Source organism: Dietzia papillomatosis NBRC 105045 (genome assembly GCF_001570845.1).
Lineage (GTDB): Bacteria > Actinomycetota > Actinomycetes > Mycobacteriales > Mycobacteriaceae > Dietzia > Dietzia cinnamea.
In genome coordinates this window covers 55,352-112,363 of record NZ_BCSL01000005.1, presented here as the reverse complement: position 1 = coordinate 112,363, position 57,012 = coordinate 55,352, and the positions used below count along the sequence as shown (strand labels likewise).

Here is a 57,012-nt window from a genome sequence, read left to right as displayed (position 1 = left end):
ACTCGGGCGTCGACGCGGTGATGGTCTCCAACCACGGCGGCCGCCAAGTCGACGGATCGATCGGCACCCTCGACGCCCTCGTCCGCATCCGCGAGGCCGTCGGACCCGAGCCGACCGTGCTGCTCGACTCCGGCATCCGCAACGGCACCGACGTCGTCAAGGCCATGGCCTGCGGGGCGAACGCGGTGACGATCGGGCGGCCCCACATCTACGGCCTGGCCATCGCGGGCGAACGGGGCGTCGGCGAGGTGCTCGACAACCTCCTCGCCGAGATCGACCTCACCCTCTCCCTGTGTGGCGCCAGCTCGTGGGACGAGGTCGACCGATCACTCCTGGCTTAACCCCGCTTCGGATCGATCAAATCGCACCGGTGGGATCGGCTTCGGGTCCGAGATTGCGCACAAGCCATCGCCCCTCGACTAGATTCATGAGGATCGGGAAGACGTGCCGAGGCGTGTTGGGCTCCCAGACGCCGTCCTCCAGCGTTGAGGTGTCATGGACATAGAGAACTTCCAAGTCGGGGCCGACCAACCGTGTTGACGCTCCAATTCCCCACGTCGCGGGAGGCGGAACGAGTTCTCGAAGAGAGCGCACGTGAACGCGTTCGAAGTGCACCCACAGGGGGTGTTCCGACGTCGCGTTGGATAGTGCTTCCGCGACAGCCTGTTCGTCGAAACCGTCGGCCTCGATGGAGCGCTGGTTGTCGCGAACCCACTGTTGAGTGAGTGCCAGCCTCAGGTCGGGATGCACATTCGGCCATACCGAACGGAGGTCACCATCTACACAAACCGGGCTCAGGAACGCCCACGCGGCTTCGACCAACTTGACGTGCCCGAGAAACCGCACCCGCTCCGCATGGTCCATTGTCCGTAGACGTTCGTAGGCTTCTCTCGCGTCAGGCGAGAGGGTCTTTAGTTGCTCGTCGTCCAACTCGACGAACTCGTGCGGCGCGAGGTCAGCGGCACCCATCGACTCCCCTGACGGTTCGTCCGGAGCGATGAGATGCCTCCGGACGGCGTCGACGAATCGTGGCACCTGCCGCTCGAGGGATACGAGGAGCTCTCCGACCGTGCGAGGAGGGTGCGCATTCCTCGTCACTACCACCTCCATGCACTCGAACACAATGCCGGTATGGAGATCGAGAAGGTCGCAGAGAAACTCGTCGGGGTGGATCGCTTCCACATCGAACTTCTCGAGCGCGCTTCTCGGGAAGTCCTTGAGGTTCGCCGTGACTATCAGGCCCGCTCCGGACCGAACGGCTGCCGCTAAGACGTGGCGATCCTTGGGATCGTTAACCATCGACGAAATCAGTTCGCGGTACCCGCTGGAAAACTCCTCGGCGAATGGGAATGCAGTTCGCATGCGCAGAACACGCCGCTTCGCCTGCTCTGGTGTCTTCCCAAACCTGGAGCCGGTGAGATTCCGCTCCACTTCCTCGAGCAGATCCGGAGTCCATACCGGAACGAAAAGTTCGGCATCCGCAAGCGTGAGCAAAAGGTTGTTGAGCGTCTGCGGCAGCATCACGCAGGCGTCGAGAACTACTCGGAATCCAACCATTTCCGACGCCGGTCAGCGGGTTCTGGTGAAGCCGTCTCCAGCCTCTTCCGGGTCTGGTTCTTCCTCGCGGGCCATCTCGCGGAGCACCCGGCCCCGACGTTCACGCTCACGCTCTTGAAACGCGAGCACATCCGCCAGCTTTACTCGCCGGTGCCGCCCCGGAGTCGTGTACGGAATTCTTCCCTGCTCCAATAATCTGACCAGTGTCGGTCTGGAGATTCCCAGGCGCTCAGCTGCTTCCTGAGTCGTCAGGGTTGTCCGCTGTGGCTCTACGGTCACGGCCTGCCCGTGAGCCAACGCCGTCACGGCATCGACGAGTACCGACCGCACACTTTCGGTGAGCCCGAACGTGCCATCCTCTGTCGATATTGACACCGCTCGCCCACCAGCCAATGCCTCTTGCAAGCCAAGAAGCGTCTCTTGCTCGTCAGCATCCGACGGAAGCACGGTGTGATTTTTCATGGCAGCCATAGACAAGGGTAAAACGAAAAATTCGAACACGCAATACGAAGGGCCCCTGCTTGGAAGGCAGGATACGAAGCTGTCCTCGATGTGTGTGCACCGGCTCGACCCCTGGCCCGACTCGACGGCGGCCGGTCAGCCCCGACACGACACGGCCCCCGATCTGCGACTGCCGACCGGGGGCCGTGGACTCGCGGGCGCTCGCCTCGCGTGCGCGGGCGTTAAATGATCGGGGCGCCTTCCCTCTTGGCCTCCGCGGCCTCCTTGACGAAGCCCCGCACGATCACCGCCAGGGTGCCCGCCACCAAGACAGGCCAGATGAGCACATAGATCGTCAGCAAGATCGGTGACATGAGTAGTCGTCCTCCTTCTCAGACGCGAACGAGGTCGTCGTCGTCGTTGTCGTCGTCATCGCGCCGGCGACGGTCCCTACCGGCGGTGACCACCTCGGACTCGTCACCGACGTCGGCGGTCTCCGCCGCGTCGGACTCCGCCTCGAGAATCTCTGCGACCTCCTCGGTGTCGTAATCGGCGGTGTCCCGCGCGATCGTGGCGAAGTCGAAATTCGTCGAGCTACGGAACGACATGCCAGCACACACCAGCGTGCTCACCGCGTACGCCACCAGCGAGGCGGTCAGCGTGTCGTAGTCACGCAGGAAGCCGAAGATGAACGGCGCACTGGCCAGCCCACCGACCGCGCCGACGATCAACGCCACCCGCAACCCGAGGAAGCCGAAGACCATCAGGCCCAGCACCACCGCCACGCCGACCACGGCCAGCGCCTCCGTCACGACAGGCAGCACGCCCGTGTCCGGGACGAGCCCGAAGCGCGTCGGCAGGAACGCCGCCAGCGCCACGATCACCGACACCGTGAACGCCGAGTTGGTGACCTTCTTCCAGTAGAAGCTCGCGATCACCGGGAAGACCAGCGCGCCCCACAGCGCACCCACGAACACCAGCAGGTCGAGGATGTTGAACCGCATGTTGGCGAAGAACAGAGCCGCGACCGTCGCCAGGATCATCGTCACCCGGCCGATCGTCAGCATCATCCGCGGATTGGGGATCTGGCCCCGACTGCGCATGCTCTGCCCGTACATATCCGTCATCGCGATCGAGGACATGGCCGCCAGATCCGAGTCCGCAGTCGACGACAGCGACCCGATGATCATGATGAAGAACACCGCGACCAGCACGCCCGGCAGGTACTCCGCCGCGACCTGCGGGAGCAGGTTGTTGGGATCGCCCTCCACCGGCTGGATGCCCGCGTAGAGCCCGAGCACACCGATCATGCCGATGCCGATGATCGTGGCGCCGTAGCCGACCGTCGCCGTGATGAACGTCGGCTTGATGAGGTCCTCCCGCACCGCGAACAGCCGCTGCGCGATGGTCTGGTTACCGATCGCGTACGCCAACACCGCCGCGATGTACGGCGCGCCCTGGTTGAGGAACGCCTCCGACGAGAAGAACGACTGCTGCTGCTGGGTGAGGTTCTGGGCGCCGGTCTCGAAGAGTTCAGTGCCGCCGAGGAAGAAGAACATGGCCGGCACGATGATGACCACCGCGCCGAGCATCGCCAGCACCTGCGCGAAGTCCGTGAGCACCGAGGCGCGGAAGCCCGACCACAGCGTGTACAGCAGCACGCCGGCGGCGATCACGATCACGCCCTGGATGAAGCTGAACGGGCTCAGCATGGAGATCAGTGCGCCACCAGCGATGAAGTTCGACGTCAACGAGATGACGGAACCGAGGATGTTGGATCCCGCCAGCATGAGCTGGGAGGACCGGCCGTGGCGAGCGAACATGACCTCCGCGAGCGTGTGAGCCTGCGGGGCGACCTTCCGGATCCGGCGGCCGAAGGGGTAGATGAACAGGATCATCAGGGCACCCCAGAGCCCGTAGTGGATCGGGCCCGACACGCCGTAGAGGTAGCCCGAGTTCACCGAGGCGTACATCGACGACGCCCAGATCCAGGTCGCGGTCATCGACGCCGCCGAGATCCCGAAGCCGATCTTGTGACCAGCAGTCATGTAGTTATCCGCGTTCTCGTCCTTGCGCGCGATCCGCATGGACATGACCATCGTCCCGCCGTAGAACAGCAGCAGAAGGAGAACGACAGCAGTAGCGCTCAGCGCAGTGTATTCCAGCAAATTTCTCTGCCCTTTCGCTCTTCACTTATCTGACCAACGTGTCGAGCATAGTGAAGTTGGGAGGAAACTGAGAATCTCCGGTTGTCGGAGCGTCCAACGAGCGGCCGGTTCGACCCACGAACCGGGCCGGATAATCGGCCCGCCGATGGAGGAAAAGACCAAACGAGTCGCAGTGCTCAGGTTGCGTTATGGATGACCATCCATCGAGCGCACAGCGCCACACTCTTGCACCAGCGCGCAAAAAACACCGCCGCCAGGCTGGGGGCATAGCGCACATGTGACCTGCGCCATCGAACAGCAGACCGCCCCGTCGGGCCGAGGCGAGCACGCACGGGGACGTTGGTATAAGGAAGCGGTTAGGCAGCGCCGCTGCGGCTCAGCGACTGGTCACACCTGCAGGGATCCTCAGACCCCGTCCAGGGGCGATGTGATCGGCTTCGACCACTCGGCGCACGCCGGTCGGGCAAGCGGCGCGCCAGGCGGGGGTCGGGAGAGCGGCGCGCCAGGCGGGGGTCGGGAGAGCGGCGAGCGGTGAGCGCGCGGGGCGTCGGCGGTCGGCGGTAGCGGCTGCGGCTGCGGCTGCGGCTGCGGCTGCGGAGGAGTGCCTCAGACGGGCCAGGCCGCGCGCCAGTCGGCGTCCGTGGCGTCGGCGACGGGTACCGGGAGCCGCGACTCGGCGACACGAACGGTGCCCGCGAAGCGACGGATCACCTGCCGGTACTCGACCTCCGCAGAGCCCGAGGCCCCGGCGGTGGAATCGATGTACACGACCGTCATCTCGGCGGGCACCAGATCGTCGGGGATGCCGGCGGAGCGGACGCGCGACAGCACCTTCTGCCCCAGCGCCAACGCCGGCATATCCCACGAGATGCCCTCGACCACGCCGCGGGGCGGACGGCCCACCCGTTCGGCGGCCTTGGCCTTCTGCCACAGCCGATCCTGCTCGTCCGCGTCCACGGCCGCTGCCGACGGGACGCGGGCGGCGTCGTTGTCGTCGTCGTCAAACCAGTACGGCGCGCGGCGGCGGAGCTTGTCCAGGAGCGCGCCCGCGACGTCCTGGATATCGAAGGGCGCGTCGCCGCGCTCAGCACCGATCGCGGCGTGGAACAGCACCTGGAGCAGCAGGTCACCGAGCTCGGAGACCAGTTCATCGCGGTCGTCGTCGGCCACCGCGTCGACCAGCTCCCACGACTCCTCGATCAGGTATGGCAGCAGCGAGGCGTGGGTCTGAGCGGACTCCCACCGGCCGTCGCGGCGGATGCGGGCCATCACCGCGACGGCCTCCGCCAGCCGGTCGCCGGAGGAGTCCGCGCAGCGGCCCGCTCCGTCGCCGACCGCCGTCGAGAAGACAGTCTCGCCCGCATCGGCCGAGTGGTCTCGTGCGGAACTGTCTTCTCGATGGGGACGGGGGGCGTCGGCGGCCGGACCGCGCGAGCTCATCGGGCCGGCGCGGTCTCGGGCTGGATCACCGGGTTCGAACCCTCCGGGTCTCCGGCCATCGCGGTGAGGAAATCGGCGGCGTACTGCAGCATCTCGTCGTCGCGCGCCTTCTCCCCGCCCGCACCCGCGCGGGCGCCGGCCGCCTTGGGCAGCGGCAGCAGCACGGTCTTCTGCGTGGCCCGGTACTGCGCGGCCGGGTACATGCGCTTGAGCCGCATCTGCTGCGAATCCAGCAGGTCGAGCGGGCCCACGCGCAGCCGCGAGCCGGCCAGGACGATCTCCCGCACCCGGTACTTCTGCGCGACGAGCCGCAGCCGCGCCACGGACACCACGCGGCGGGCCTCCACCGGCAGGGGCCCGTAGCGGTCGAGCAGTTCCTCCACGACGGCGTCGATGTCGCCGGGCTCGCGCGCCTGCGAGAGCTTGCGGTAGGCCTCGAGCCGCAGCCGGTCGCCGTCCACATAGTCGGGCGGGATGAACGCGTCGACGGGCAGCTCGATGCGGATCTCACCGAGCTCCTCCTGGGTCTCGACCTTCTCGCCGTCGGCGATCGCACGGTACGCCTCCACCGCCTCGCCGACCAGACGGATGTAGAGGTCGAAGCCCACGCCCGCGATGTGGCCGGACTGCTCGGCACCCAGGACGTTGCCGGCGCCGCGGAGCTCGAGGTCCTTCATGGCCACGGCCATGCCGGCGCCGAGGTCGTTGTTCTGAGCGATGGTCGCGAGCCGGTCGTACGCGGTCTCGGTGAGCGGCTTCTCCGGGTCGTAGAGGAAGTAGGCGTACCCGCGCTCGCGCGACCGGCCCACGCGGCCGCGCAGCTGGTGCATCTGCGACAGTCCCAGCTGGTCGGAGCGGTCCACGATGAGCGTGTTGGCGTTGGAGATGTCCAGGCCGGTCTCGACGATGGTCGTACACACCAGCACGTCGTACTCGCGGTTCCAGAACCCGCCCACGGTCTGTTCGAGCTGCTCCTCCCCCATCTGCCCGTGCGCCACCACCACGCGCGCCTCGGGCACGAGGTCCCGGATCCTCGCGGCGGTCGAGTCGATGGTCCGCACCCGGTTGTGGACGTAGAAGATCTGCCCCTCGCGCAGCAGCTCGCGCCGGATGGCGGCGGCGACGTGCTTGTCCGAGTACGCGCCCACGTACGTGAGCACGGGCAGCCGCTCCTCGGGCGGGGTGAGGATCTGGCTCATCTCGCGGATGCCCGCCAGCGACATCTCGAGCGTGCGCGGAATCGGCGTCGCGGACATGGTGAGCACGTCGACGTGGGTGCGCAGGGAGGTGATGTGCTCCTTGTGCTCCACGCCGAAACGCTGCTCCTCGTCCACGATCACCAGGCCGAGGTTCTTCCACCGCACGCCGGTCGCGAGCAGCCTGTGTGTACCGATCACCACGTCGACCGTCCCGTCGGCCAGGCCCTTGAGGACCTCCTTCGCCTCGGCGTCCGAGGTGAACCGGCTGAGCCCCTTGATGGTCACGGGGAACCCGGTCATGCGCTCGGTGAACGTCGCGAGGTGCTGCTGCGCGAGCAGCGTGGTGGGCACGAGCACGGCGACCTGCGTGCCGTCCTGGACGGCCTTGAACGCGGCGCGCACGGCGACCTCGGTCTTGCCGTAGCCCACGTCGCCCACCACGACGCGGTCCATGGGGGCGGACTTCTCCATGTCCCCCTTGACCTCCTCGATCGCGCTGAGCTGGTCGACGGTCTCGGTGAACGGGAACGCGTCCTCCATCTCCCGCTGCCAGGGCGTGTCCGGCCCGAAGGCGCGCCCCGGCGCGGACTGCCGCTTGGCGTAGAGCTGGACGAGCTCGGTGGCGATCTCGCGGACGGCCTTACGGGCCTTGCGTTTGGTGTTCTGCCAGTCGGCGCCGCCCATCTTGGACAGCGTCGGTGCCTCGCCGCCGACGTAGCGGCTGAGCTGGCCGAGCGACTCCATCGGCACGTACAGCCGGTCGCCGGCCGCGCCGCGCTTACCGGGCGCGTACTCGATCACCAGGTACTCGCGCCGCGACGAGCTGTCGCCGCCGCGCACCTGCCGCTCGACCATCTCCACGAACCGGCCGATGCCGTGCTGGTCGTGGACGACGAGGTCGCCGGCCTTGAGGGCGAGCGGGTCGACCTGGTTGCGGCGCTTGGAGTGGCGGGCCTTGGGGCGCGCCGTGGAACCGAGTCGGTTGCCGGTGAGGTCTGTTTCGGAGACGACGACGAGGTCGCCGGACGCCCCGTCGGCGCCGCCGGTGAGCGCGAACCCGGCGTGCAGGACCGCCTCGTAGACCGTCACGAACCCGTCGGCGGGCTCGGATCCCGCCTGCGCGGCGGTGGCGGGGACCTCGGCTTCGGACAGGCGGTCCAGGATGCGGGTGACGGTGCCGTGACCGGGGACCACCATCGCGGCCCGGCCGCCGGCGCCGACGAGCGCGCGCAGCCGCACGAACATGGCCTCCATCTCGGAGTCCTTGCCGCGCGGGGCGGGCGGGTCGCCGGACTCGACTGTCACCACGAGGCCGTCCTCGGGGTCGGTGAGGAATCCGGGCGGGACGAGCTGCCACCAGGCGCGGCCCGCCTCGGTGGCCTCCTCGCGCACGGAGGAGAAGGTACGGTAGCCCGAGCCGGACAGGTCGAGGGTCTCACTGTCGACGGGGGCGTCGCCGCCCATGGTCGCGGCGGTCCACGAGGCCTCGAGGAACTCACGGCCCGCCGAGGCGAGGTCGGCGGCGCGGCGGCGCACCTTGTCCGGGTCGCACACCACGACGCGGGTGTCGGCGGGCATGAGCATCGGCAGGGTGGCCATCTCACCCGGCACGAGCACGGAGGTCAGGGCCTCCATGCCGTCGCGCGGGATGCCCTCGGTCAGCGAGTCCAGCAGCTCGGCCAGCGTCGGGTTGGCGCGATGCTCGGCGGCCAGCTGACCGGCCCGGGTGCGGACGTCGTCGTCGAGCAGCAGCTCGCGGCACGGGTACAGCACGACCTGCTCGACCTCGCCGTCGGGCAGCGAACGCTGGTCGGCGACGGAGAACTCGCGGATCTCGGCGATCTCGTCGCCGTCGAACTCGATGCGCAGGGGGTGGTCGGCCGTGGTCGGGAAGACGTCCACGATGCCGCCGCGCACGGCGATGTCACCGCGGCGGGCGACCATGTCCTCGCGGGTGTAGGCGAACTCGGCCAGGTGGGCCATGAGGTCGGTCGGGTCGACCTCGGCGCCCCGGGTCAGGCGCACGGGCTCGCGGCGGGCGGCCGCCGGGGAGATGGGCTGCACCACCGATCGCGCCGCCGCGACGATGATCCTCGGCGCCCGTCCGGCCATCACAGCGGACAGCACCTCGAGGCGGCGACCGATCGTGTCGGCCGCCGGCGACAGACGCTCGTGCGGCAACGTCTCCCAGCTCGGGAACTGCGCCACCTCGCCGTCGTACATCCCCGACAGCTCGTCGACGAGCTCCTCACACTCGCGCTCGGTGGCGGTGACCACCAGCAGCGGCGCGCGCTCGGCCAGCGCGCCCACCAGGAACGGGCGCAGCGACTCCGGCGCGCGCACCACCGCGGTGTCGCGGTCCAGGCCCGCGCGCAGGTCGGCCAGCGCCGGGTTGGAGATGACCGCACCGGCCAGACCGGACAGCGCGGCGGTGGTGGGGCTGCTGACAGTGGTGGTCACGCGTGTGAGTCCTCCAGGTGGGGTGGGCGCGGCGGACGTGGCCGCACGGAAAGCACCAGTGTAATCGGCATCCGGCGCCGGAGCGCGGGGGCGACTCCACGGGCTGCGCGGAGCAGCCTCAGGACCCCCGTGGTGCCGCCACGGTGCCGCACCCGGTCGTGGCGCAGAGCCGCCTCAGTGCCACCCCCGGGTGGCGGCGTCGGTCGCAATGTTTCGTCGGCGACGGATGCGTTGTTCCAATCGCAACCACCCGGTAACAGACCGACACGCAACGGTAACGGTGCGGGCGTGTACTCGCTGCCATGTCACCGGAACCCCTCCGGTGGCCTCGTCCCCGAGGAGCCGACCATGCCCGAGTTCGACACCACCATCACCGAGAACATCGCCGCCTCCCTCAAGGAGATCCCGCACCCGTCGCTGCCCAAGGGCACCAACATCTACGGCGGCACCAAGATCTTCCCGGACTACAAGGCCGAGGAGGGGGAGTCTTACTTCACGCTCGTGCATGGCATCGCACACGAGTCCTCCGTCTCCTTCGTCGCCGTCCTCCAGGCCACCCGCGCGCTGCGCAAGGGATTCGAGTCGGCCATCTACTTCTACGGGCCCGGCGCGATCAACTGCCTGGCCACCCGCGGATTCCCGACCACCGGGGACTCCGGCTTCCCCGGCGAGCAGAACATCAACGAGTCCCTCGAGTCGTTCATCTCCGAGGGCGGGACGGTGTTCTGCTGCCGCTTCGGGCTCGGACTCCACGGCGGTCGCGAGGAGGACCTGATCGAGGGCGTGATTCCCGCGCACCCGCTCGACGTGCAGGACGCCCTGATCCACTACGCCCGTAAGGGCGCGATCATCAACTCCACCTACATGGTCTGACGTCATGACGACCATCGGCTCGGTCGCCGCCAACTTCGGCCGCGACCTGGAAGAGAACTACCGGACCATCGCCCACTACACAGGGATCGCCCGCGAGAGCGGCGTCGACTTCCTGGTCTTTCCCGAGGCAGCCATCGGGGGCTACCTCTCGAGCCTCGGCAACCACGGTGACACCGTCTCCACCGCCGGCTCGCTGCCCCCCGCCATCCGACTCGACGGCCCCGAGATCGCCCGCGTGCAGGAGATCATCGGAGACCTGGTGGTGGCCATCGGGTTCTGCGAACTCGACGACGACGGGGTGAGCCGCTACAACGCGGCCGCTGTCCTCGACGGAACCTGCGTCTACGGCACCTACCGCAAGGTGCACCAGCCCCTCGGGGAGAACATGTCCTACGCCTCCGGCGGCGACTACCGGGTGTTCGACACTCCGGTCGGGCGGGTGGGCCTGCAGATCTGTTACGACAAGGCGTTCCCCGAGGCCGCGCGCGTCATGGCACTGCAGGGCGCCGAGATCATCGCCTCCCTGTCCGCGTGGCCGGCGGCACGTACCGCGACCGCCGCCAACCTCCAGGAGGACCGCTGGACCTACCGGTTCAACCTCTTCGATTCCGCACGGGCGTTGGACAACCAGGTGTTCTGGGTGGCCTCCAACCAGGCGGGGACTTTCGGGTCCCTGCGGTATGTCGGCAACGCCAAGATCGTCGACCCCGGCGGGAACATCCTGGCCACCACCACCCTCGACGAGGGCCTGGCGGTCGCCGAGGTCGACGTGGCGGGGACCTTCGCGGCCATGCGCGCCGGGATGTTCCACCTGCGCGATCGGCGCCCCGACGTCTACGGGTCGCTGGTCGAGGTCAGCGACCCGGCCGAGGAGAGGACGCTCGCCAGTGCCTGAGATGAGCTTCGCCGTCCGGTGGCCCGACGGGACGGTCCGGGACTACTACTCCCCCAGTCTGGTGATCCACGATCACCTCACTGTCGGCGACCGCCTCAGCGTGGCCGAGTTCCGCCGCCGGGCCACCGACGGGCTCACCGAGGCGGGCGAGCGGGTCCGCGCGCGCTACGGCTTCCTGTGTAGCTCCGCTGCGGACACCGCCGCCCAGGTGGCCTCCGCGTCCCGGGCCCACCCCGGGGACGCCCTCGTCGAGGTCGTCTCCATGCACCCCCCGCTGCCTTCCGCGTCCCAGCCCCCCGCGCCGGACCTCCGATCCGTCGCCCCGGACCCCCAGGAGCACCCATGAACCCCACGCAGGTCTCCCCCGTCGCCCATGTCCCGGTGCTCGTCATCGGCGGCGGCCAGGCCGGACTGTCGGTGAGCCACCACCTCGGCACTGCGGGTGTCGACCACCTGGTGGTGGAGAAGCAGACCGCAGTCCACGCCTGGGCCGACACCCGGTGGGACTCGTTCACGCTCGTCACGCCCAACTGGCACTGCCGACTGCCGGGCTACCACTACGAGGGCCCCGATCCCGACGGGTTCATGACCCGCGACCAGGTGGTCGAGTGGCTGCACGGGTGGCTGGAGACCTTCGACCCGCCGCTCGCCGAGCACACGGCGGCCACCCGGCTCCGCCGGACCGGCACCGGCTTCGAGGTGACCCTCGCCGGACCGATCGGCGAGCGGACCATCACCGCGGACGAGGTGGTGGTGGCTACCGGCGGCTACCCGGTCCCCGTGATCCCGCCCTACGCTTCGTTCCTCGACCCCGCGGTGACGCAGCTGCACTCCGAGCAATACCGCAACCCCGATCAGCTGGACGAGGGCGCGGTCCTTGTGGTGGGCTCCGGCCAGTCCGGCGCTCAGATCGCCGAGGACCTGCACCTGGCCGGGCGCCGGGTCCACCTGGCCGTGGGGGGCGCCCCGCGGGTCGCGCGGTTCTACCGGGGCCGGGACTGCATGACCTGGCTCGCGGACATGGGCCTGTACGACACCCCAGCACAGCAGTACCCCGGAGGCAAAGCCGCGCAAGAGAAGACCAACCACTACGTCACCGGCCGCGACGGCGGACGCGATGTGGACCTGCGGCGCTTCGCCGCAGAGGGCATGCGGTTGTACGGCACGCTCACCTCGGGCCGGGACTCCGGGCTGCGCTTCGCTCCGACGCTGACCGACGCCCTGGACTCCGCGGACCGCGTGTACAACTCCATTTGCGCGGACATCGACCGACACATCGACGCACACGGGATCGACGCCCCGCCGCCGTCGCGGTACGAGCCGGTGTGGGCACCCGAGGCCGACCCGACGTCACTCGACCTCGCCGCGGAGGGCATCACCACGATCATCTGGGCGATCGGCTACCGGCCCGACTACCGCTGGATCGAGGCCAGCGCGTTCGACGGCGCCGGCCACCCCATGCAGACCCGCGGCGTGACGGAGGTCCCCGGCCTGTCGTTCATCGGCCTGCCCTGGATGCACACCTGGGGCTCCGGCCGCTTCCTCGGCATCGACCGCGACGCGGCCCACCTGGCCGAGGGCATCATCGCCCGCAGTCACGCCACCAGAGAGGAACAGGCATCATGACCACCTCCACCACCGGGGCATCCACCTCGACCCGGGTCGACCTGGCCCTCCTCGGCATCCGGGGCACCCCTCCGTTGCACCGCAGTGGGGGCGCGGGACCCAGCGACGACGGGCACCTCGTCGTCTCCGGGCGCGACGCGGCGATCCCCCGCAATCCCGACAGCCCCTTCGTCTTCGACGGCGACCGGGTCCTGCGTGACGGCGTCGACACCGGGCTGGAGATCTCCGCGATCGGCCGACCCCGGTTCTACGACCGCACGACCTCCGACGGGGTGCCCTACGAGAAGATCGCGCGCCTCCACGGCCGGGACGTCCTGGCCACGACGGTGGTGCAAACCTGCATCCGCTACCGCCGGGAGGAGCGCTGCCGGTTCTGCTCGATCGAGGAGTCGCTGCGCGCGGGCACGACGGTGCCAGTCAAGCAACCCGAGCAACTTGCCGAGGTCGCCCGTGCCGCCGTGGACCTGGACGGGATCACCCAGATGGTCATGACCACCGGGACCTCGGCGGGCCGCGACCGCGGAGCCGCCCACCTGGCCCGCTGCGTCCGCGCCGTCAAAAAGGCCGTCCCGGAGCTGCCGATCCAGGTCCAGTGCGAGCCACCCGCCGACCTGGCGGTCCTCACCGACCTCCGCGACGCCGGTGCCGACGCGATCGGCATCCACGTCGAGTCGCTCGACGACGACGTCCGCCGGCGGTGGATGCCCGGCAAGTCGTCAGTGCCCCTGGCGGAGTACCGGGCCGCGTGGGACGAGGCGGTCCGCGTGTTCGGACGCAACCAGGTCTCGACCTACCTGCTCGTGGGACTCGGCGAGGACCCCGACGAGATGATCGCCGGGGCCAAGGAGTTGGCCGAGTCGGGCGTCTATCCGTTCATCGTCCCGTACCGCCCCCAGTCGGGGACGCTGGCCGTCGACGTCGACGGGGCACCCGCCCCCGATCAGCGACGCGTGGAGTACATCAGCCGCGAGGTGGGCGCGCACCTGGGGCGCATCGGGATGGCCGGGGCCGACCAGCGCGCCGGCTGCGCGGCGTGCGGGGCGTGCAGCGTGCTGCAGTCGGTCGGGGGCTGAGACGATGCTCGAAATCCGAGACCTCACCGGCCCCGCCCTTCCGGGCCGGACCCGCACGGCGGAGTCCGTCCTGGGCTCGGCCGCCGCGTCCCTCCTCGCGGGAGGCCGCCGCGCGGAGCCGGGCCCGGTGGTGCGGATCGCCGAGGATCCACGTACCGTCGCCGCCTACCACCGGCTCCGGCACGAGGAGTTCGTACTCCGCCAGGGGCTCTTCACCGTGAGCGACCTCGACGAGGTGGACTCCGATCCCCGCACTCTGGTGCTCGTCTCCGTCGCCCCCGACGGCACGGTCCTCGGCGGCGTCCGGATCGCGCCGTGCGCGCAGCCGGACATCGGGTGGTGGTCCGGCAGCCGACTCGTCGTGGCCGACACTGCCCATTCCGGCGGCATCGGCCCAGCCCTGATCCGCTCCGCCTGCGCGCACGTGGAGGCCCGAGGTGTGCTGCGGTTCGACGCCACCGTCCAGGACCGCTACTCGCCGCTGTTCACCTCCCTGGGGTGGGTCGACACCGGGGCGGGGCCGGTCGTCGCCGGTCGCGCCCACCGCCGGATGAGGTGGCCGGTCGACCGGATCCAGCGCCTCGCCGACTCCACCAAGTCCCTGCTGTCGGGACTCCTGTCCCCGTTCGCCGGGCAGCCCGGTGGCCTCGGTGCGACCGGGTTCCGCGGTGACGACGGGGCGCCGGTGCCGGGCACCGATCTCATCGCGGCGTGCGACGCCATCCTCCCCTCGATGGTCGAGCGTGACCCCGAGTGGGCGGGGTGGTGTTCGGTCCTGGTCAACCTCGGCGATCTCTCGGCCATGGGCGCCGACCCCGTGGGGCTGCTGGACGCCGTCGCCGCGCCGACCAGCTCCCATCTCGAGCGGATCGTCAAGGGCGTGGCCGCGGCCGCCGCGGCCTGGGGTGTACCCGTGCTCGGCGGCCACACGCAGGTCGGTGTCCCGTCCGCGCTGTCGGTGACCGCGCTCGGGCGCACCTCCCGGCCGGTCCCCGCCGGAGGCGGGCGCGTCGGCCACACCCTGTCCCTCACCGCAGACCTCGGTGGTTCCTGGCGCCCGGGCTACCACGAGCGGCAGTGGGACTCCTCCAGCAGCCGGACCTCCGAGGAGCTTCGACTGCTCTCCGGGCACGTGGCGCAGATCGCACCCGCCGCCGCCAAGGACGTGAGCATGGCCGGGATCGTCGGCACGGCGGGAATGCTGGCCGAGGCCTCCGGGACCGGTGCCCAACTCGACGTCGCTGCGATTCCGCGCCCCCGGGGGGCGAGCATCGGCGCCTGGCTCACCTGCTTCCCGGGCTACGCCATGCTCACCACGGACCGTGCCCCCGCCCCGTCACCCGCGGGGCCGGCGGTCAGCGCGGCGTGCGGTCGCCTCACCGCCGAGCCCGGGGTGAGGCTGCGGTGGCCCGACGGCGAGGTGACCGTCGCCGTCGCCGGCACCGTCACGGGGCTGGGCCCCGCCTGATGCGCACGGTGACCCTGGGGGCGCTGGCCGGGAACTTCGGACGGGATCTCCCGCGGTGCGTCGGCAAGGCCGTCGGGATCATCGACGCCGCCGCCCGCGACGGCGTGGACCTGCTCGTCTTCCCGCACGCGACCCTCGGCGGCTACCTCGGCGACCTGCGTTCGCCCTCGACCGAGACCCTCCCGCCGGCGCTCGATCCCGACGGCCCGGAGCTGGCCGCCATCGCCGCCGCCGCGGGGGACATGACCGTCTGCATCGGGTACACCGAGGCCGGAGACGGGACGCGCTACAACACCGCCGTCTGCCTGACCGGCGACGGGGTGCTCGGCGTCCACCGGAAGGTCCACCAGCCCGTGGACGAGGGCACCCACTACGCCGCCGGGGAGACGTTCCGCGCGTTCGACACCCCGGTCGGGCGCCTGGGGATGCTCATCGACTACGACAAGACCTTCCCCGAGTCGGCGCGATCGCTCGCCCTCGATGGCGCCCAGGTGGTGGCCACCCTGTCCGCGTGGCCCGCCAGCGTGACCGACCGCGCCGCGCGACTCCCCGCGGACCGTCAATCCCGGCTGTTCGACCTCTACGACTGCGCGCGGGCCGCCGAGAACCAGGTGTTCGTGGTGGCCTCCAACCAGACCGGAGTCATGGGCTCCCTCCGCTTCCTCGGCCAGGCCAAGGTCGTGGGGCCCGGCGGCGAGGTCCTCGCGGCCACCCGGTCCAAGGGCGGGATCGCGAGGGTCGAGGTGGACCTCGACACGAAGCTCCGCCGATCAAGGAGGGTCCTCAACCACCTCGCGGAGCGACGACCCGAGACCTACACGCCGCCACCGCAAGGGGACCCGCCGTGCGCATAGCCCTGCTCACCTACTCGACCCGACCGCGCGGAGGCGTGGTCCACACCCTGCACCTGGCCGAGGCGCTGGCCCGGACCGGAGCCGCCGTGACGGTGTACTCGCTGGCCCGCGGCGCGGATGCCGGCTTCTTCCGAGAGGTCGACCCCGCCGTCACTGTCCGTCTCGCACCGTTCCCGGATCGCCCAGGCGAGTCCGTCACCGACCGCATCGTGCGCTCGATCGCCACCCTGCGCGAGTTCGTCGATCCGGACGGCTTCGACATCGTCCACGCCCAGGACTGCATCAGCGCCAACGCCGTCGGCCGGTGCATCCGCACCATCCACCACCTCGACGACTTCACCACCCCCGTACTGGTGGACTGCCACGAGAAGGCCATCACCACCCCCTACGCGCACGTGTGCGTCTCCGACGCCGTCGCCACCGAGGTCCGGCGGGGGTGGGGACTGTCCCCCACGGTGATCCCCAACGGCGTGGACCACGCCCGCTTCGCGCAGGTCGCTGGCCCGGGGGCCGGGGCGGTCTCCGCCCGCGAACGGTGGCGCAGCGACCTCGGCCCGTACGTGCTGGCCGTCGGCGGCATCGAACCCCGCAAGGGCAGCATCGATCTCCTCGAGGCGTTCGCGCTGATGCGCCGGAGGCGTCCGGACCTCTCGCTCGTCTTTGCCGGCGGGGAGACCCTGTTCGACTACCGCGACTACCGCGCGCGCTTCGACCGGCGGTGCGTGGAGCTGGGGATCGACCCCGTCGTCCTCGGGGTGGTACCGGAGGGAGACCTGCCAGGCCTCGTCGCGGCGTGCGACGTCTTCGCCTTCCCCTCCACCAAGGAGGGCTTCGGGCTGGCCGCCATGGAGGCGCTCGCGGCCGGCCGGCCGGTGGTCGCCCGCGACCTGCCGATCCTCCGAGAGGTGTTCGGCACCTGCGTGGAGTACGCCGCGTCCATCCCTGAGCTCGCCGACCGCCTGGAGTCGGCACTCTCCCCCGATCCCGTCAGGGCCCGGGACGGCAGCACTCTGGCCGCCTCGCTGACCTGGGACGCGGCGGCCGCAGCGCACATGCGGTTCTACGCCGACCACTCCCGCGGCCACCAAGGGCAGCGTCCGCCGTCGCAGGAGCGCGCGGGCTGATCGGCCATCGGTACGCTTGCCGCATGCGCGAGACCTCAGACGCCCCCCACGACGACCCCACGGGCGCCCCCGCCGAGCCGGTGACGATCGCCCCCGCCGCGGGCACCGACGCCGACGCCCACTCCGGCGTCGTCTCGCGAGTGTTCACCGACCGGTGGATCGGCGTGCTGCTGACCATCGGCTCCGCGCTCGCGCTGCTCGCGTCGTTCCAGCTCAGCCTGGACAAGATCCGGCTGCTGGAGAACCCGGACTACACGCCGGCCTGCAATTTCTCCATCCTCATGAGCTGCAAGAGCGTCATCAACTCCGAGCAGGGCGCGGCGTTCGGCTTCCCCAACCCGTTCATCGGGCTCGTCGGGTACGGCATCGTGATCGCGATCGGCGTCGCCGCCGCGTCCGGCGTGCGGATGCCCCGCTGGTACTGGGTGGGCACGCTGCTGGGCCTGACGTTCGCCGCCGGGTTCGTGCACTGGCTGGCGTTCCAGTCCATCTTCTCCATCCAGGTCCTGTGCCCGTGGTGCATGGTGGTGTGGGCCACCACCATCCCCATGTTCTGGTACACACTGCTGCACGTACTGGCCAAACTCACGGCGGCCCGCTGGGTGCGCACGCTGCAGAGCTGGCACCTCGTCCCGGTGGTGGTGTGGTTCCTCGCCGTGGCGGGCGTCATCCTGTGGGCGTTCTGGGACTACTACTGGGCGGACTTCTTCGCGAACCTCTGATCCGGCGGCCCTCGCCCTGCACCCCGTCGGGGTCGGCGGCCACCTGCAGGCGCTGGCGCGCGCTGCTGGCACCCGCGAACACCGGCGGATACCTACTAGAGTCCAATGCCTCACAGTGGACTGCCGCAAATCCGAACTGCGGGCATGATCACTAGGCGTACGGGCTGAGAGCCCGCTGACAGAGAGGTGGAAGCAATGATCACGTCCCTCACCCGTAATTGGTGGGTCCAGCTGATCCGCGGTGTCCTGGCGCTCGCACTCGGCATCACCGCGCTGATCGCCCCCGGCTCGAGCCTCATGCTCGCGGTGTTCCTCGTGGCGGCGTTCGCGATCGCAGACGGCGCTATGACCATCACCACGGGCCTGGGGCTGCGCGGACACAGTGGCTCGTCGAGCCTGTTCATCGGAGGCGGCGCGCTCTTCATCGTGCTCGGCCTGGTCGTGTTGTTCTGGCCGTCTATCACCGTGACCGCGCTGGTGCTGCTCTTCGCGATCTGGCTGATCGCCTCCGGTGCGCTGCTGGTCTACGGCGCGTCCACCCTCCGGACCGTCGTCGCCAACGCGTGGATCATGGGTGCGGTCGGCGTTGTGATCGCCGTGGTGGGACTCGGCCTGGCGCTGTTCGGGCCGTCGACCATCGAGAATTTCCTGCCGTTCGCCGGTTGGTTCGGCGTGATCGTCGGTTTGATCATGATCGCCGTCTCGTTCCGTCTACGCAGCGATGCCGCCAAGCTCTCGAGCGCCCCGGTGGCAGACGAGGTCTGATTCTCGGGCCGACCGTTCAGGCAGGCCGTGACTGCCGAACCTGCTGACACGGATGCCCCCGCTGCCCGCTATTCGAGGGCCGCGGGGGCTTCGTTCTTTGCGCTCAGGGCCGAGCCGGCCCCGGGCGCAGATCGCGCCCGGCCGAGTCGCCGGCCGGATGACTGCGGCTGGAGTACTTCGCCATGACACCTGACTCGAGCGACGGCGCGGGATCGAGGTGCGACAGGCCGTTGAAGCAGAGATTGACGATATGCGCGGCCACCTCCTCCTTGGGCGGAGTGCGCTCATCAAGCCACCATTGCGCGGTGCCGGAGACCATGCCGACCAGGGCCTGGGCATAGACGTTCGTGGTGATCGGGTCGAACCCGCGGGCCACGAACTCCTCCTCGAGGATGTAGGTGACACTGGCCGTGGCGTCGTTGAGCAGCGTCGAATACGAGCCACCGTTGTTCAGTGACGAATCACGCACCAGGATCCGGAACCCGTCGGTGCGCTCCTCCACGTAGCGAAGCAGCGCCATCGCGGCGCGCTCGATGCGGCGGCGCGACCCCTCGCCCTCCAATGCCTCGGTGATCTCGGCACCCAGATAGGCCAGCTCGCGGTCACACACCACCGCGTACAGGCCCTCCTTGCCGCCGAAGTGCTCGTAGACGACCGGCTTGGACACGCCTGCGACCGACGCGATCTCCTCGACAGTGGCCGCGTCGTAGCCGTACTCGGCGAAAATCCGGCGGCCCACCTCGACCAACTGCTGCCGGCGTTTCGCCGCTGACATCCTGGTACGCGGCGCCGACGTCATTTCCGACTGACCTGTCATGTGGTGTCGCCTCCCTCGACGGAAAAGCCTAGTCGGAGCATTGAACGCGGCCGACCGATCAGGGGTCGGACTCCCCCGTGTGGGCTGTTAGCGGCCAGGCCACCCATCCGGGAGCAGGTAGGCGACAGTGGGGCTGTGCTCGTATGCCAGACTGGGGAGTGGCCCGCGCGCGGGCCGTTCCCCCGTGGTGTAATTGGCAACACTCCTGATTTTGGTTCAGGCATTTCAGGTTCGAGTCCTGGCGGGGGAGCTCATCGATCGACCGGGACGCGGGCGAGCCCGCCCGCGCCGGGGCTAGAAGATCCCGCCGAAGATCCCCACCGCCATCACGAGCAGCAGGATCGCCACCACTGCCAGCACCGTCAGCGCGGGCTGGCGCGAGCGACGCGGTGTGCGCTCCACCTCGGCGTCGGGCCGGAAGTCCGGCTCGTCGGGCTGGCCTGGTCCGTTTGTCCCCGTCACGTGAACCGCTCCTCCTCCATCCGTGCATATGTCTCCAGTAGATCGAGGGCGTGCTCGCCCGCGGCGCCCTCCGCCTCCAGGCCGGTACGCATCGACTCGAGCATCTCGCGGCCGTGCGGAAACGGCGGCAGCAGCGGGACGTCCGGATCGGTGATCGCGTCGATGACCGTGGGCCGGTCCGCGGAGAACGCCTCCTCTAGCGCCGGCACCAGCTGGTCGGGCTCCTCGACCCGGACCCCCCGCAGGCCGAGCAGCTCGGCGTAGGCGGCCATGTCGAACTCCGGCACCTCCTGCGACCGCGCGAACCGCGGCTGCGACTCGCTCTCCCGCTGCTCCCAGCTCACCTCTGCCAGATCGCGGTTGCTGAGCACCACGATCACCATGGTCGGGTCCTCCCAGGCGGGCCACGCCTCGGCCACGGTGATCAGCTCGTTGATACCGAGCATCTGCACCGCGCCGTCGCCGGCCAGCACGGCCACCGGCTTGGCGGGTGCGGCGGCCTTGGCGGCGATCGCGTACGGGATACCGCAGCCCATCGAGGCCAGCGTCGACGACAGGTGAGCAGGCACGGAGGTGGGCAGATCCATCTGCCGCACGTAGTGGTAGACACTGCTGCCCACGTCCACGGCGAGGCGCGCGTCGTGCGGTATGTGGTCGGCCAGTCGCCGGGCGACCAGCTCGGGGTTGAGTCCGCGTGTGGGCACCTCGGAGCGCATCCGGGAGATCTCCCGCCACTGGCGCACCCATTTCTCGACGTCGCCACGCCAGGCGGAGCGGTCCTTCTCGGCCACCCGCCCGAGCAGCTCACGCAGCGCGAGCGCGGCATCGCCGACCAGGCCCACCTCGATCGGGTATCGGTTCGCCAGGTGCACCGGGTCCAGGTCGATCTGCACGGCCCGCGCCTGCCCGGGCTCGGGGTAGAACTCCGTCCAGGGGTCGTTCGAACCGACGATCAGCAAGGTGTCGCAGTTCTGGAGGATCCGCGCACTCGCCGTCGTCCCCAGATGCCCCATGGTCCCACCCACCAGCGGTGACGATTCGTCGACGTAGGGTTTGCCGAGCAGGCTCATCGTGACGCCCGCGTCCAGGCACTCGGCCAGCTCCATGAGTTCGTCGCGCGCCCCGGCCACCCCGCGCCCGGCCAGGATCGCGATCCGCTCCCCCGCGTCCAGGACTTCTACGGCGCGGGCCACGTCGTCGTCACGCGGCGCGGTGACCCCGTGGGTCCACTCGGGCGTGGTCACCACCACGCCGTGCTCCTGGCCGAGCTCGCCACCGAACTCCGGCGCCGGCAGGTTCTGCACGTCGTGGGGAAGGATGACGACCACGGGGGTGCGGTGCGTGAGCGCGGACCGGAACGCCCGGTCGAGCACCAGCGGCACCTGCTCGGCAGACGAGACGGTCTGCAGGTACGGGCCGGCGACGTCCGCGAACACGTTGCCGAGGTTGATCTCCTGCTGGTAGCCGGAGCCGAGCACACTGGTGTGCTGCTGCGCGACGAGCGCCACGACGGGCACGCTGTCGAGTTTGGCGTCGTACAGCCCGTTGATCAGGTGCATCGCGCCGGGGCCCTGCGTGGAGGTCACCACGCCGACCGCGCCCGAGTACTTAGCGTCGGCCACCGCCATGAACGCGGCGGACTCCTCGTGCCGAGCGCGCCCGAACGCCGGGGCGATGTCGGAGCGGCGCAGCGCTCCGAGCAGGGGGTTGTTGCCGTCCCCGGCGTAGACGTAGATCCGTTCGACGTCCCAGGCCACCAGTCGTTCGACGACGAGGTCGGCCACCGTCCGGTCCGTGCTCATACCCGTGTCCTCTCCACTCGTCGATCCGTGAGTGGCCCCCACCGTAGGGGTCGCCTCCGACACGCTCCACCGGTCTGGTGGCGGTCCCGCGACAGCGGTTGTCCGGCGCGCGGGGCGGGTCTACCGTGCGCGGCATGGACACGGACCTGAAAGCCCTCGGACTGGTGTGCTCGCTCAAGGCCTCTCCCGCCGAGTCGAGCAGTGACCTCATCGCCCGGCAGATCCTCGACGAGTTGGCCGGTCACGGCGTGACCGGTGAGACCGTCCGCGTCGCCGACCACGACGTGCGCCCGGGTGTCGACGACGACATGGGCGACGGCGACCAGTGGCCCGCCATCCTCGAGAAGATCCGGGGTGTCGACATCCTCGTCTTCTCCACGCCGACCTGGATCGGCCACATGTCGAGCATCGCGCAGCGCGTGTTGGAGCGTCTGGACGCGCAATTGTCCGCCACCGACGACGAGGGCCGGCCGGCGATGTTCGGCAAGGTCGCCGTGGTCTCGGTCGTGGGCAACGAGGACGGCGCGCACAAGATCATCGCCGACACGTTCCAGGGGCTCAACGACATCGGCTTCACGATTCCTGCCCAGGGCGGCACCTACTGGAACCACGAGGCGATGAACCCCAAGGACTACAAGGACCTCGACGAGACGCCGTCGGCCGTGGCCTCGACGATCACCACGCTCTCGTCCAACGCGGTACATCTCGCACGCTTCCTCACGGGCACGCAGTACCCGGCGGTCTAGCCCTTCGCACCCCGCTCGACCGCGCTGCGGACGGTGTAGCGCAGGAACGCCGGGAACGCGACCGCGCAGATCACCACGCCGACCACGACGAGCACGCCGCCGCCGGCCGCCGCGACCGCGGTGCCCACCGACGCCGCCGCCACGCCGTGGGCGACGTCGCCGATGCGGGGGCCGCCGGCCACCACGACGATGAACACGCCCTGCAGGCGCCCACGCATCTCGTCTGTCGCCGACTCGAGCAGGATGGCCTGACGGAACGCGGCCGAGACCATGTCCACGGCACCGCCGAACGCGAGGGCCGCGAGCGCCAGCCACAGCCACCAGGCCGAGCCCTCGGGTGAGGCCGCAGCGACGAACACGCCGAACGCGACCATCGCCAGACCCCACAGCGCCACGCACACCAATACCGCCAGGCCCTGCCGTCGCACACGCGGGATCCAGCCGGAGAAGACGCCGCCCAACACGGCGCCGACGCTCATCGCGGCGAACAGGAGCCCGAGCGCGGTCCCGCCGGTCGGGGGGTCACCGAAGGACTCGGTGGCGATCTGTGGGAAGAGCGCCCGAGGCATGCCGAAGACCATGGCGATGATGTCCACGAGGAACGAGGCCAGCAGGATGCGGCGGGTGGCCAGGTAGGCGAACCCGTCGATCACCGACCGCAACCCGACCGAGGGCCGCTCCCCCGACACCGGCTGGGGTGGGAGCCGGTAGACGGCGTACAGCGTCACCAGGAGCGCCACCGAGTCCAGCAGGTACAGCGACTCCAGCCCGAGCACCGGGATGAGGATGCCCGCCGAGAGCGGCCCGACGATCGCGCCGAACTGCATGACGGTCATGTTGAGCGCGGAGGCGGAGGCGAGCTGGTCGGACGGGACGAGCTTCGGGATGATCGCCGACCGGGTGGGCTGGTTGACCGCGAAGAACGCCTGCTGCACGGCGAGCAGCCCCATCACCAGCCACACGTTCTGGTTCCCGGCAGCGGCCTGCAGCCAGAACAGCGCAGCGGTCGCGATGAGGCCGGTAGTGGTGATCATGAGCAGCTTGCGCCGGTCGAAGGCGTCGGCCAGCGCCCCGCCCCACAGGCCGAACACGATGAGCGGCACGAGCGCGAACACGCCGGTGAGGCCGACGTAGGCGGAGTTGCGGGTGATCTCGAAGACCTGCTGCGGCACCGCGACGATGGACAGCTGCGCGCCGATGACCGTGACGATGTTGGCGAGCCACAGTCTGCGGAAGTCCGGCTGCCTCAACGGCCGGGTATCGGCGAGCTGGCGCCTCAGAACTGACACCCGGGGCAGGCTACTCGGCTGCGAGACGGTCCGGATCGTCGGAGTGACCCTCTATCCTCAGACGCGAACGACCAACACTGTCGGCGGTTGCACATATGTTGCGCAGCCGCCCATCCCCCACAGGGCGCTGCCACGCCCGAGGAGATTTGATGACGACACCGCAGACCGATCGCACCCAGACCGCGGTCATCGTCCTGGCCGCCGGCTCCGGCACCAGGATGAAGAGCGCCACCCCCAAGATGCTGCACCGCGTGTGCGGGCGGACCATGCTCGGTCACGCCCTGCACGCCGCGGCGGGGATCGAGCCGGACGCGATCGTCGTGGTGGTGGGCCATCAACGCGAGCAGGTCTCCGCCGCGGTGGACGAGTTGTCGTCCGAGCTCGGTGTGCCGGTCTCCACCGCCGTCCAGGATGAGCAGAAGGGCACCGGTGACGCGGTCGCGGCCGGGATGTCGGGGTTGCCCGCCGACTTCTCCGGCACGGTCCTTGTGACCACCTCCGACATCCCGCTGCTCGACGCCGAGACGTTGCGCGAGGTGGTGAGCCGCCACGACATGCGGCCGCGGGCGGCGGTCACCGTCCTGACGTCGACGGCGCCCGACCCCACGGGGTACGGCCGCATCGTGAGGAACGACGACGGCGAGGTGCTCAGGATCGTCGAGCACAAGGACGCCTCGGACGACGAGAGGGCGATCGACGAGGTCAACTCCGGCATCTACGCGTTCGACGCGCAGGTCCTGCGGGACAAGCTCGGGCAGCTGAGCACCGACAACTCGCAGGGCGAGCTGTACCTCACCGACGTCATCCAGTTGGCCCGGCAGGCCAACGGACTCATCCGCGGGCACCGCGTCGAGGACGCGGACCTCGTGGCGGGCGTCAACGACCGTGTGCAGCTGGCCGCCCTGGCCAGCGAGATGAACCGCCGGCTGTGCGAGTCGGCCATGCGCGCCGGGGCGACCATCGTCGACCCGTCCAGTACGTGGCTCGACGTGGGCGTGGAGATCGGCCGCGATGTGACGATCCTTCCCGGTGCCCACCTCGCGGGCGCGACCGTCGTCCACGACGGCGCGACCATCGGCCCAGACACCACCCTGCAGGACACGACCGTCGGCGAGGGGGCCTCGGTCGTGCGTTCACATGCGGTGAGCGCCACAGTCGGGGATGGTGCCGAGGTGGGCCCGTTCGCGTATCTGCGGCCCGGGGCGGACCTCGGCGCCAACACCAGGATCGGCACGTTCGTCGAGGTCAAGAAGTCTACGATCGGCGCCAACACCAAGGTGCCGCACCTGACCTACGTCGGTGACGCGACCATCGGTGAGCACACCAACATCGGGGCGTCGAGTGTGTTCGTCAATTACGACGGGGTGAACAAGAACCGTACAGTGATCGGCGATCACTGCCGCACCGGTTCCGACACCATGTTCGTCGCACCGGTGACCGTCGGAGACGGGGCCTATTCGGGCGCGGGTACCGTGATCAAGGACGACGTCCCGCCGGGTGCCCTCGCGGTGTCCGGAGGACGGCAGAGGAACATCGACGACTGGGTGATCAAGAACCGGCCGGATTCCGGTTCGGCAGAGGCTGCCCGTCGTGCCCGGAACGACTCCCAGAAGGACGGACTCACACAGTGAGCGACTGGATCGCCAACCAGAAGAACCTGATGTTTTTCGCGGGGCGCGCACACCCCGAACTCTCCGATCAGGTGGCCGCGGAACTCGGCGTCGAGGTCACCCCCCAGACCGCCCGTGACTTCGCGAACGGCGAGATCTTCGTCCGTTTCGAGGAGTCCGTCCGAGGCTGCGACGCCTTCGTGATGCAGAGCGCCCCGGCTCCGCTGAACAAGTGGATCATGGAGCAGCTCATCATGATCGACGCGCTCAAGCGCGGCAGCGCCAAGCGCATCACCGCGGTTCTGCCGTTCTACCCGTACGCCCGCCAGGACAAGAAGCACCGCGGCCGCGAGCCCATCTCGGCCCGCCTCATCGCCGATCTGCTCAAGACCGCGGGCGCTGACCGGATCATCACGGTCGACCTGCACACCGACCAGATCCAGGGCTTCTTCGACGGCCCGGTCGACCACATGCACGCCCAGGGCCAGCTGTCGGACTACGTCCGTCAGCACTACGGGACGGACAACATCGTCGTGGTCTCCCCCGACGCCGGCCGCGTCAAGGTGGGCGAGAAGTGGGCCGACGCCCTCGACGGCGCCCCGCTCGCGTTCGTCCACAAGACCCGCGATCCCAACGTGCCCAACCAGGTCAAGTCCAACCGCGTGGTCGGTGACGTCGAGGGCAAGACCTGCGTCCTCATGGACGACATGATCGACACCGGTGGCACCATCGCCGGCGCCGTCAAGGTGCTCAAGGACGCCGGTGCCGGTGATGTCATCATCGCCACCACCCACGGCATCTTCTCCGACCCGGCCGCCGAGCGTCTCGCCACCTGCGGGGCCAAGGAGGTCATCACCACCGACACGCTGCCCATCCCGCCGGAGAAGCGGTTCGAGAACCTCACCGTGCTGTCCATCGCGCCGCTGCTGGCCCGGACCATCCACGAGGTGTTCGAGAACGGCTCGGTGACCAGCCTGTTCAACGGTTCCGCGTAGGCCGACCATGGGCGCGACGATCTACCACAACCCCCGCTGCTCCAAGTCGCGGCAGGCCCTCGAGCTGCTGCGCGAGCGGGGTGTGGAGCCGACGATCATCAAGTACCTCGACACCCCGCCCACCGTCGAGGAACTGCGCACACTGATCGCCGACGCCGCGCTCACGGTGCGGCAGGCCGTCCGCGTCAAGGAGGCGGAGTTCACCGAGCTCGGCCTCATCGATGCCTCGGATGACGAGCTCCTCGCCGCGATGGTCGCCCACCCGCGACTGATCGAGCGGCCCTTCGTCGTCACCGACAAGGGCACCCGCCTCGCGCGTCCCACGGCGGAGGTCGAGGAGATCCTCTGACCCACCGCCCCGGCTGACCCACTGCACCTGCTGGCCCACCTAGCCGGGACAGCGCCCGACCCGCCGCCCCACACCCGGGGCGGCGGGTCGGGCGATTTTGGGCGCCGCACCCCGCAGCGCTAGGCTGGTCGGGTCATCTCGGCGAGGGAGGACCCGCATCAACCCGGGTCACTCCGTTATCGACGCGATCATTGTCGGTGTGGTTCCCAGTGGACCGGCCTCGACGATCGTCTCGATCGCCGAGGAGGTACCACTCGTAGAGCGTCACGCTCTCCCACTCCGACGAAAAGGCAGTCATGGCCAAGGAAATCAACAACCTCAAGACCGTCACCCGCACCGAGTTCGGCAAGGGCTCCGCCCGCCGCGCCCGTCGTGAGGGCCAGGTGCCGGCGGTGCTGTACGGCCACCACACCGAGCCCCGCCACCTCCTGCTCAACGCGCTCGAGTTCGCCGCCGTGCTTCGTGCGCACGGCACCAACTCCCTGCTCACCCTCGACATCGAGGGTGAGGAGCAGCTCGCGCTGCCCAAGCAGATCGATGTGCACCCGCTGACCCGCGTCATCGAGCACACCGACCTGCTCGTGGTGAAGAAGGGCGAGAAGGTCGTCGTCGAGGTCGCCGTGATCCTCACCGGTGAGGCCGCCCCCGGCACCCTGGTCACGACCGACGCCGACTACATCGAGATCGAGGTCGAGGCGACCGACATCCCCGAGGAGTTCGAACTCTCGCTCTCCGGTGTCGAGGCCGGCACCCAGTTCACCGCCGCGGACATCACGCTGCCCTCCGGCGCGACCCTGGTCTCCGATCCGGAGACCCTGCTGGTCAACGTCATCGAGGCGCCGTCCGAGTCCGACCTCGAGTCCGACGAGGAGTCCGCGCCGCAGGGCGAGGCCGCCGAGGACGCCGCGAAGGCCGCCGAGGAGGACTGATCCCCTTACCGCCGTCCTACAGCGGCGAGGAGGCCACGGGCCCGGAGGCGACCAGAGTGTCGTCCCGGGCCCGTTCCATTTCCCCACCCCAACACGCTTCCCCGTCTGGCGTATCGCTCCAGCGAATGGCTCCTCGCCCCCGTGCCTGGCGTCTCGCCCCAGTGCCCGGACGCTCGAATCCGTCGCCGCTCCCCGGGATGGCGTCTGGCCGGCCCGCCGGCGCGCGCGAGATGCCATGCCGGCGCGCGGCTGCGACGGGCCCTGCGGATTCACACGGCGCGCGGCTGCGACGGGCCCGGCGCGCGAGCGAGCGGATCAGCCGCGGATGAGCCCCGCCGCGAGCACGAACATCATCACGGCGATCGCCCCGTCGAGCACACGCCACGCCCCCGGCTTGGCAAACAGGCCGCGGAGCGCCTTGCCGCCGAAGCCGATGAGCGAGAACCACACCGTGCCGGCGAGGAACGCCCCGGCAGCGAACACCCACCGCAGGTCCCCGCCCTGCTGGTTGGCGAGCGTGCCGAGGAACACCACGCAGTCGAGATAGGCGTGCGGGTTGAGCCAGGTGAACGCCGCGCACGCCGCCAACGCCCCCATCGTCGACGGCACGCGGCCGGAGCCGTCGGCCCGCAGCCCTTCCCCCGGGCGGATCGCGCGGGCCGCCGCGAACGTTCCGTAGGCCACGAGGAACGCCACCCCGATCCAAGTCATCACCGTCAGCGCACCCGGCGCCGTCTCGATGAGAGCACCCACCCCGGCCACTCCGAGCAGGATGAGCGCCGCCTCGGAGAGTACGCAGAACACGACGATCGGCACCATCGACACGTCCCCGCGGATCGAGCGCTGCAGTACATACGCGTTCTGCGCACCGACGGCGGCGATGAGTCCGAGGCCGATGCCTGCGCCCATGAAGAGAGTGGTAGTGGTGGTCACACCCTCAATCTAGGCAAGCGTCCACCAGTAGTGCGACTGCAGTTTCTGGTCTAGCATCAGCTGTACTTATGAAAGCTCTGCAGCTGGACCAGCTCCGCACGCTCGTCGCCGTGGTGGATCTCGGATCGTTCGAGGCCGCCGCCGCGCACCTGCACATCACCCAGTCCGCGGTGTCCCAGCGGATCCGCGCTCTCGAGGAGTCCGCCGGCCGCATCCTCGTGCGCCGCGACCGACCCATCACCGCCACCGGGTCCGGCGAAACCGTCCTGCGCACGGCCCGGCAGATGCTGCACCTCGAGGAGTCGCTGGCCGGTGAACTCGACGATCTCGGTTCCGGGCAGGACCCGGTCGTCCTGGCCGTCGCGTGCAACTCGGACTCCCTGTCCACCTGGTTCCTCGACGCCATGACCGGGATCCACGACGGCGGCCGGGTCGTCTTTGACATCCGCCGCGAGGACGAGTCCCTGTCCAGTGAGCTCCTGCGCCGCGGCGAGGTGATGGCCGCGGTGACCAGCCAGTCGCGCCCGGTCCAGGGCTGCCGCGCACTCCCACTGGGGTCGATGCGGTACCTCGCCTGCGCCAGCCCGGGGTTCGTTGCCCGGCACCTGCGGAAGGGTACGACGACCGCCGCGCTCGGGCGGGCCCCCATAGTGGACTTCGACCGCAGCGACGGCCACCAGAACCACCACTACCGCCGGCTGGCCAGACGCGAGCCGACCGGGCCCCGGCACTTCATCCCCAGCTCGCACGACCACGTCCGCGCGATCGTCGCCGGGCTGGGCTGGGGCCTCATCCCCGAGCAACTGGCCACGCCGTGGCTGGTCTCCGGGGAGATCGTCGAGGTCTCCCCGGATCGCCCACTCGACGTGCCCCTGTTCTGGCAGCACTGGAAACTCCAGTCCCCCGATCTGGACGCCCTCACCGCCGCCGTGCTCGACACCGCGCGCACCGAGCTGCGGATATGAGCCCTCGCCCGGCGTCTGGGATCATGGGGCGTGTGACTACCGCCGACCAGCCGTCCGGCCCCACTCTCGTGGTGGGCCTGGCCAACCCCGGACCCGACTACGAGGGCACCCGCCACAACATCGGCTGGGACGTCCTGCAGGAGCTCGCCTCGCGGGCGCTGCCCATGCCGGCGAGCTTCTCCACCCACAAGAAGACCAACTGCGAGATCGCCCAGACGCGACTCGCCGACACCCCCGTCGTGCTGGCGCGTCCCCGCAGCTACATGAACCTCTCCGGCGGCCCGGTCGCGGCGGTGGCCAAGTACTTCTCCGTGGCGCCCACCGACGTGATCGTCATCCACGACGAGATCGACATCGACTTCGGCCAGGTCCGGCTCAAGCGGGGCGGCGGCGAGGGCGGCCACAACGGTCTGCGCTCGGTGTCCAGCTCGCTCGGCACCCGCGACTACATCCGGGTCCGCGCCGGGGTGGGCCGCCCACCGGGCCGGATGGCGGTGGCCGACTTCGTCCTCAAGCGCTTCTCCAAGCTCGAGCAGCCCGACGTGCCGTTCCTCATCCAGGACGCCGCCGACGCCGTCGAACTGCTCCTCAAGCACGGGCTCGACACCGCCCAGAACCAGGTCCACTCGGCGTGAGCCGGGTCCGGCGGTTCGAGCGCGACGCCCACCTGGGCTCCGGGGCCGCTCTCTTCGATCGCGCCGGCGACCAACTCATCAACTGGCAGATGCATCGCCGCGCCGGCCTCGTCGTCGTCGCCGACGGACCCGCCACCCCCGGCCGGACGGTGACACTCCGGCCCCGCACCGGACCCGCGGCGTGGCTCCGACTCGCCGCACCGTGCGAGGTCACCGAAGTCACCGACCGGCCCGACGCGCACGGCTTCACCTACCGCGCCCTGCCCGGCCACCCTGAACGCGGATGGGAGCGCTTCCTCGTGCGGCGCGACCCCGCCACGGACGCCGTGTCCCTGACCATCACCGCCGAGTCCGCCCACGCCACCCTGTTCGCCAGGCTCGGCGCACCCGTGGCACGCGCAGAGCAGAACCGGCTCACGCGCCGCTACCTGGCGGCGCTGCGGCCCGACGGTCACAGATCGTAGAGCTCGAACAGCCGGTCGAGCAGCACCACGAGCGTGCCCTCCCTCAGCGCTTCGGCCATCCCACCACCCTCAAAGCGCTCGGAACGGGCCACCCACGTGATGAGCGCCCGTGTCAGCTCCTCGTCCGCCGCCTCCGCCAGCCCGGCGAGGTCGGTCAACCCGCCGTGAGACAGGCCCCGCCGCGCGAGCTGCTCGAGGTGCCCGTGCCGGGTGAGAACGCCTCCGTCGAACGCCGCCATCGAACGCCGCCATCACCGCCCGGGCGTCGTCCTCGACACCCGGATAGCGCAGAAGTGACCGGTGCGCCGCCCACGCGCCACCGGGCCGCCCGGCCTCGGAAAGCCCGCGCAGTCACTCGACCGCCGGACGCAGCCGGCGGAGCGCCTCCCTTCGCTCCTCCCGCTGCCCCCGGCCCTCCTCGCCCACCGGATAGCGACTGTCGCCCTCCCCCATCTCGCCCTCCCCCATTTCGCCCTCCCCCTTCGGTTCGTCCCTGATCCCTGTCCCGCGCACCGTAGCGGCCGGGTCCGACACCCGCGAACTACGACACCTGCCTAAATAATCGGACTTTTAGCCGCTCGCCGTTACCGATCCACCGCCGCACCCCGAGATGTGAACGGCGACAACAGTACTCATTCGACCCGCGTCCCCGAGGGCGCGACCGGGTCGGCCGCCCGTGTCGGACGAGCCGCGCCGCCGGCGCGCCGCGCGCCACGTCTGACCTCGCTTTTCGCGAGCCCGGCCGGGCTCGGGGGGTGACGTGGGCGGATTCGGTGCGCGGACGAGGGCGGACGTACCCTGGGTGACGACGACGAGGGCCGTCGACTGCTGTGAGGAGTGCGCGTGACCGAGACCGCCGAGGACACCGGAACGGGCGGACACGCCTCGGGTACGGACACCGCCGAGGACGTCGCGTCCGAGGTCGCTCGCCGCAGGACGTTCGCCGTCATCGCACACCCGGACGCCGGTAAGTCGACGCTGACCGAGGCGCTCGCGCTGCACGCCCGCGTGATCACCGAGGCCGGGGCCGTCCACGGCAAATCGGGCCGCCGCTCGACCGTGTCGGACTGGATGGAGATGGAGAAGGCCCGCGGCATCTCCGTCAGCTCCACCGCACTGCAGTTCACGTACGCCCCCGAGGGCGCCGACCCCGCGGACGAGCCGTACGTCATCAACCTCGTCGACACCCCCGGCCACGCCGACTTCTCCGAGGACACCTACCGCGTCCTCACGGCCGTCGACGCGGCGGTCATGCTCATCGACGCGGCCAAGGGCCTCGAACCGCAGACGCTCAAGCTGTTCCAGGTGTGTAAGCACCACGGCCTGCCGATCATCACCGTGATCAACAAGTGGGACCGCCCCGGCCGCGCGCCGCTCGAGCTGCTCGACGAGATCACCGAGCAGATCGGGCTCGTGCCCACTCCCCTGTACATGCCGGTCGGCATCGCGGGCGACTACCGCGGTCTCCTGCGGCGCGGTGAGGACGGCACACCCGAGGAGTACGTCCACTTCACCCGCACCGCCGGCGGTTCGACCATCGCGCCCGAGGAGCACTACGACCCGGACGCCGCCGCCGCGAGAGAGGGCGACGTGTGGGAGACCGCGGTCGAGGAGTCCGAGTTGCTGTCCGCGATGGGCCAGGACCACGATCAGGAGCTGTACCTCGCCGGGGAGACGAGCCCGGTCATCTTCGCCTCCGCGATGCTCAACTTCGGCGTGCACCAGATCCTCGACGCGCTCGTCGAACTGGCGCCGCCGCCGCGGGAGTGGCCCACCGTCTCCGGTGAGCCGCGCCGGACCACCGACCCGTTCTCCGCCGTGGTGTTCAAGGTGCAGGCAGGCATGGACGCGGCCCACCGCGACCGGCTGGCGTTCATGCGCGTGGTCTCGGGCGAGTTCGAACGCGGCATGGTGGCGCAGCACGCGCAGACCGGCAAGCCGTTCACCACCAAGTACGCGCTGACCGTGTTCGGCCGCGACCGCAACACCGTCGAGACCGCCTACCCCGGCGACGTGGTGGGCCTGGTCAACGCCACCGGGCTCGCGCCCGGCGACACCCTCTACACCGGCAAGAAGGTGCAGTTCCCGCCGATCCCGCAGTTCGCGCCCGAGTTCTTCGCCGTGGTGCGCGCGCAGTCGCTGGGTAAGTACAAGCAGTTCCGCAAGGCGATCGATCAGCTGGCCGCCGAGGGCGTGGTGCAGATCCTGCGCAACGACACGCGTGGCGACGCGAACCCGGTCATGGCCGCGGTCGGCCCCATGCAGTTCGAGGTCGTCACGGCCCGCATGAAGGCCGAGTTCAACGTCGAGGTGATCGTCGACAACCTGCCGTACTCCATCGCCCGGCGGACCGACGCCGAGTCCGCCGACGAGCTGGGCCGCCAACGCGGGGTCGAGGTGTTCCAACGCACCGACGGCGAGCTCCTGGCCCTGTTCGGCGACAAGTGGCGCCTGCAGTACATCTCCAAGGAGATGGACCACCTCACCATCGAGCCGCTCGTCGCGGACACCAACTAGCCCCGGGGCTGGCGCGCAGCCGCGGGCCGCGGGCAAGCTGGACCCATGCCCAGTGATTCCCGCGTGTCCCTCCGCGTCTTCGTCGAACCGCAGCAGGGCGCGACGTACGCCGACCAGCTCGCCGTCGCCCGCGCCGCCGAGGACCTCGGCTACGAGGCGTTCTTCCGCTCCGACCACTACCTCAAGATGGGCGACGTCAGCGGCCTGCCCGGCCCCACCGACGCCTGGCTCACGCTCGCCGGCCTGGCCCGGGAGACCTCCTCCATCCGCCTGGGCACGCTGCTGACCTCGGTGACGTTCCGGCACCTCGGCCCCCTGGCGATCTCCCTGGCCCAGGTCGACGAGATGTCCGGCGGCCGCCTGGACGTGGGCCTCGGCGCCGGGTGGTACGAGGACGAACACACCGCGTACGGCATCCCGTTCCCGCCGCTCGGCGAGCGGTTCGACCTGCTCGAGGACACCCTCGGTGCGCTCGAGCAGCTGTGGTCGGCGCCCGCGGGTGAGACGCTGACGGTCCGCGGCAAGCGCATCGATCTCGTCGACTCCCCCGGCCTGCCCAAGCCCGTGCAGTCGCCGCCGCCCGTGATCGTCGGCGGCCACGGCAAGAAGCGCACCCCCGCGCTGGCCGCCCGGTTCGCCGACGAGTTCAACGTCCCGTTCGCCGACGTCGACACCGTCGCCACCCAGTACCGACGCGTCGACGAGGCCTGCGCCGAACGCGGCCGGGCCCCCGAGGAGATCATCCGCTCGGCGGCACTCGTCCTGTGCTGCGGACGCGACGAGGCCGAGATCGCCCGCCGCGCCGACGCCATCGGCCGAGAGGCCGACGAACTGCGCACCAACGGGGCCGCCGGCACCCCGGCGGAAGTCGTCGAGAAGATCGGCCGCTACGCGGAGATCGGCGCCCGCCGCATCTACCTGCAGCTGCTCGACATGTCCGATCTCGACCACCTCGACCTCGTCGCCTCGGAGGTCGCCCGCCAGCTCTGATCGGGCGGCAGCCGCCCGGCAGGCGAAAAGCCCTCGTCAGGCCGGGCGGCGGGGCTAGTGTCGGGCCATGACGGCGCACCCAGGCCCCTCTGCACGACCCGCCCATCCCGGCCGGCGAACGACGGGGGCGCCGCCGGTCCTCGTCGTCGTCCTCGTCGTCGCCCTCGTCACCACCCTCACCACCTCCCTCGGCGCGGGGACCGTCGGCGGCGGACAGGCCCACGCCGCTGAGCCGAGCGCCCACGCCGCCACGCCGGACGGCGCACCGCCCATCCGCGGCATGGTCGACGCCCACGCGCACATCGCCGCCTCCCAGGCCTTCGGCGGCGGCCTGCGATGCGGCGAGCCGTTCGCGCCCGGCGGCATCGCCGAGGCCCTGGCCGACTGCCCGACGCACTCCGGCACCGGTCACTTCGCCCTGCTCGAATCCGTGCTCGGCGGAACCGACCTGCCCGGCGGCAACCAAGGGCCCCCGACGTTCGCGCAGTGGCCGTCCCACGACTCCCAACTCCACGAACAGGCCCACTACAGCGGTATAGAACGTGCGTGGCGCGGCGGTCTCCGTGTGCTCAACAACCACCTCGTCGCCAACCGGGTGCTGTGCGAGGCGCTCGTCGCGCTCGGCGTCCCCGCCCGCACCTCGTGCGACGAGATGGCACAACTGCGCCACCAGGTCGACTACCTCGACCGCATGGAGGCGCACATCGACGCCGAGCACGGCGGACCAGGACGGGGCTGGTTCCGGATCGCGCGGTCGCCCGAGGACGTCCGCGCGATCGCCGCCGAGGGCAAGCTCGCCGTGACGCTCGGCGTGGAGGCCTCCGAACCGTTCGGGTGCCGGGTCGTGGACGACGCGCCGAGGTGCACTCCCGAGGACATCGACCGCGGCCTCGACGAGTTCGCCTCCTGGGGCGTGTCCACGGTCTTCCCCGTGCACAAGTTCGACAACGCCCTCGGCGGGGCCCGCATGGACGAAGAGCTCGCCGGGCTCGCGGTGAACATCGGCAACAAGCTCGGCACCCAACGGTTCTGGGAAACCGAGCCGTGCGCCGGCCCCGACGCCGACCACGCCCAGCCGCTCGCCAGCACGCCGGTCGCCGACGGGCTCGCCGCCGCGTCCTCCGGCGCCCCCGCCGGCGCGGCCCTGCCCGTCTACCCCGAACAGCCGCTGTGCAACGTGCGCGGGTTGACGGCGCTGGGCGGGCACGCGATCCGTGGGATGATGGCGCGCGGCATGGTCATCAACATCGACCACATGGGCGTCAAGACCGCCCACCGCGCGCTCGACATGGCCGCCGAGGCGGGATACACCGGCCTCGTCGTGGACCACGCCTGGGCGACGCAGGGCAACACTCGGCGCGTGCACGAGCAGGGCGGATTCGTCGCCGCGTTCGCCTGGCCCGCCGACGAAACCGACAACTTCGAGGTGGGCTTCCTCGAGCAGTGGCGCACCAACACGGCCGGCACGATCCGGCCCGTCGACGGGTACGGCTGGGGCTCGGACGTCAACGGCCTCGCACCGCTGGCCGAACCCCGCCCGAGCGCCGCGTCCGACCCGCTCGTCTACCCGTTCACCGCGCCCAGCGGCGAGGTGATGGACCGCTGGCGGTTCGGCGACCGCGTCTACGACCTCAACCTCGACGGCGTGGCCCAGTACGGCCTGTACGCCGACTGGGCCGCCGACGTGCTCCACCGCGCCGGGCCCGACCGCGCCGAGCTGGAGCGCCAGCTCATGGGCGGCGCAGAGGCGTGGACGGCCAACTGGGAACGGGCTCGCGGCGGCGCCTGAGACCGGGCAGGCGACCCCCGCTGCGTTGCTCCCGCGGTCCCGCCCTCCGGACGACTAACCTGGGGCAATGACCCCGAACCCGGCCCCGCGACGCCAGACCCGACCGCGCCTCGCTGCCGCAGCGGCGATCGGAGCGGCGGTGGCCGTGGTCCTCGCCGCGTGCGGCCTCCCGCTGCCGGATCCGGTGCCCGGGCAGAGCCCCGCCGCGTACTCCGGGCTCGAGGTCTCGGAGGACCGCATCGAGTACGCGATCGGGAAGGTCACCGACATCGTCGAGGAGGAGCTCGAGGCCTCCGGCGTGCCGGGCGCCGCGGTGGCCGTGGTGCACAGCGGCGAGGTCGCGCTGGCCGAGGGCTTCGGGGTCCGCAGCACCGAGACCGGCGAATCGGTCGACGCACGGACGGTCTTCCCCCTGGCCTCGATCTCCAAGCCGGTCAGCGCGACTGTCGTGGCCGCCGAGAGCGCCGGCGGCCGGGTCGGCTGGGACACCCCGGTCCGCGAGTTCCTGCCGTGGTTCGCACTCTCCGACCCCCGCATCTCGGACGTCGTGACGGTGGGCGACATGTTCGCCCACCGCTCGGGGCTGCCCGAGCACGCCGGCGACGACCTCGAGGACCTCGGCTACGAGCGCCCCGCGATCCTGCACGGCCTGCGCCACCTGCCGCTCGAGCCGTTCCGCACCTCGTACGCGTACACCAACTTCGGGCTCACCGCCGGGGCTGAGGCCGTGGCCGCCTCGGCCCGCACCCCGTGGGCCGAGCTGGGCCGCGAGCGCCTCTTCGATCCCCTCGGCATGTCGGACTCCTCGTTCTCGTACGACGAGCTGCTCGATCGCGACAACCGCGCGATCGGCCATGTACGCGCACCGGCCGCCGAGTCCGGTGAGTCGTCCGGCGAGTGGATCCCGGCGGACCCCGCGCGCGACCCGGACGCTCAGGCCCCGGCGGGGGGCCTGAGTTCGTCGGTGACCGACATGGCGCGGTGGATGTCCATGGTCCTTGACGACGGCAAGGGGCCCGGTGGTGCCCAGGTGGTCCCCTCCGAGGCACTCCGGCAGGCCCTGACCCCGCAGTCCGTGTCGGCGCCCCCGCGGGACGCGGCGGACCGCACCGGGAGCTATGGCTATGGCTTCAACATCGGCACGAGTTCCTCGGGCCGCGTCCAGTGGAGCCATTCGGGGGCGTTCGCGCTCGGCGCGGGGACGGCGATGCTCATGATGCCGTCCCTCGATCTGGGCATCATCACCCTGACCAACGCCGCGCCGACGGGGGTCGCGGAGACGATCAACGCCCGGTTCGCCGACTACGCACAGTACGGCGACCCCTCACTGGAGTGGCGCGAGTTGTACACCGAGCAGTTCGGCCCGCTGCTGGACCCGGTGGGAGATCTGGTCTCCACGCGCCAGCCGTCCGCGCCGGCACCGCCCCGGCCCGCCGAGGAGCTGCTCGGCTTCTACCGCAATGAGTACTTCGGGGAGATCGAGGTCCGGCCCACGGTGGCCGACGAGTCCTCGGACACCGAGTCCTCGGACACCGGGTCCTCGGACGCCGGCTCTCCAGGCGCCGGCTCCTCAGGCCCCGAGCTCGCGTTGGCGGTGGGTCTGGGGCCGCTGGTCTGGCCGCTCGAGCACTGGGACGGGGACACGTTCGCCGTGAGCCCGGTGGGCGAGAACTGGCCGCGCGGGTCCCGGGGCAGCGTGACTTTCGAGGGCGACACCGTCACAGTGGAGCTGCTCGACGCCAACGGGTGGGGCACCTTCACGCGCGTCGACGCCGACGAACCCGCCGACTAGCGAGCCGACGCCCGCCGAGCTCGACGCGCACCACGGGCTTCCGCCGCGCCCGCGTGCCGCGTTGATCTGCCCCCACGCGCGCACCAGGGCCGGGACCCGAGCGCTCACCCGCGCCCTGCGCACAGCCCCACGGTGAGCGGTCACACCCGTCCACGTTTCCCCAGGTGGCGGGCCGCCCAGGCCGGCAATTGCGACCACTCGCCGAAGCGGGCGGCGTCGGGGCGGGCGGCGTCGGGGCGGGCGGCGTCGGGCGGGCGAGAGGTAGACAGCGAAGACCGGCGACGAGGCCCGATGAGCGAACGGTAGCGGCGGCGCAGCACCCGCGCCGAGTCCGCGTGCGCGCCTGCGCGCCAGCCCTCCGCCCTCCGCCCTCCGCCCTCAGCGAGCGGTCACAACCGCCCACGTTTTCCCAGGTAGCGAGCCGCTCGGGACGGCATTTGCGACCACTCGCCGAAGCGGGCGGGCGACAGATCGCCGGCGGCGCTAGACGAGGCCCGGTCAGCGGGTCGCGGCGCCCAGTCTCTCCGCGCGGCGCCTCCCCCGCCGGCCGTCCGCTTCCGGTGCCGTGAGGAAGGTCGAGAACCACCCCATCCGCGGGTCGGCGTCCACGAGGAACGCCTTGACCATCAGCGTGAGCGGGACCGCGAGAATCGCACCGAGCGGGCCGGCGACCGCCGACCAGAACACCAACGACAGGAACGTCACGGTGGGCGTGAGCCCGACGGCGTCACCGGTGAATTTGGGCTGGATGAAGCTCTGCATCACGAGGTTGATGGCGCTGTAGATCACCACCACCCAGATGGCATCGCCCGGCCCGCCGGTGAGCAGCGCGAACAGCGCCGGCGGCACCAGGCCCAACACGAAGCCGATGTTCGGGATGTAGTTGGTGACGAAGGCGAGCACGCCCCACACCAGGGCGAGCGGCACTCCGAGAATCCACAGCGCGACCGCGTCCATCACCGCGACGATGAGCCCGAACACCGTGGAGACGATCCAGTACGACTTCACCCCGTCGGTGAACGAGCCCAGGGCGTCGGCCAACCGGGGCCGCTGGCGGGCGATCGCCGCCCGGCGGCGGAAGATGCCGGGGATGTCGAACACGAGGAAGGTCAGCGCGATGATCAGGACGGTGAGCTGACCGCCGGCTGCGGACAGTTGGCCTGCGACGTTCTGGACCGTGCCGATGATGGTCCCCGGGTCCAGGACGCCCTGCAGGCTCGACGCGACCTGGTCCTGGCTCACGCCGAACCCGCCGAGCAGCTCGAGGCTCTGCTCGTAGAGGGCGACGAACTTGTCCTGATACTGCGGGATCTACTCCGCGGCGACCCACAACGCCCACACGAGCGAGCCGATCAGGGCGAGGAGCACGACGTACAGGACGAGCAGGACGATGATCGTCCCGCCCCAGCGCGGCACTCCGGACCGTTCGAGGAGCCGCTGCAGGGGCTGCGCCGCGATCACCAGGTTCAGGGCGAGGAACGCGGGCATGAGGATGCTCGAGTGCTCCGAGATCCCCCAGATGACCACGATCGCGGCGGCGAGCGACACGACGGTCACGCCCGCGATGCCCCAGCCCTTGGGCTCCTCGTGAGGTGCTGATGTCGCGGGGCCGTCACCGGTCGTGGTCATGGTCCTCCTCGTGGGCGGCGTCCTGCGCGCCGGACGCCGCCCAGAGTAGCCGGGTCAGTTCCCGGCCAGCGCCGCCCGGATCCCGTCGACGTCCACCGCGTCGAGATCCGCGGGATCCCAGGTGGGGTTGCGGTCCTTGTCGATCACCACGGCGCGTACACCCTCGACGAAGTCCGGGCGGGCGGTGATCCACGCGCCCAGCGCCAGCTCGTTGTCCAGGCACTCCCGCAGATCCGCGGCCTCGGCGCCGGCACGCAGCAGCTCGATGGTCGCCACGATCGACGTGGGGCAGTGCGAGCGCAGCATGCCGAGCGTCTCCGTGGCCCACTCGTCCTGCTCGCCGGACTCCAGGGCCGCGATCATCTCCTGCGCGGTCCCGCGGGAGAAGACGTCCTCGATCCGCTCGATCCGCGCCTCGACAGCCGACTCCCCCGCTGCGGAGCGTTCGAGACCGAACCTCCGGAGCGCCTCCGGTAGACCATTCGCACCGACGGCGTCGACGAAGGCGTTGCGCTCGTCGTCGTCGATCAGGTCCGTCGCCAGACCGGTGTAGAGGGCGTCGGCGGAGTTCATCCGCACGCCCGTCGTGCCCAGGTAGATCGCCACCGCCAGGCCGCGCGCGCCGCCGCCGCACAGGCGCGGCAGGAAGTGGCTCGCGCCGACGTCGGGGATGAAGCCGATCGCGGTCTCCGGCATCGCCATCATGACCTTCTTGGTGACCACGCGGTGCGAGCCGTTGATCGAGATGCCCAGGCCGCCGCCCATCGCCACGCCGTGGATGACGGCCACCGTCGGCACGCGGTGCGTGTGGTACGCCAGATCCATCTCGTACTCCTCCGAGAAGAACTCCCGGTTGGCCGCGTGATCCCCCGACGCCGCCGCGTCCCGCAGCGCTCGGATGTCACCGCCCGCGCAGAACGCCTTCTCGGACGTGCTGGTGGTGACCACGGCCTCCACACCCGGATCCTGCGCGGCCTCGTCGAGTGCCGTGTGCAGCGCCCTACACATGGGCAGATCCAGCGAGTTCAGGGCCTTGGGGCGGTCCAGGACGATGTGCTGCATCCGGCCTTCGCGCCGGGAGATGACGTATTCACTCATGGCCCCAGTGTGTCAGGCCGCGCGCCGATCGACCCGCAGATACTAGGAACTCCTACCTCAATGCCCCCCACGCCCCGGCGACCTCACCCCTTCAGCAGACGCGCGGCCACGTCGGGGACGTACTTGAACTCCTCGCGCGACGGGCGCTCGTAACATTTGCGCTCCGGCCTCTCGGGGATCTCCAGCTCCGGCGGCTCGAGCTGCTCCCACGGCACCGTGGACAGCAGGTGCGAGATGACGTTGATCCGCGACCGCTTCTTGTCCTCCGACTCGACGGTGAACCACGGGGCTTCGGGGATGTCGGTGTGGATGAACATCTCGTCCTTCGCCCGGCTGTACTCCTCCCACCGCGTGATGGACTCGAGGTCCATCGGCGAGAGCTTCCAGCGGCGCATCGGGTCGGAGTGCCGCGAGCGTAAACGGCGCTCCTGCTCCTCGTCGGACACCGAGAACCAGTATTTGCGGAGCATGATCCCGTCCTCGACCAGCAGCCGCTCGAAGATCGGGGCCTGGTGGAGGAACCGGCGGTACTCGTCGGTCGTGCAGAAGCCCATCACCCGCTCGACCCCGGCCCGGTTGTACCAGGACCGGTCGAAGATCACGATCTCCCCGGCCGCCGGCATGTGCTCGATGTAGCGCTGGAAGTACCACTGGGTCCGCTGCACCTCCGTCGGTGCGGGCAGCGCCACCACCCGGGCGTGCCGGGGGTTGAGGTACTGGGTGATGCGCTTGATCGCCGAGCCCTTGCCCGCGGCGTCGCGACCCTCGAACACGACCACCAGCCGGTTGCCGGTCTCGCGCAGCCACGCCTGCATCTCCACCAGCTCGGCCTGCAGCCGCTTCAGCTCGGACTCGTAGGCCTTCTTCGGTAGCTTCTCCAGCCCGCTCGGCAGCCGGTCCTTCTTCTTGGCGCCGCCCTTGTCCGACGACTTCTTGTCGCTCATGGGCACGATCCTACGGGCCCGCGGCCACCGGGCCACCCGATTCACCGAGCCGATCGACGCCGAGAGGTCCCTCGACCGAATCGTGCGACGCGACGTCGGCTTTGTCTTCTAAGGTAAGAAGATGCGGTCCCGTGATTCGATCCTCGAGGCCGCCCGAGAAGTGATCGGGCGGGCCGGCTTCGGCGGCGTCACGATCGCGGCGGTCGCCAAGCAGGCGAATGTCAGCCGCCAGACCATCTACTCCATCTTCGGCTCCCGCGAGGAACTCGTCTCCGAGGCCGTCGCCGAGCGGCTCACCATGATGACCGGCGCCTTCGCGGACCTGTTGAACAACTCGGACTCGCCGCTCGAGCTGATCGTGGGGATCGCGGTGGAGGTCCGCAACCGAATTCTCGGTGACCCGCTCCTGCGCGTGCTCGCGGTGGGCGGGGGCACCGACCCCGTGTCGGACCCGGGCGCGGCCGCCCGCACGCATGAGTACTGCATCGCGCTCCTCGCCCCCGCCGCCGAGCGCTTCCCGGAGCTGGCCGGGAGGCTGGGTTTCGTCACCGATGTCGGCATCCACGTCGGATGGTCGGTCCTGTGTCTCGACTCGCCCGCCGCCCGTTCCGACGACGACCTGCGCGCCTTCCTCAACACCTGGCTCGCGCCGCTGATGCAGACGTTCACGAAGGCGGGGTCGGACGGCGTCGGCCGGGATGGTGCGGCGTGGGGCGCCGGGCCGGGCGGAGCGGGGTCGGGCGAGGCGTGACCGCCGTGCTGGTCCTGTGGGACCTCGACCTCACCCTGCTCGATCCGGCCGGCTTCGGTTCCCGCATGATCACGCCGACCCTCGCCGACTTCCTGGGTCGCGAGCCCGTACTCGGCGCGTCGTTCGCCGGGCGGACCGACCGCGCGATCCTCACCGACCTGCTCGAGTTGAACGGGATGAGCGGGCACGACGACGAGGTGGTCACCTCCCTGATGGACGCCGTGGCCCGGCGGTGCGAGACCTTCTCCGGCGATCTCCTGGCCGGTGGGGGCGGTCCCCTGCCCGGAGCCCACGAGGCGGTCGCCGCGTTGGCCGCGGACCCGCGGCTGCACCAGGGGATCGTCACGGGCAACATGCGCCGGACCGCGCTGCTCAAACTGCGGCTCTGCGGGTTCGACGGGCTGCCCGACCCCGACCTGGGCGCCTTCGGTGATCACCACGCCGACCGCGCGCACCTCGTCAGGGAGGCGGTCGCCGCGGCCGGGGATCGCGGGCTCGACGTGTCGCCGGCGCGCGCGGTGGTCGTGGGCGATCACGTCCACGACGTCCGGGGCGCACTAGACGCGGGAGCCGGCTGCGTGGCGGTCGCGACCGGCCGGGTGACCGCTGACGACCTCGCCGCCGCCGGAGCCCACACCGTCCTGTCGGATCTCACCGACACCGACGACCTCCGGGAGGCGATCCTCTCCGCCGCCGGTTGACCACTGTTCGAACCCGCTGTCGCTCACCGACCCGCCGCGGGCCCGGAGCCAGCCGCGCCGCGCGCCACCCACTCGCTGACGCTGATCTGGCAGCACTGACGTCACTTCTGGCAGCAGTCACGCAGGCGAATCGGCCAGTTCCCCGCCCTGACTGCTGCCAATTTCCGGGCTGGCAGGATATGCAGACCACATCGACCTCAGCGCACTGATCGGCCCCGTGCAAGAGCGCTCTCGATCTGACGGAGCACCGTAGTGGGATCCCTGAGCATCTGCGCCGTCACGCGGATGACCTGCCATCCGAGCTCCGCCAACTCGGCGTTCACCCGGGCGTCGTGCTCCCAGGTAGACCCGCGCCGGTGCAGCGTTCCGTCATAGAAGATGGCCACCCGCTCCTCCGGGTAGGCGAAGTCCGCGATCGTCACGTGGGCCCCGTACTCGTTATAAATTCTCAGTTGCGGCACGGCTGCGGGCAGATGCGATCTCTCGATGATCAGCCGGAGCCGGGTTTCCTGCGGAGAATCGGCCAGGTGGTCGCACGAGCGGAGGAGACCACGTACCCGCCGCAGCCCGTGAAGACCGCTCAATGCCGCCGCGAATGCACGGACCTCGTCCACCTCGGTTCGCGATCGATTGCAGACAGCATCGATCTTTGCGATCGCTGTGTCGTCGTCGTCCTCCCACCTCGCCAGATCGACCGCCGTACGCAAGACGCTGGTCGCAGTAATTCCCGAGCGAACGACCACCTGCTCAGGCGGTAGGGGCTCGCGCAGTCTCCGGCTACGAATGCCCGGCGGGTCGTGCGTGGGCGAGCGCGTGTACAGCTCCACCTCGCGCGACAGCGACCGGGGCGAGAACCACCGCTCGCCATGAAGACGCGCCGCGGCCATACCGCACGCCACCGCTCCCGCGGGCGCCCACAATGCCGCCGCAGCGAGGAGAGTGTCCGGGTCGGGAGCCGCTGCCGCGCTGACGTAGACGCCGGGGAAGACGCGTCGGTGGAAGGCCCGCAGTTCGTGGCGCGACACCCGGCCCGCGGCCAGAGCCTCGCTACCCAGGAACGGCGCGCCTGAGAATCTGTTGTCCACGAGAACGATCTTCGGTCCCGGATCTGCTGCGAACAGCGCGAGAGAGGGCGCCTGGGGATGATGTGGACGAGTATCCACAGCCCGGGCACCCCGACATCCCGCCGGAGTATCCACAGCCCGGGCACCCCGACATCCCGCCGGAGTATCGACAGCCCGGGCACCCGGCGCCCCTCCGCGCGTCGATCTATAAGTTTGGCAGCAGTGAGGGCGGTATCGCGGCGGAAATCCCGACTTCGGTGCGGCCACAATGTGCGTGGGTACTGCCAAAACGGGGCTAGCCGGCGCCGTGTCGGAAACCGCCGGCCGGGACGGAGGGCGGAGCCAGAGATCGCGGCCCGAAGCGGGAGGCAGGGACGGGATCGAGCTGGACCGCCGCGCTTCAGCCCTCGAGTTGCTCGCCCAGCTCCATCCACCGCTCCTCGAGCGCGTCCTTCTCCGCGGAGACGTCCTTGAGCTCGCGATCGAGGGCTGCCAGTTTCTCGGTGTCCATGACGCCCTCGGACACCGCCGCCATCGCGCGGTGGAGTTCGGCCTCGCGGGAGTCCAGCTTGCCCATCTGGCGCTCGATCTTGGACATCTCCTTGGTCAGCGCGCGCTCCTCGGCGGAGCTGAGGCCGGAGCCCGCGCCGGCCGCCGCGCCACCGGAGCCCGCCGCGCCGGCCGAGGCACCCCCGACGGGCCCGCGCGACACCTTCCCCGAGTCCCCCGCCGCCCCGGCGGCGCGACGGCGCTCGAGGTACTCGTCGATCCCCCGCGGCAGGTTGGTCAGCCGGCCGTCGCCGAACAGCGCCCATACGGAGTCACAGATGCGCTCGACGAGGTAGCGGTCGTGGGAGATCACGACCATCGTGCCGGGCCAGCCGTCCAGCAGGTCCTCGAGCTGCCGCAGGGTGTCGATGTCGAGGTCGTTGGTGGGCTCGTCGAGCAGCAGCACGTTGGGCTCGTCCATGAGCACCCGCGTGAGCTGCAGCCGCCGCCGCTCCCCGCCGGACAGGTCACCAACGGGCGTGCGCTGGCGGGCGGGAGAGAAGCCGAGCCGCTCGGCGAGCTGCGACGCGGTGAGCTCGTCCTTGCCGAACGCCACGCGGGTGGCGACGTCCTCGATCGCCTCCAGCACGCGCTGGTCGAGCGGCAGGTCGTCGAGCTCCTGTTTGAGCCAGCCGATGCGAACGGTCTTGCCCTCCTTGCGCCGGCCGGCCGCCAGCGGAGCCGCCCCCGCGAGGGCGCGCAGCAGAGTGGTCTTGCCGGAGCCGTTGACGCCGACCAGGCCGATGCGCTCGCCGGGCGCGAGCCGCCAGGTGAGGTCGTCGACGAGGGTGCGCCCGTCGGGGGCGTCGAGGCGCGCGTCCTCGAGCTCCACCACGACCTTGCCCAGCCGCCGCGCCGCGAAGCTCGACAGCTGTAGGGAGTCGCGCGGCGGCGGCACGTCCTTGATGAGCGCCTCGGCGGCCTCGATGCGGTAGCGGGGCTTGGAGGTGCGGGCGGGGGCGCCGCGGCGCAGCCAGGCGAGCTCCTTGCGCATGAGGTTCTGCCGCCGCGACTCGGTGGCGGCGGCCTGCCGGTCGCGCTCGGCGCGCGCGAAGACCCAGTCGTTGTAGCCGCCCTCGTACTGCTCGACGCGGCCGTCGACGACCTCCCAGGTGCGGGTGGCCACCGTGTCGAGGAACCACCGGTCGTGGGTGACGACGACGAGCGCGCTCGATCGCCCGACGAGGTGGTCCGCGAGCCACTGGACGCCCTCGACGTCGAGATGGTTGGTCGGCTCGTCGAGGACCAGCAGGTCCAGGTCCTGCACGAGGGCCGCGGCCAGCGACACCCGCCGTCGCTCGCCGCCCGACAGGTCCGCGACGGGGGTCTCGAGCCCCAGGTCGTGGATGCCGATGCCGTCGAGGACCGCGCGGACGCGGGCGTCCCCCGCCCACTCGTGGACGGCCAGCCCGAGCCCGCCGACGACGGCCTCCCCCACCGTGTCGGCGGCGAGTTCGGTGCGCTGCGTGACCACGGCCATCCGCAGGCCGGAGACGCGGGAGACGCGCCCGGAGTCCGGTTCGGCGACGCCGGTGAGGATCTCCAGGAGGGTGGTCTTGCCGCCGCCGTTGAGGCCGACGACGCCGATGCGGTCGCCGGCGTTGACGCCCAGGGAGACGTTGTCGAGAACCTGGCGGATGCCGAAGGAGATCGATCCCTGCTCGAGGTTGATGAGGTTGGTGGGGGCCATCTCTACTTTCCTGTGGAGTCGACGCCGGGGCCGGTGACGCCGGACGGGTCGTCGCTGATGATGTGGGCGCCGCCGACCGGGCCGCGGGTGACGCGCACCTCGCGGGCGACGCCGGACTCGCTGATCTCCGCGGCCACGGCGATCGCGTGGTCGCGGTCGGAGCAGAAGAACAGGCAGGTGGGGCCGGAGCCGGAGACCATGCCGTGCAGGGCGCCGGCCTCCTGCCCGGTGCGCAGCGTCTTGCGCAGGGCGGGCCGCAGCGAGAGTGCGGCGGGCTCCAGGTCGTTGGCCAGCAGGGCGGCGACGGCTGCGGGGTCGTCGCCGGCGAGGGCCTCGACGAGCGGCTCGACGCCGCCCGCACGCGGCACGGACCGCTCCGCGCGCAGCCGGTCGAGTTCGGCGAACACCCTCGGGGTGGACAGTCCGCCGGCGGCGAGTGCCACCACGACGTGCTGCTCGGCGCGCGCGTGCAGCAGCGTCGCGAGTTTCTCGCCGCGCCCGGTGCCGAGCGCCGTGCCGCCCCGCACGCAGAACGGCACGTCACTGCCCAGACGTGCGGCCCGCTCCTCCAGCGCCGCCCGGCCGAGTCCCAGACCGAGCAGCCGGTCCGTGGCCACCAGCGCGGCCGCGGCGTCCGCGCTGCCGCCGGCCATCCCGCCGGCCACGGGGACGCCCTTGTGTATCCGGATGGCGATCCGGGCATCCGACCCCGCCTCCTCGCGGAGCAGGTCGACCGCCCGGGCCGCGAGATTGGTCCGGTCCGTGGGCACCTGCGGGGCCCCCGGCCCGGTGACGGTGATCTCGTCGTCGTCGCCAGACCCGGCGGCGCCGCCGGCGAACGACACGGTGACGCGCTCCCACATGTCCACGGCGCGATAGACGGTGAGCAGGTCGTGGAAGCCGTCTGGGCGGGCGTCGCCGACGCCCAGGTGGAGGTTGATCTTGGCGGGGGCGACGGCCGTCACGGCGCGCGCGCCGTCGGGGGTGAACACGTCGCGGGGCATGACCACCAGCCTACGGCTCGCGGTGCCCCGGCCCGATCCCGAGCCGCGCCGCCGCCGCCGCGACGCGCACGAAGTCGGCGGTGGTGAGCTGCTCGCCGCGGGCCCGCGGGTCGACCCCGGCCTCGGTGAGGGCGAGTTCGGCGTCCGCGCCGGAGCCCGCCCAGCCGGACAGCGCGGCACGCAGTGTCTTGCGCCGCTGCGCGAACGCGGCGTCGACCACGGCGAACACCCGCCGGCGATGCTCGGCGCCCAGGTCCCACGGCGCCTCGGGGTACGCGTCGATACGCACGAGGCCGGACTCGACGTTGGGCACGGGCCAGAAGACGTTGCGGCCCACCACGCCGGTGCGGCGGACGGTACCGAAGAACCCGGCCTTGACGCTGGGCACCCCGTACACGCGGGAGCCGGGCGCGGCGGCCAGGCGGTCGGCCACCTCGAGCTGCACCATGACGAGCGCCGTGCGCAGGGTGGGCACCTCGGCGAGCAGGTGCAGGAGCACGGGCACCGACACGTTGTACGGCAGGTTCGCCACGAGCGCGGTGGGCGACGGCTCGCCCAGGTCGGCGGCGGACACGGCCAGGGCGTCGGCGCCCACGACGGTGAGCAGCTCGGCCAGCCGCGGCGCCCGCTCGGCGACCGTGCGCGGCAGCCGCGCGGCGAGGACCGGATCGATCTCCACGGCCACCACGCGTCCGGCGGCGTCGAGCAGCGGCAGGGTCAGCGACCCGAGACCGGGGCCGACCTCGATCACGGTGTCGTCGCGGCCCACACCGGACGCGGTGACGATCTTGCGGACCGTGTTGGCGTCGTGGACGAAGTTCTGGCCCAGGGTCTTGGTGGGCGTGACGCCCAGCTCGGCGGCGAGTGCGCGCACCTCCTGCGGACCGAGTGGCTCGGCCTCCCCGCGGAAGGTCGCGTCCGGGCCGGTCAGCGCAGTCCCAGCTTGGCGGTGCAGGCGGGCCAGGCGCCCCAGCCCTGCGAGGCCTGGACCTTCTCGGCGATCGCGATCTGCTGCTCGCGGGTGGCGAGATGCGCGCTGGGCGCGTACTGGCCGCCACCGTGGCCGGTCCAGGTGCCGGCGGCGAACTGCAGCCCGCCGGAGTACCCGTTGCCGGTGTTGATGCTCCAGTTCCCGCCCGACTCGCACTGGGCGATCGAGTCCCACACGCCGCCGTTCGAGACGGCCGGCGCGGAGGGCTTCGGCTTGGTGCCCACGCGGATGACGGCGGGGCGGGCCTCGGTGAGGACCTTCTCCGCGCCGCGGGCGCGCTCGGTCTCGACGCCGTTGACGCGGGTGATCGTGTAGACGACCTCGCGCTCGCCGGGAGCACCGGGATCGACGACCGTGCGCTCGCCCTCTGTGGCCTCGGGGTCCTCGGTGGTCTGTTCGGGGGCCTTGAACTGCTCGACCGCGGTCTCCTCGGCGACGGCCACGCGGGTGATGGTGACCTCGGTGCCGGGCTCGACGGGGGCGTCCGGGGCCGGGGTGACAGTGTCCAGCGGGCCGAGGGTGATGCCGGCGCGCTCGAGGAACTGCCCGACCGTCTCACCGGGTGAGGCCATCGGGGTGGCGGGGCCGCCGTGGTCGGACAGCAGCGCCTCGCGCGGGGTCACCACGGAGACGGTGGTGCCGTCGAGCGGGACGTCCGCGTCGATGCGCGGGCTGACGTAGCTGCGGGGCGGGACGTCGTCGCGCTCGGCCACGAGGTCGGCGACGGTGGTGGCGGTGGTCCAGACCTGCTCGCTGCGACCGTCGACCTCGACGGTGACGGGCCGGGCGCGCAGCAGGGTGACGGTGTCGCCGTCGTCGATGCTGTCGCCGGGCGCGATCACCACGTCCCGGTCGTCGACGCTGTAGCCGGCGTCGGCGAGCGCGGCGCGCACGTCGGAGCTGAAGGTGACCAGTTCGACCTGCTCGCCGTCGACCTCGAGGGTGTAGGTGGTGCGCTGGTCCAGCGCCGCGACGCCGCCCACGACGAGGGTGGTGAGCATCCCGGCCACGGACAGCCGCAGCATGGTGGAGCGGGATCCGTGGAGTCGGTGAATGGGGTCGAGCAGGCCCCGCGTCCCGTCGGGTCGGGTGCCCGTGGGGGTGTCGGTCCGTGCGTCGTCAGCCACTGGTCGGTTCTCTCCTCGTATCGCCCGTGAACGGCCGTACGGCCGTCCGCGTTTCATCACGGTAGCGTAACGAGGCGGTGGAGCGTCGGCAACGCGCCACCCCCTGACGTGCATTGATGTGACGACGACGACAAGGGATTCAGGTCACGTTTCGTTACACGATCCCCGCGAGCCCCGTTCGTACCTCGAGTCACACGGGCCCCTCCCGGCAGCCCCTCCCACCTAACCCCGCAGGGCAGGCCCTCCCGGCAGCCCCCTCGAGATCCGCTACCCGGACTCGACAACCGCTACCCCTGTAGGACTAGCGGATCCCGGCGGAGGGTAGCGGATTCGAAAAGGGGGTCAGACGGTGAGGCCGAACACGGCGCGGGCGGTGTCGGCGACCTCGGCGACCAGGTCCTCCGGCGACTGCCCGCGGACCTCCGCGATCGCCCGGACGGTGTATCCCACCAGACCCGGCTCGTTGCGAGCCCCCCGGAACGGCTCCGGGGCCATGTAGGGGGCGTCGGTCTCCACGAGCAGCTGTCCGGGGGGCGCCAGGCGGGCGGCCTCGCGCAGGTGCTCGTTGGCCTTGAACGTCACGTTGCCCGTGAAGGACAGCACGTACCCGCGCGCCAACGCCTCCTCCGCGACGTCCAGCGGCGAGGAGAAGCAATGGAGCATGACGTGCGGGATGCCGGAGTCGGGGCCGGCGACCTCGCCCAGGACGTGCATGAGGTCGGCGTCGGCCTCGCGGTTATGGATCATCAGGCACTTGCCCAGCTCGGCGGCCAGCCCGGCGTGCCAGCGCAGGGACTCCTCCTGCTCGGCCGGGTCCGCGCAGTCGTCCATCTTTCCCACCCAGTAGTGGTCGAGGCCGGTCTCTCCCACCGCCACGACGCGGGGGTGGGCGGCGAGCTCGCGCAGGCGCTCGCGCACCTGCTCGCCGTGCTCGGGATCGGTGGTCTCGCGGGCGCGGGTGGGGTGCACGGCGACCGCGGCGTAGACCCGCTCGTCGGCCTCGGCGGCGGCGACCGCCGCCTCGGACTCGGCGAGGTCGTCGCCGACGGTCACCATGGCGGCCACGCCGGCGAGCGCGGCCCTGTCGGCGGCCGCGCGCACCTCGTCGGCGGTGCGGTGCCCGCAGGAGTACAGGTGCGTGTGCGCGTCGACGAGCCCGGGCAGCCGCTCGGGCAGGACAGGGGTCGGGCGGGACTTGCGCTTACCCATGGCGGGCGCTCAGCCCTCCCCACCGTCGGTCGGATGCTGGATGGGCGCCCAGGTCGGCCCGGTCTCGGCCAGCTCGGGATCGACCTTCGCGAAAAGCGGGCTCGGCTTGGCCAGCGGCGTGCCGGGGGCGATCGCGGTGCGTCCCCAGCGGGCCTGCTCGGCGGCGTAGTCCCCCATGATCACCGGGTACGTGCGTCCGGCGGCGGGCAGGCCCTCGCCGACGAGCTCGACCGGCATGTCGTCGGTGACCTCGTGGACCTGCGGCGCGGCGGCCCACACGCCCTGCCCACCGATCGCGCCGTGGATCTGCTGCGCGGCGGACGGCAGGTACGGGGTGAGGAGTGTGTTGGCGTCGGAGACCACCTGCAGCGCGGTGTGCAGGACGGTGCCCAGGCGCTCACGCTGCTCGGGCTCCTTGGCCAGCTTCCACGGCTCGGTGGCGGCGATGTAGCGGTTGGCCGCGCCCACGATCCGCATGGCCTCGGTGACGCCGGCCTTGAACCGGGAGCGCTCGAGGTGCGCGCCGACGGTGGCGAACGCGGACTCGGCGTCGCGCAGCAGCTCGGCGTCGAGGTCGGTGAGGGTGCCCGGCCGCGGGATCTCGCCGAAGTTCTTGTGCGCCATGGACACGGTGCGGTTGACCAGGTTGCCCCAGCCGCCCACGAGCTCGGCGTTGGTGCGGCGCACGTACTCGTCCCAGGTGAAGTCGGTGTCCTGATTCTCCGGCCCCGCCACGGCGATGAAGTAGCGCAGCGCGTCGGGGCCGAACTCGGCCAGGAAGTCCCGGACGTAGATCACGACGCCGCGCGAGGACGAGAACTTGGACCCGGACATCGTGAGGAACTCGCTCGAGACCACCTCGGTGGGAAGGTTGAGCGCGCCCAGCGCCCCGGGCTCACCGCCGCGGGCGCCCCGGCCGTCGTAGCCGATGAGCTCGGCTGGCCAGATCTGGGAGTGGAACGTGATGTTGTCCTTGCCCATGAAGTAGTGGGACACGGCCTCGGGGTCGGTCCACCAGCGGCGCCACGCCTCGGGCTCACCGGCGCGCCACGCCCACTCGATGGACGCGGACAGGTACCCCACCACGGCGTCGAACCAGACGTAGAGCTTCTTGTCGCCGCGGTCGGACCAGCCGTCCACGGGGATGGGGATGCCCCAGTCGATGTCGCGGCTCATAGCGCGGGGGCGCAGGTCCTCCAGCAGGTTGAGGGAGAACTTGAGGACATTGGGCCGCCACTCCTCGCGCCCTTTGAGCCAGTCCCCCAGCGAGTCGGCCAGCGCCGGCAGGTCGAGGAACCAGTGTTCGGTCTCGATGAACTTCGGAGTCTCTCCGTTGATGCGCGAGCGTGGGTTCTTCAGGTCCGCCGGGTCGAGCTGGTTGCCGCAGTTGTCGCACTGGTCGCCGCGTGCGCCGTCGTCGCCGCAGATGGGGCAGGTGCCCTCGATGTAGCGGTCCGGCAGGGTGCGCCCCGTCGACGGGCTCACCGCGCCAGTGGTGGTCTTGGCGACCATGTAGCCGTTGCGGTGCAGCCCGCGGAACAGCTCCTGCACCACCGCGTAGTGGTTACGCGTGGTGGTGCGGGTGAACAGGTCGTAGCTCAGGCCGAGCCCGGCCAGGTCGTCGACGATCACGCGGTTGTAGCGGTCGGCGAGTTCCTGGACGGGCACGCCCTCCTTCTCGGCCTGCACGAGCAACGGGGTGCCGTGCTCGTCGGTGCCGGAGACCATGAGCACGTCGTTGCCGGCCATGCGCTGGTAGCGCGAGAAGACGTCCGACGGCACCCCGAACCCCGAGACGTGTCCGATGTGTCGGGGGCCGTTCGCGTACGGCCATGCGACCGCGGTGAGGACTGTCTTCGCCATACCTACAGACTAGTGGTCACGTCCGCGGGGGCCGTGCCGGGCGTACACCCGCACGCCCGGCGCGCCCCCGGGGTCGCGTCAGGCCGCCTCGGCCGCGGGATCTCGCGAGAGCGATTTGTGGATGGACACGCACAGCGCGATCAGCACCAGCACGAACGGCGAGGCGGCGATGATCGTCATGTTCTGCAGGCTCGACAGGGCGTCGCCGCCACCGTCACCGGCCACGAGCATGATGATCGCCACGGCGGCGGTGAACGACCCCATGAGCATGACGAGCCAGCGGGTCGGCTCCTCCACGCCGCGCTGAGCCATGCCGCCCATGACGATCGACGCCGAGTCCGCGGAGGTGATGAAGAAGATGGCGATGAGGACCATCGCCACCACCATGAGCACGGGCGCGAGCGGCAGCTCGCGGAGCAGGTTGAACAGCTGCGGCTCGAGTGACCCGTCGCCGAAGACGCTGCGTCCGGCCTCCTCGAGATAAAGCGCGAAGCCTCCGAAGATGGAGAACCAGATCACCGACAGGGTGCTGGGGATCAGGACCACGCCGATGATGAACTCGCGCACGGTGCGCCCACGGCTGATGCGGGCCAGGAACATGCCCACGAACGGCGACCAGGAGATCCACCACGCCCAGTAGAAGACCGTCCACCCGGAGAGCCATTCGGCGGCCTCACCGTTCTCGCTCACCGCGGTGCGCGAGGCCATGTCGAAGAAGTTCGAGAAGTAGGTGCCGATCGTGGTGGGGATGAGGTCGAGCATGAAGAACAGGGCGCCGGAGAAGATCGCCACGAACAGCGCGAGCGACACCGCCAGGATGAGGTTGACGTTCGACAGCAGTTGGACGCCGCGGCTGATTCCGGAGGCAGCCGAGGCGAGGAACACCAGGCCCAGGACCACGATGACGCCCACGACCAGGGCGATGCCGCCACCGCTGACCGCGCCGGTCTCGTTGAGCCCGGCGCGGATCTGCAGGGCGCCCAGGCCGAGCGAGGCGGCGGTGCCGAAGATCGTCGCGAGGATGGTCGCGATGTCGAGGACTCTCCCCATCCACCCCGCGGCCCGCTTCTCGCCGATGAGCGGGACGAAGGCCTGGGAGATGAGGTGGCCGCGCTTGAAGCGGTAGGCGGCCAACGCGAGCGCGAGCCCGACGATCGCGTACATCGACCACGGGTGCAGGGTCCAGTGGAACGTCGTCGTGGCCATGGCCACGTCGTACTGCTGCTCGTGCCCCGGCGGCGGCTCCTGGAAGTGGGTGAGCGGCTCGGACACGCCGTAGAACATCAGCCCGATGCCCATACCCGCGGCGAACATCATGGCGATCCACGACCGCGTGGAGAATTCCGGCTTCTCGTCGTCACCGCCCAGGCGGATGCCGCCGAACCGGGACAGGGCCAGGTAGATCGCGTAGACCACGACTGTGGTCGAGACGAGGATGAACAGCCATCCCACCGTGTCCACCACCAACGAGAACGCCTCACCGGCGGCGTTCTCGAACGAATTCGTGTAGAACGAGCCCCAGAGCACCACGATGAGCGCGATGATCGTGGTGGGCACGAGGACCGCGAAGTCGACGCCCGGACGGGGCCCGCGCACAGGGTCCTCTGGGGCGTCATTCGACGCGTCGAAAGCTTTCTCTCGTGACTTTGGCATACGTCGAACCCTGTCAACAATCTAAGGTGAGCGCAAGATAATAACGCGCTTATCGGACCCTGGCGCGGGTTCGACGCCCCGGGGTGGCACGATCGGACGGTGCCCGATTCCACCCCCACCGTGCCGGCGCTCCTCCGCGCCCTCCACGAGCGGTCGCGGGCCCTCGGGATCGGTCCCCCGGCGGCGTTCCTCGGCGACTGGTGCGGCTCCCCGGCGGTGATCATCCCGTCCGTGGACCTGCGGCCGACCCGGCCCGAGCAGGTCTTCTCGGTGGCCGGCGACCTCGTCGTCGTCGGGTTCCGCTCCTTCCCCGACCACGTACCGGACGACGCCCCCCTCCTGCCCGCGGCGGTCCGCGGCACGGCCACCGGCAGGCTCACGCTCGCCCCCGACGGCCGGTGGCGGGGCGACGGCACCGCCCCCGACCCGCACGAGGTGGTCCGCCGGTACGGGCCGCCGTCATCCGGGGGCACCGGTGACGACGAGGGCGTCGGCGACGACGGTGGCGACGACGACGAGGTCGGCATCCCCCTCACCTGGGCCGCCCCCGACCGACGCGCGCACAGACGTGCCGTGGTGGACTGCCTCGAGGCGATCCGCGCCGGCGAGGTCTACCAGACCTGCCTGAGCACCCGCCTCGACGGCAGGCTCCGCGCGGACCCGCTCGAGACCTTCCTCTCCCTGGCCCGCCGCGCCCCCGCCGCGCGGTCGGCGTACCTCGAGGGCGAGTGGGGCGCGGTGCTGGCCTTCTCCCCCGAGGAGTTCCTCGTACGCACCGGCGACGACGTCCGCACCAGCCCCATCAAGGGCACGGTGCCCGCCGACCGCGACCCCGCCGAGCTCCTCGCCTCCGCCAAGGACGTCGCGGAGAACATCATGATCGTCGACCTCGCACGCAACGACCTCGGACGTGTGGCGGACGTGGGTTCGGTGAGGGTGTCCGACCTGCTCGCCGTCCGTCCCGCGCCCGGCGTCCACCACCTGGTCTCCACCGTCACGGCGCGGACCTCGGTGGACCACGACGCCCTCGTGGCCGCCACCTTCCCGCCCGCCTCGGTCACCGGGACCCCCAAGCAACGTGCCCGGGAACTCATCGCCGGCTGGGAGCCGCGGTCCCGCGGCCTGCACTGCGGCACCTACGGGTTCGCGACCGCCGACACCCTCGACCTGGCGGTGGCCATCCGCACCCTCGAGGTGGCGCCGGACGGCCGCTGCGAACTCGGGGTGGGCGGCGGGATCACCATCGACTCCGACCCGGACGCCGAATGGGACGAATGCGTGCACAAGGCGGCGTTCACCTGGGGCGGCGGGCCCGCGCCCTGGCTCTGAGCCGCCCCGCCCCTCAGGCGCGTGAGTCGAGCACGGCCTGGTAGAGGTCCCGCTTGGTCACCGCCGACCCCTCGGCCACGGCGGCGCAGGCGTCCTTGAGCCGCTCCCCCGCCTCGACCCGCTCCTCGACGACCTCCACGAGGTCCTCGAGGGTGGCGGTCGACCCGGCGGCGTCGGCACCCTCGACCACCACGACGATCTCACCCAACACGCCGCCCGCCGTCCGCTCGGCCAGCTCACCCAGGGTCCCGCGCAGGACCTCCTCGTAGGTCTTGGTCAACTCCCGGCACACCGCTGCCCGGCGGTCAGCGCCCAGGACCTGCGCGGCCTCGGCGAGCGTGTCGGCCAGGCGGTGCGGGGACTCGAAGAACACACACGTGCGCTCCTCGGTCGCCAGCCGAGCCAACCACGTCCGGCGCCGGCCGGCCCGCCGCGGCGGGAAGCCGTCGAAGCAGAATCGGTCGACCGGCAACCCGCTGAGCACCAACGCCGTGGTGACCGCGGACGGGCCCGGCAGACACGTCACCGGGAGCCCGGCCTCGATACACGCCACGACCAGCGAATACCCGGGGTCCGACACCGCCGGCATCCCGGCGTCCGTCACCACCGCCACCACGTCACCCGCGCGCACCCGGTCGACCAGCTGGGGCACGCGGCCCGCCTCGTTGTGCTCGAAGTAGCTCATCACCCGGCCGCGGATGGTGACCTCCAGGGCCGTCGCGAGCGACCGCAGGCGGCGGGTGTCCTCTGCGGCGACGATGTCCGCCGTGGCCAGCACGTCGCGCAGGCGATCCGAGGCGTCACCCGGGTTCCCGATGGGGGTGGCCGCCAACACGACACGTCCGGACGTCATGCCGACCACCCTATCCGCCGGGTGAGGCGTGTCCCCTGGCGGCGCAGGCGCCACACTATGCTCGGCTCGTGACCTCGACCCCCGGCGTGCGGTCCCCCGGACGTCCGCTGCCCGCCCCCGACACCGGCCCGGTCGACACGGCCCGCGACTGGATCGTCACCGGCGTCATCCTGGTCCTGGCGTTCGTCTCGCGGTTCTGGGGGCTGGCCTCGGCCACCGACAAGGGCACCCCCGTCTTCGACGAGAAGCACTACGCGCCGCAGTCGTACGACATCGCCCGGCTGGGCATCGAGGAGAACCCCGCCTACGGCCTCGTCGTCCACCCGCCCGTCGCCAAGCAGATCCAGTCCCTCGGCGGGCTGCTCTTCGACTACACCCCCATGGGCTGGCGGTTCACCGCCGCGCTGGCGGGGGTGCTGGTGGTGCTCATGGTCATGCGTATCACCCGGCGGCTGACCCGCTCCACCCAGCTCGGGTTCGTCGCCGGCCTGCTGCTGTGTCTGGACGGCGTCACCTTCGTGACCTCCCGCATCGGCATGCTGGACATCTACCAGGTGCTCTTCGTCGTGGCCGCCGCCGGCGCACTGCTGGTGGATCGCGACCAGATGCGCGGTCGCATGCACCGCGCCGCGCTCGAGGGCCGGCTCCACCTCTCCGAGCTCGGCCCCCGCCTCGGGTTCCGCTGGTGGCGGTTCACCGCCGGCGTGATGCTCGGCCTCGCGCTCGGCGTGAAGTGGTCCGGCCTGTACTTCATCGCCTTCTTCGGCCTCATGACCGTCGCCTGGGACTGGGCCCTGCGCAGCCGCTA

52 protein-coding genes and 1 tRNA gene (2 of these 53 only partly in view) are annotated in these 57,012 nt (G+C 70.8%); 28 read left to right on the top strand and 25 right to left on the bottom strand.

The window, feature by feature from the left end; all coding sequences use genetic code 11:
• A protein-coding gene (locus DPA01S_RS02845) for an alpha-hydroxy-acid oxidizing protein (RefSeq protein WP_061913886.1) crosses the window boundary here: on the top strand, positions 1–341 show its 3' portion. The gene continues 997 nt to the left of window position 1, outside the view; the window shows 341 of its 1,338 coding nt (coding positions 998–1,338); its start codon lies off the left edge, out of view; its stop codon occupies positions 339–341.
• A gap of 16 nt (positions 342–357) precedes the next feature.
• On the opposite strand, the gene DPA01S_RS02840 is transcribed toward DPA01S_RS02845, so the two are convergent.
• The 6 genes from DPA01S_RS02840 to mfd form a co-directional block, all read right to left on the bottom strand.
• Positions 358–1,557, bottom strand: coding sequence for a PIN domain-containing protein (locus DPA01S_RS02840; protein WP_061913884.1), 1,200 nt, complete (start codon positions 1,555–1,557; stop codon positions 358–360).
• A 12-nt stretch (positions 1,558–1,569) separates the two neighbouring features.
• Positions 1,570–2,028 carry a helix-turn-helix domain-containing protein gene (locus DPA01S_RS16220; protein ID WP_083961550.1) on the bottom strand — a complete coding sequence of 153 codons (459 nt, stop codon included), beginning with the start codon at positions 2,026–2,028 and terminating at the stop codon, positions 1,570–1,572.
• 212 nt (positions 2,029–2,240) lie between these two features.
• Positions 2,241–2,372: a putative transporter small subunit gene (locus DPA01S_RS17185; protein WP_007631220.1), complete on the bottom strand. Its 132-nt coding sequence runs from the start codon at positions 2,370–2,372 to the stop codon at positions 2,241–2,243.
• An 18-nt stretch (positions 2,373–2,390) separates the two neighbouring features.
• On the bottom strand, positions 2,391–4,166 hold the full coding sequence (locus DPA01S_RS02835; RefSeq protein WP_198150706.1) for a sodium:solute symporter family protein: 1,776 nt from the start codon (positions 4,164–4,166) through the stop codon (positions 2,391–2,393).
• A 606-nt stretch (positions 4,167–4,772) separates the two neighbouring features.
• Positions 4,773–5,606 carry a MazG nucleotide pyrophosphohydrolase domain-containing protein gene (locus tag DPA01S_RS02830; protein WP_061913882.1) on the bottom strand — a complete coding sequence of 278 codons (834 nt, stop codon included), beginning with the start codon at positions 5,604–5,606 and terminating at the stop codon, positions 4,773–4,775.
• A complete protein-coding gene (mfd, locus tag DPA01S_RS02825; RefSeq protein WP_061913880.1) occupies positions 5,603–9,265 on the bottom strand; it encodes a transcription-repair coupling factor in 3,663 nt (1,220 codons plus the stop codon). The genes DPA01S_RS02830 and mfd overlap by 4 nt, the downstream gene beginning before the upstream one ends.
• A gap of 348 nt (positions 9,266–9,613) precedes the next feature.
• Here mfd and DPA01S_RS02820 point away from each other — a divergent pair, with 348 nt between their 5' ends.
• The 10 genes from DPA01S_RS02820 to DPA01S_RS02775 all read left to right on the top strand — a co-directional run bounded on the left by DPA01S_RS02820 (position 9,614) and on the right by DPA01S_RS02775 (position 18,665).
• Positions 9,614–10,138, top strand: a complete 525-nt coding sequence (locus DPA01S_RS02820; RefSeq protein ID WP_061913878.1) for an MSMEG_0572/Sll0783 family nitrogen starvation response protein — start codon at positions 9,614–9,616, stop codon at positions 10,136–10,138.
• A 4-nt stretch (positions 10,139–10,142) separates the two neighbouring features.
• On the top strand, positions 10,143–11,033 hold the full coding sequence (locus DPA01S_RS02815; RefSeq protein WP_061913876.1) for a carbon-nitrogen hydrolase family protein: 891 nt from the start codon (positions 10,143–10,145) through the stop codon (positions 11,031–11,033).
• Position 11,034: 1 nt separating this feature from the next.
• Positions 11,035–11,379, top strand: a complete 345-nt coding sequence (locus DPA01S_RS02810; protein ID WP_311200972.1) for an MSMEG_0570 family nitrogen starvation response protein — start codon at positions 11,035–11,037, stop codon at positions 11,377–11,379.
• Positions 11,376–12,659 carry an MSMEG_0569 family flavin-dependent oxidoreductase gene (locus tag DPA01S_RS02805; RefSeq protein ID WP_061913872.1) on the top strand — a complete coding sequence of 428 codons (1,284 nt, stop codon included), beginning with the start codon at positions 11,376–11,378 and terminating at the stop codon, positions 12,657–12,659. The genes DPA01S_RS02810 and DPA01S_RS02805 overlap by 4 nt, the downstream gene beginning before the upstream one ends.
• A complete protein-coding gene (locus DPA01S_RS02800) occupies positions 12,656–13,732 on the top strand; it encodes an MSMEG_0568 family radical SAM protein (protein WP_061913870.1) in 1,077 nt (358 codons plus the stop codon). The genes DPA01S_RS02805 and DPA01S_RS02800 overlap by 4 nt, the downstream gene beginning before the upstream one ends.
• A 4-nt stretch (positions 13,733–13,736) precedes the next feature.
• Positions 13,737–15,200, top strand: a complete 1,464-nt coding sequence (locus DPA01S_RS02795; protein ID WP_083961547.1) for an MSMEG_0567/sll0787 family protein — start codon at positions 13,737–13,739, stop codon at positions 15,198–15,200.
• Positions 15,200–16,054 (top strand): carbon-nitrogen hydrolase family protein, encoded by an 855-nt coding sequence (locus DPA01S_RS02790; protein WP_061913868.1) that lies wholly within the window; start codon positions 15,200–15,202, stop codon positions 16,052–16,054. Before DPA01S_RS02795 ends, DPA01S_RS02790 begins: the two co-directional genes overlap by 1 nt.
• The gene (locus DPA01S_RS02785; protein WP_061913866.1) at positions 16,045–17,178 is read left to right on the top strand and encodes an MSMEG_0565 family glycosyltransferase; all 1,134 of its coding nucleotides are present in this window, start codon (positions 16,045–16,047) and stop codon (positions 17,176–17,178) included. Before DPA01S_RS02790 ends, DPA01S_RS02785 begins: the two co-directional genes overlap by 10 nt.
• A 23-nt stretch (positions 17,179–17,201) precedes the next feature.
• Complete coding sequence (locus tag DPA01S_RS02780) at positions 17,202–17,900, top strand: vitamin K epoxide reductase family protein (RefSeq protein ID WP_061913864.1); 699 nt, start codon at positions 17,202–17,204, stop codon at positions 17,898–17,900.
• A gap of 195 nt (positions 17,901–18,095) precedes the next feature.
• Positions 18,096–18,665, top strand: coding sequence for an HdeD family acid-resistance protein (locus DPA01S_RS02775; protein ID WP_061913862.1), 570 nt, complete (start codon positions 18,096–18,098; stop codon positions 18,663–18,665).
• 103 nt (positions 18,666–18,768) lie between these two features.
• On the opposite strand, the gene DPA01S_RS02770 is transcribed toward DPA01S_RS02775, so the two are convergent.
• Entirely contained in the window at positions 18,769–19,440 is a 672-nt protein-coding gene (locus DPA01S_RS02770) for a TetR/AcrR family transcriptional regulator (protein WP_061913931.1), read from the bottom strand.
• Positions 19,441–19,660: 220 nt separating this feature from the next.
• Here DPA01S_RS02770 and DPA01S_RS02765 point away from each other — a divergent pair.
• Positions 19,661–19,732, top strand: a tRNA-Gln gene (locus tag DPA01S_RS02765).
• 44 nt (positions 19,733–19,776) lie between these two features.
• On the opposite strand, the gene DPA01S_RS16685 is transcribed toward DPA01S_RS02765, so the two are convergent.
• Both DPA01S_RS16685 and DPA01S_RS02760 read right to left on the bottom strand, forming a co-directional pair.
• Positions 19,777–19,944, bottom strand: a complete 168-nt coding sequence (locus DPA01S_RS16685; RefSeq protein ID WP_157076954.1) for a hypothetical protein — start codon at positions 19,942–19,944, stop codon at positions 19,777–19,779.
• A complete protein-coding gene (locus tag DPA01S_RS02760; RefSeq protein WP_061913860.1) occupies positions 19,941–21,746 on the bottom strand; it encodes a thiamine pyrophosphate-requiring protein in 1,806 nt (601 codons plus the stop codon). The genes DPA01S_RS16685 and DPA01S_RS02760 overlap by 4 nt, the downstream gene beginning before the upstream one ends.
• Before the next feature lie 134 nt (positions 21,747–21,880).
• Between DPA01S_RS02760 and DPA01S_RS02755 the strand changes: the two genes are divergently transcribed.
• Positions 21,881–22,492, top strand: a complete 612-nt coding sequence (locus DPA01S_RS02755) for a flavodoxin family protein (protein WP_061913858.1) — start codon at positions 21,881–21,883, stop codon at positions 22,490–22,492.
• Here the strand turns inward: DPA01S_RS02755 and DPA01S_RS02750 are convergent.
• Positions 22,489–23,772: an MFS transporter gene (locus tag DPA01S_RS02750; RefSeq protein WP_061913929.1), complete on the bottom strand. Its 1,284-nt coding sequence runs from the start codon at positions 23,770–23,772 to the stop codon at positions 22,489–22,491. The two genes, DPA01S_RS02755 and DPA01S_RS02750, sit on opposite strands and share 4 nt — an antisense overlap.
• Before the next feature lie 158 nt (positions 23,773–23,930).
• On the opposite strand from DPA01S_RS02750, the gene glmU reads away from it, so the two are divergent.
• The 4 genes from glmU to DPA01S_RS02730 all read left to right on the top strand — a co-directional run bounded on the left by glmU (position 23,931) and on the right by DPA01S_RS02730 (position 27,664).
• Positions 23,931–25,412: a bifunctional UDP-N-acetylglucosamine diphosphorylase/glucosamine-1-phosphate N-acetyltransferase GlmU gene (glmU, locus tag DPA01S_RS02745; protein ID WP_061913856.1), complete on the top strand. Its 1,482-nt coding sequence runs from the start codon at positions 23,931–23,933 to the stop codon at positions 25,410–25,412.
• Complete coding sequence (locus DPA01S_RS02740) at positions 25,409–26,386, top strand: ribose-phosphate diphosphokinase (protein WP_061230077.1); 978 nt, start codon at positions 25,409–25,411, stop codon at positions 26,384–26,386. Before glmU ends, DPA01S_RS02740 begins: the two co-directional genes overlap by 4 nt.
• A 7-nt stretch (positions 26,387–26,393) precedes the next feature.
• Positions 26,394–26,735 (top strand): arsenate reductase (glutaredoxin), encoded by a 342-nt coding sequence (gene arsC / locus DPA01S_RS02735; protein ID WP_061230076.1) that lies wholly within the window; start codon positions 26,394–26,396, stop codon positions 26,733–26,735.
• Positions 26,736–27,031: 296 nt separating this feature from the next.
• Positions 27,032–27,664: a 50S ribosomal protein L25/general stress protein Ctc gene (locus tag DPA01S_RS02730; protein ID WP_061230075.1), complete on the top strand. Its 633-nt coding sequence runs from the start codon at positions 27,032–27,034 to the stop codon at positions 27,662–27,664.
• 315 nt (positions 27,665–27,979) lie between these two features.
• On the opposite strand, the gene DPA01S_RS02725 is transcribed toward DPA01S_RS02730, so the two are convergent.
• Entirely contained in the window at positions 27,980–28,597 is a 618-nt protein-coding gene (locus DPA01S_RS02725) for a LysE/ArgO family amino acid transporter (RefSeq protein ID WP_061913854.1), read from the bottom strand.
• Between the two features lie 68 nt (positions 28,598–28,665).
• On the opposite strand from DPA01S_RS02725, the gene DPA01S_RS02720 reads away from it, so the two are divergent.
• From DPA01S_RS02720 to DPA01S_RS02710, 3 genes are read left to right on the top strand one after another with little or no spacing between them, the layout of a single operon-like run.
• Positions 28,666–29,562, top strand: coding sequence for a LysR family transcriptional regulator ArgP (locus DPA01S_RS02720; RefSeq protein ID WP_061913852.1), 897 nt, complete (start codon positions 28,666–28,668; stop codon positions 29,560–29,562).
• A 23-nt stretch (positions 29,563–29,585) separates the two neighbouring features.
• On the top strand, positions 29,586–30,197 hold the full coding sequence (pth, locus tag DPA01S_RS02715) for an aminoacyl-tRNA hydrolase (protein WP_061913850.1): 612 nt from the start codon (positions 29,586–29,588) through the stop codon (positions 30,195–30,197).
• A complete protein-coding gene (locus DPA01S_RS02710) occupies positions 30,194–30,661 on the top strand; it encodes a DUF1990 domain-containing protein (protein WP_061229844.1) in 468 nt (155 codons plus the stop codon). The genes pth and DPA01S_RS02710 overlap by 4 nt, the downstream gene beginning before the upstream one ends.
• On the opposite strand, the gene DPA01S_RS16680 is transcribed toward DPA01S_RS02710, so the two are convergent.
• Complete coding sequence (locus tag DPA01S_RS16680) at positions 30,649–30,900, bottom strand: DUF6508 domain-containing protein (protein ID WP_061913848.1); 252 nt, start codon at positions 30,898–30,900, stop codon at positions 30,649–30,651. The two genes, DPA01S_RS02710 and DPA01S_RS16680, sit on opposite strands and share 13 nt — an antisense overlap.
• 604 nt (positions 30,901–31,504) lie before the next feature.
• Between DPA01S_RS16680 and DPA01S_RS02695 the strand changes: the two genes are divergently transcribed.
• The 4 genes from DPA01S_RS02695 (at position 31,505) to DPA01S_RS02680 (ending at position 37,749) form a co-directional block, all read left to right on the top strand.
• On the top strand, positions 31,505–33,178 hold the full coding sequence (locus DPA01S_RS02695) for a peptide chain release factor 3 (protein WP_061229846.1): 1,674 nt from the start codon (positions 31,505–31,507) through the stop codon (positions 33,176–33,178).
• Between the two features lie 45 nt (positions 33,179–33,223).
• Positions 33,224–34,168 carry an LLM class F420-dependent oxidoreductase gene (locus DPA01S_RS02690; RefSeq protein ID WP_082767842.1) on the top strand — a complete coding sequence of 315 codons (945 nt, stop codon included), beginning with the start codon at positions 33,224–33,226 and terminating at the stop codon, positions 34,166–34,168.
• A 67-nt stretch (positions 34,169–34,235) separates the two neighbouring features.
• Positions 34,236–35,957, top strand: coding sequence for an amidohydrolase family protein (locus DPA01S_RS02685; RefSeq protein WP_232302973.1), 1,722 nt, complete (start codon positions 34,236–34,238; stop codon positions 35,955–35,957).
• 67 nt (positions 35,958–36,024) lie between these two features.
• Entirely contained in the window at positions 36,025–37,749 is a 1,725-nt protein-coding gene (locus tag DPA01S_RS02680) for a serine hydrolase domain-containing protein (RefSeq protein WP_061913843.1), read from the top strand.
• Positions 37,750–38,247: 498 nt separating this feature from the next.
• On the opposite strand, the gene DPA01S_RS02675 is transcribed toward DPA01S_RS02680, so the two are convergent.
• From DPA01S_RS02675 to ppk2, 4 genes are all read right to left on the bottom strand, one after another.
• On the bottom strand, positions 38,248–39,060 hold the full coding sequence (locus tag DPA01S_RS02675; RefSeq protein WP_501161677.1) for an AI-2E family transporter: 813 nt from the start codon (positions 39,058–39,060) through the stop codon (positions 38,248–38,250).
• Positions 39,061–39,378, bottom strand: a complete 318-nt coding sequence (locus DPA01S_RS17180) for a hypothetical protein (protein ID WP_232302971.1) — start codon at positions 39,376–39,378, stop codon at positions 39,061–39,063. It lies immediately after the preceding gene.
• A gap of 54 nt (positions 39,379–39,432) precedes the next feature.
• Positions 39,433–40,476: an enoyl-CoA hydratase/isomerase family protein gene (locus DPA01S_RS02670; RefSeq protein ID WP_061913841.1), complete on the bottom strand. Its 1,044-nt coding sequence runs from the start codon at positions 40,474–40,476 to the stop codon at positions 39,433–39,435.
• An 83-nt stretch (positions 40,477–40,559) separates the two neighbouring features.
• Positions 40,560–41,420 carry a polyphosphate kinase 2 gene (gene ppk2, locus DPA01S_RS02665; RefSeq protein ID WP_061913839.1) on the bottom strand — a complete coding sequence of 287 codons (861 nt, stop codon included), beginning with the start codon at positions 41,418–41,420 and terminating at the stop codon, positions 40,560–40,562.
• A gap of 121 nt (positions 41,421–41,541) precedes the next feature.
• Between ppk2 and DPA01S_RS02660 the strand changes: the two genes are divergently transcribed.
• Both DPA01S_RS02660 and DPA01S_RS02655 read left to right on the top strand, forming a co-directional pair.
• Positions 41,542–42,171 (top strand): TetR/AcrR family transcriptional regulator, encoded by a 630-nt coding sequence (locus tag DPA01S_RS02660; protein ID WP_061913837.1) that lies wholly within the window; start codon positions 41,542–41,544, stop codon positions 42,169–42,171.
• Positions 42,168–42,872 carry an HAD hydrolase-like protein gene (locus DPA01S_RS02655; RefSeq protein ID WP_061913927.1) on the top strand — a complete coding sequence of 235 codons (705 nt, stop codon included), beginning with the start codon at positions 42,168–42,170 and terminating at the stop codon, positions 42,870–42,872. The genes DPA01S_RS02660 and DPA01S_RS02655 overlap by 4 nt, the downstream gene beginning before the upstream one ends.
• A gap of 197 nt (positions 42,873–43,069) precedes the next feature.
• Here DPA01S_RS02655 and DPA01S_RS02650 read toward each other — a convergent pair whose 3' ends face one another.
• The 8 genes from DPA01S_RS02650 to DPA01S_RS02615 form a co-directional block, all read right to left on the bottom strand.
• Positions 43,070–43,957, bottom strand: a complete 888-nt coding sequence (locus DPA01S_RS02650) for a DUF559 domain-containing protein (protein ID WP_061229853.1) — start codon at positions 43,955–43,957, stop codon at positions 43,070–43,072.
• Positions 43,958–44,336: 379 nt separating this feature from the next.
• Positions 44,337–46,175, bottom strand: a complete 1,839-nt coding sequence (locus DPA01S_RS02645) for an ABC-F family ATP-binding cassette domain-containing protein (protein ID WP_061913835.1) — start codon at positions 46,173–46,175, stop codon at positions 44,337–44,339.
• A 2-nt stretch (positions 46,176–46,177) separates the two neighbouring features.
• Positions 46,178–47,179: a 4-(cytidine 5'-diphospho)-2-C-methyl-D-erythritol kinase gene (locus DPA01S_RS02640; protein WP_061913925.1), complete on the bottom strand. Its 1,002-nt coding sequence runs from the start codon at positions 47,177–47,179 to the stop codon at positions 46,178–46,180.
• 10 nt (positions 47,180–47,189) lie between these two features.
• Entirely contained in the window at positions 47,190–48,110 is a 921-nt protein-coding gene (gene rsmA / locus DPA01S_RS02635) for a 16S rRNA (adenine(1518)-N(6)/adenine(1519)-N(6))-dimethyltransferase RsmA (RefSeq protein ID WP_061913923.1), read from the bottom strand.
• Positions 48,107–49,297, bottom strand: a complete 1,191-nt coding sequence (locus tag DPA01S_RS02630; protein WP_061913832.1) for a resuscitation-promoting factor — start codon at positions 49,295–49,297, stop codon at positions 48,107–48,109. The genes rsmA and DPA01S_RS02630 overlap by 4 nt, the downstream gene beginning before the upstream one ends.
• 342 nt (positions 49,298–49,639) lie before the next feature.
• Positions 49,640–50,506, bottom strand: coding sequence for a TatD family hydrolase (locus DPA01S_RS02625; protein WP_061913830.1), 867 nt, complete (start codon positions 50,504–50,506; stop codon positions 49,640–49,642).
• A gap of 9 nt (positions 50,507–50,515) precedes the next feature.
• Positions 50,516–52,369 carry a methionine--tRNA ligase gene (gene metG, locus DPA01S_RS02620; protein WP_061229786.1) on the bottom strand — a complete coding sequence of 618 codons (1,854 nt, stop codon included), beginning with the start codon at positions 52,367–52,369 and terminating at the stop codon, positions 50,516–50,518.
• A 78-nt stretch (positions 52,370–52,447) separates the two neighbouring features.
• Entirely contained in the window at positions 52,448–53,965 is a 1,518-nt protein-coding gene (locus tag DPA01S_RS02615) for a BCCT family transporter (protein ID WP_232302970.1), read from the bottom strand.
• A 156-nt stretch (positions 53,966–54,121) separates the two neighbouring features.
• Here DPA01S_RS02615 and DPA01S_RS02610 point away from each other — a divergent pair, with 156 nt between their 5' ends.
• Positions 54,122–55,351 carry an aminodeoxychorismate synthase component I gene (locus tag DPA01S_RS02610; RefSeq protein WP_061913826.1) on the top strand — a complete coding sequence of 410 codons (1,230 nt, stop codon included), beginning with the start codon at positions 54,122–54,124 and terminating at the stop codon, positions 55,349–55,351.
• A 13-nt stretch (positions 55,352–55,364) separates the two neighbouring features.
• Here the strand turns inward: DPA01S_RS02610 and rsmI are convergent, their stop codons facing one another.
• A complete protein-coding gene (gene rsmI / locus DPA01S_RS02605) occupies positions 55,365–56,204 on the bottom strand; it encodes a 16S rRNA (cytidine(1402)-2'-O)-methyltransferase (RefSeq protein ID WP_061913824.1) in 840 nt (279 codons plus the stop codon).
• Positions 56,205–56,272: 68 nt separating this feature from the next.
• Between rsmI and DPA01S_RS02600 the strand changes: the two genes are divergently transcribed.
• Positions 56,273–57,012 carry the start of a dolichyl-phosphate-mannose--protein mannosyltransferase gene (locus DPA01S_RS02600; RefSeq protein ID WP_061913822.1) on the top strand. The gene runs 772 nt beyond the window's last position, so only the first 740 of its 1,512 coding nucleotides appear in the window; it begins with the start codon at positions 56,273–56,275; its stop codon lies beyond the right edge, outside the window.

Bases quoted from the DNA above. Each gene is read 5' to 3' on its own strand.
- DPA01S_RS02840 (WP_061913884.1), bottom strand. From the start codon at position 1,557: ATGGTTGGATTCCGAGTAGTTCTCGACGCCTGCGTGATGCTGCCGCAG.
- DPA01S_RS16220 (WP_083961550.1), bottom strand. From the start codon at position 2,028: ATGGCTGCCATGAAAAATCACACCGTGCTTCCGTCGGATGCTGACGAG.
- DPA01S_RS17185 (WP_007631220.1), bottom strand. From the start codon at position 2,372: ATGTCACCGATCTTGCTGACGATCTATGTGCTCATCTGGCCTGTCTTG.
- DPA01S_RS02830 (WP_061913882.1), bottom strand. From the start codon at position 5,606: ATGAGCTCGCGCGGTCCGGCCGCCGACGCCCCCCGTCCCCATCGAGAA.
- DPA01S_RS02820 (WP_061913878.1), top strand. From the start codon at position 9,614: ATGCCCGAGTTCGACACCACCATCACCGAGAACATCGCCGCCTCCCTC.
- DPA01S_RS02815 (WP_061913876.1), top strand. From the start codon at position 10,143: ATGACGACCATCGGCTCGGTCGCCGCCAACTTCGGCCGCGACCTGGAA.
- DPA01S_RS02810 (WP_311200972.1), top strand. From the start codon at position 11,035: ATGAGCTTCGCCGTCCGGTGGCCCGACGGGACGGTCCGGGACTACTAC.
- DPA01S_RS02805 (WP_061913872.1), top strand. From the start codon at position 11,376: ATGAACCCCACGCAGGTCTCCCCCGTCGCCCATGTCCCGGTGCTCGTC.
- DPA01S_RS02800 (WP_061913870.1), top strand. From the start codon at position 12,656: ATGACCACCTCCACCACCGGGGCATCCACCTCGACCCGGGTCGACCTG.
- DPA01S_RS02795 (WP_083961547.1), top strand. From the start codon at position 13,737: ATGCTCGAAATCCGAGACCTCACCGGCCCCGCCCTTCCGGGCCGGACC.
- DPA01S_RS02790 (WP_061913868.1), top strand. From the start codon at position 15,200: ATGCGCACGGTGACCCTGGGGGCGCTGGCCGGGAACTTCGGACGGGAT.
- DPA01S_RS02780 (WP_061913864.1), top strand. From the start codon at position 17,202: ATGCGCGAGACCTCAGACGCCCCCCACGACGACCCCACGGGCGCCCCC.
- DPA01S_RS02775 (WP_061913862.1), top strand. From the start codon at position 18,096: ATGATCACGTCCCTCACCCGTAATTGGTGGGTCCAGCTGATCCGCGGT.
- DPA01S_RS02770 (WP_061913931.1), bottom strand. From the start codon at position 19,440: ATGTCAGCGGCGAAACGCCGGCAGCAGTTGGTCGAGGTGGGCCGCCGG.
- DPA01S_RS02760 (WP_061913860.1), bottom strand. From the start codon at position 21,746: ATGAGCACGGACCGGACGGTGGCCGACCTCGTCGTCGAACGACTGGTG.
- DPA01S_RS02755 (WP_061913858.1), top strand. From the start codon at position 21,881: ATGGACACGGACCTGAAAGCCCTCGGACTGGTGTGCTCGCTCAAGGCC.
- glmU (WP_061913856.1), top strand. From the start codon at position 23,931: ATGACGACACCGCAGACCGATCGCACCCAGACCGCGGTCATCGTCCTG.
- arsC (WP_061230076.1), top strand. From the start codon at position 26,394: ATGGGCGCGACGATCTACCACAACCCCCGCTGCTCCAAGTCGCGGCAG.
- DPA01S_RS02730 (WP_061230075.1), top strand. From the start codon at position 27,032: ATGGCCAAGGAAATCAACAACCTCAAGACCGTCACCCGCACCGAGTTC.
- DPA01S_RS02720 (WP_061913852.1), top strand. From the start codon at position 28,666: ATGAAAGCTCTGCAGCTGGACCAGCTCCGCACGCTCGTCGCCGTGGTG.
- pth (WP_061913850.1), top strand. From the start codon at position 29,586: ATGGGGCGTGTGACTACCGCCGACCAGCCGTCCGGCCCCACTCTCGTG.
- DPA01S_RS16680 (WP_061913848.1), bottom strand. From the start codon at position 30,900: ATGGCGGCGTTCGACGGAGGCGTTCTCACCCGGCACGGGCACCTCGAG.
- DPA01S_RS02690 (WP_082767842.1), top strand. From the start codon at position 33,224: ATGCCCAGTGATTCCCGCGTGTCCCTCCGCGTCTTCGTCGAACCGCAG.
- DPA01S_RS02685 (WP_232302973.1), top strand. From the start codon at position 34,236: ATGACGGCGCACCCAGGCCCCTCTGCACGACCCGCCCATCCCGGCCGG.
- DPA01S_RS02680 (WP_061913843.1), top strand. From the start codon at position 36,025: ATGACCCCGAACCCGGCCCCGCGACGCCAGACCCGACCGCGCCTCGCT.
- DPA01S_RS17180 (WP_232302971.1), bottom strand. From the start codon at position 39,378: ATGACCACGACCGGTGACGGCCCCGCGACATCAGCACCTCACGAGGAG.
- DPA01S_RS02670 (WP_061913841.1), bottom strand. From the start codon at position 40,476: ATGAGTGAATACGTCATCTCCCGGCGCGAAGGCCGGATGCAGCACATC.
- ppk2 (WP_061913839.1), bottom strand. From the start codon at position 41,420: ATGAGCGACAAGAAGTCGTCGGACAAGGGCGGCGCCAAGAAGAAGGAC.
- DPA01S_RS02660 (WP_061913837.1), top strand. From the start codon at position 41,542: ATGCGGTCCCGTGATTCGATCCTCGAGGCCGCCCGAGAAGTGATCGGG.
- DPA01S_RS02645 (WP_061913835.1), bottom strand. From the start codon at position 46,175: ATGGCCCCCACCAACCTCATCAACCTCGAGCAGGGATCGATCTCCTTC.
- DPA01S_RS02640 (WP_061913925.1), bottom strand. From the start codon at position 47,179: ATGCCCCGCGACGTGTTCACCCCCGACGGCGCGCGCGCCGTGACGGCC.
- DPA01S_RS02625 (WP_061913830.1), bottom strand. From the start codon at position 50,506: ATGGGTAAGCGCAAGTCCCGCCCGACCCCTGTCCTGCCCGAGCGGCTG.
- metG (WP_061229786.1), bottom strand. From the start codon at position 52,369: ATGGCGAAGACAGTCCTCACCGCGGTCGCATGGCCGTACGCGAACGGC.
- rsmI (WP_061913824.1), bottom strand. From the start codon at position 56,204: ATGACGTCCGGACGTGTCGTGTTGGCGGCCACCCCCATCGGGAACCCG.